This window comes from Wenzhouxiangella sp. XN79A, from assembly GCF_012272825.1.
Taxonomy (GTDB): Bacteria; Pseudomonadota; Gammaproteobacteria; order Xanthomonadales; family Wenzhouxiangellaceae.
This window is the reverse complement of record NZ_JAAWWS010000121.1, coordinates 1-57135: the sequence shown is the minus strand read 5'-3', so window position 1 is coordinate 57135 and position 57135 is coordinate 1. Positions and strand designations below refer to the sequence as shown.

General features: G+C 68.3%; 49 protein-coding genes and 1 pseudogene (1 of these 50 only partly in view). 35 read left to right on the top strand and 15 right to left on the bottom strand.

The window, feature by feature from the left end; translation table 11 throughout:
- On the top strand, positions 1–1023 hold the 3' portion of the coding sequence (locus HFP89_RS00590; RefSeq protein ID WP_168715697.1) for a M48 family metallopeptidase. It extends 906 nt beyond the left edge of the window; only the last 1023 of its 1929 coding nucleotides appear in the window; its start codon lies beyond the left edge, outside the window; its stop codon occupies positions 1021–1023.
- Positions 1024–1119: 96 nt separating this feature from the next.
- Here the strand turns inward: HFP89_RS00590 and HFP89_RS00585 are convergent, their stop codons facing one another.
- Entirely contained in the window at positions 1120–1629 is a 510-nt protein-coding gene (locus tag HFP89_RS00585) for a hypothetical protein (protein ID WP_168715696.1), read from the bottom strand.
- 88 nt (positions 1630–1717) lie between these two features.
- A complete protein-coding gene (locus HFP89_RS00580) occupies positions 1718–2620 on the bottom strand; it encodes a DMT family transporter (RefSeq protein WP_168715695.1) in 903 nt (300 codons plus the stop codon).
- Between the two features lie 231 nt (positions 2621–2851).
- Between HFP89_RS00580 and HFP89_RS00575 the strand changes: the two genes are divergently transcribed.
- Positions 2852–3031 (top strand): hypothetical protein, encoded by a 180-nt coding sequence (locus HFP89_RS00575; RefSeq protein WP_168715694.1) that lies wholly within the window; start codon positions 2852–2854, stop codon positions 3029–3031.
- A 260-nt stretch (positions 3032–3291) separates the two neighbouring features.
- On the opposite strand, the gene glmS is transcribed toward HFP89_RS00575, so the two are convergent.
- Positions 3292–5109, bottom strand: a complete 1818-nt coding sequence (gene glmS, locus HFP89_RS00570) for a glutamine--fructose-6-phosphate transaminase (isomerizing) (protein WP_168715693.1) — start codon at positions 5107–5109, stop codon at positions 3292–3294.
- 150 nt (positions 5110–5259) lie between these two features.
- Here glmS and HFP89_RS00565 point away from each other — a divergent pair, with 150 nt between their 5' ends.
- Positions 5260–6138 (top strand): hypothetical protein, encoded by an 879-nt coding sequence (locus HFP89_RS00565; protein ID WP_168715692.1) that lies wholly within the window; start codon positions 5260–5262, stop codon positions 6136–6138.
- 39 nt (positions 6139–6177) lie between these two features.
- On the opposite strand, the gene HFP89_RS00560 is transcribed toward HFP89_RS00565, so the two are convergent.
- On the bottom strand, positions 6178–6723 hold the full coding sequence (locus HFP89_RS00560; RefSeq protein ID WP_168715691.1) for a peroxiredoxin: 546 nt from the start codon (positions 6721–6723) through the stop codon (positions 6178–6180).
- Between the two features lie 165 nt (positions 6724–6888).
- Between HFP89_RS00560 and HFP89_RS00555 the strand changes: the two genes are divergently transcribed.
- From HFP89_RS00555 to HFP89_RS00515, 9 genes are all read left to right on the top strand, one after another.
- A complete protein-coding gene (locus tag HFP89_RS00555; protein ID WP_168715690.1) occupies positions 6889–9102 on the top strand; it encodes a prolyl oligopeptidase family serine peptidase in 2214 nt (737 codons plus the stop codon).
- 742 nt (positions 9103–9844) lie between these two features.
- Positions 9845–10657 carry a DUF3450 family protein gene (locus tag HFP89_RS00550; RefSeq protein WP_168715689.1) on the top strand — a complete coding sequence of 271 codons (813 nt, stop codon included), beginning with the start codon at positions 9845–9847 and terminating at the stop codon, positions 10655–10657.
- Entirely contained in the window at positions 10654–12093 is a 1440-nt protein-coding gene (locus tag HFP89_RS00545) for a MotA/TolQ/ExbB proton channel family protein (protein ID WP_168715688.1), read from the top strand. Before HFP89_RS00550 ends, HFP89_RS00545 begins: the two co-directional genes overlap by 4 nt.
- A 1-nt stretch (position 12094) precedes the next feature.
- Positions 12095–12703 carry a MotA/TolQ/ExbB proton channel family protein gene (locus HFP89_RS00540; RefSeq protein WP_168715687.1) on the top strand — a complete coding sequence of 203 codons (609 nt, stop codon included), beginning with the start codon at positions 12095–12097 and terminating at the stop codon, positions 12701–12703.
- Positions 12700–13110: a biopolymer transporter ExbD gene (locus HFP89_RS00535; RefSeq protein ID WP_168715686.1), complete on the top strand. Its 411-nt coding sequence runs from the start codon at positions 12700–12702 to the stop codon at positions 13108–13110. The genes HFP89_RS00540 and HFP89_RS00535 overlap by 4 nt, the downstream gene beginning before the upstream one ends.
- Before the next feature lie 18 nt (positions 13111–13128).
- Complete coding sequence (locus tag HFP89_RS00530; RefSeq protein ID WP_168715685.1) at positions 13129–13788, top strand: energy transducer TonB; 660 nt, start codon at positions 13129–13131, stop codon at positions 13786–13788.
- Between the two features lie 5 nt (positions 13789–13793).
- Positions 13794–14981 (top strand): tetratricopeptide repeat protein, encoded by a 1188-nt coding sequence (locus HFP89_RS16260; RefSeq protein ID WP_168715684.1) that lies wholly within the window; start codon positions 13794–13796, stop codon positions 14979–14981.
- Positions 14951–18184, top strand: a complete 3234-nt coding sequence (locus HFP89_RS00520) for a TonB-dependent receptor (protein WP_168715683.1) — start codon at positions 14951–14953, stop codon at positions 18182–18184. The genes HFP89_RS16260 and HFP89_RS00520 overlap by 31 nt, the downstream gene beginning before the upstream one ends.
- Before the next feature lie 134 nt (positions 18185–18318).
- Positions 18319–20010, top strand: coding sequence for a hypothetical protein (locus HFP89_RS00515; RefSeq protein WP_168715682.1), 1692 nt, complete (start codon positions 18319–18321; stop codon positions 20008–20010).
- An 81-nt stretch (positions 20011–20091) separates the two neighbouring features.
- Here the strand turns inward: HFP89_RS00515 and HFP89_RS00510 are convergent, their stop codons facing one another.
- Positions 20092–20601, bottom strand: coding sequence for a hypothetical protein (locus tag HFP89_RS00510; RefSeq protein ID WP_168715681.1), 510 nt, complete (start codon positions 20599–20601; stop codon positions 20092–20094).
- Here HFP89_RS00510 and HFP89_RS00505 point away from each other — a divergent pair.
- From HFP89_RS00505 to HFP89_RS00495, 3 genes are all read left to right on the top strand, one after another.
- Positions 20600–20755 carry a DUF2256 domain-containing protein gene (locus HFP89_RS00505; RefSeq protein WP_168715680.1) on the top strand — a complete coding sequence of 52 codons (156 nt, stop codon included), beginning with the start codon at positions 20600–20602 and terminating at the stop codon, positions 20753–20755. The two genes, HFP89_RS00510 and HFP89_RS00505, sit on opposite strands and share 2 nt — an antisense overlap.
- A complete protein-coding gene (locus HFP89_RS00500) occupies positions 20752–22296 on the top strand; it encodes a deoxyribodipyrimidine photo-lyase (protein WP_168715679.1) in 1545 nt (514 codons plus the stop codon). The genes HFP89_RS00505 and HFP89_RS00500 overlap by 4 nt, the downstream gene beginning before the upstream one ends.
- A gap of 72 nt (positions 22297–22368) precedes the next feature.
- Complete coding sequence (locus tag HFP89_RS00495; RefSeq protein ID WP_168715678.1) at positions 22369–24459, top strand: diguanylate cyclase; 2091 nt, start codon at positions 22369–22371, stop codon at positions 24457–24459.
- Positions 24460–24463: 4 nt separating this feature from the next.
- On the opposite strand, the gene HFP89_RS00490 is transcribed toward HFP89_RS00495, so the two are convergent.
- Positions 24464–25246 (bottom strand): ABC transporter ATP-binding protein, encoded by a 783-nt coding sequence (locus tag HFP89_RS00490; RefSeq protein ID WP_168715677.1) that lies wholly within the window; start codon positions 25244–25246, stop codon positions 24464–24466.
- Complete coding sequence (locus HFP89_RS00485; RefSeq protein WP_168715676.1) at positions 25243–26193, bottom strand: iron ABC transporter permease; 951 nt, start codon at positions 26191–26193, stop codon at positions 25243–25245. The genes HFP89_RS00490 and HFP89_RS00485 overlap by 4 nt, the downstream gene beginning before the upstream one ends.
- A gap of 169 nt (positions 26194–26362) precedes the next feature.
- On the opposite strand from HFP89_RS00485, the gene HFP89_RS00480 reads away from it, so the two are divergent.
- The 3 genes from HFP89_RS00480 (at position 26363) to HFP89_RS00470 (ending at position 28957) form a co-directional block, all read left to right on the top strand.
- Complete coding sequence (locus HFP89_RS00480) at positions 26363–26899, top strand: RNA pyrophosphohydrolase (protein WP_168715675.1); 537 nt, start codon at positions 26363–26365, stop codon at positions 26897–26899.
- A gap of 64 nt (positions 26900–26963) precedes the next feature.
- Positions 26964–27563, top strand: a complete 600-nt coding sequence (locus HFP89_RS00475) for a MarC family protein (protein WP_168715674.1) — start codon at positions 26964–26966, stop codon at positions 27561–27563.
- Positions 27560–28957 (top strand): M28 family peptidase, encoded by a 1398-nt coding sequence (locus HFP89_RS00470; RefSeq protein ID WP_168715673.1) that lies wholly within the window; start codon positions 27560–27562, stop codon positions 28955–28957. The genes HFP89_RS00475 and HFP89_RS00470 overlap by 4 nt, the downstream gene beginning before the upstream one ends.
- A gap of 702 nt (positions 28958–29659) precedes the next feature.
- Here the strand turns inward: HFP89_RS00470 and HFP89_RS00465 are convergent.
- Entirely contained in the window at positions 29660–30202 is a 543-nt protein-coding gene (locus HFP89_RS00465; protein ID WP_168715672.1) for a hypothetical protein, read from the bottom strand.
- A 24-nt stretch (positions 30203–30226) separates the two neighbouring features.
- Here HFP89_RS00465 and HFP89_RS00460 point away from each other — a divergent pair, with 24 nt between their 5' ends.
- The 3 genes from HFP89_RS00460 to HFP89_RS00450 all read left to right on the top strand — a co-directional run bounded on the left by HFP89_RS00460 (position 30227) and on the right by HFP89_RS00450 (position 33338).
- On the top strand, positions 30227–30451 hold the full coding sequence (locus HFP89_RS00460; protein WP_168715671.1) for a (2Fe-2S)-binding protein: 225 nt from the start codon (positions 30227–30229) through the stop codon (positions 30449–30451).
- Between the two features lie 133 nt (positions 30452–30584).
- Positions 30585–32738 (top strand): FG-GAP-like repeat-containing protein, encoded by a 2154-nt coding sequence (locus tag HFP89_RS00455; RefSeq protein WP_168715670.1) that lies wholly within the window; start codon positions 30585–30587, stop codon positions 32736–32738.
- Between the two features lie 78 nt (positions 32739–32816).
- Entirely contained in the window at positions 32817–33338 is a 522-nt protein-coding gene (locus tag HFP89_RS00450) for a hypothetical protein (RefSeq protein WP_168715669.1), read from the top strand.
- Positions 33339–33950: 612 nt separating this feature from the next.
- Here HFP89_RS00450 and HFP89_RS00445 read toward each other — a convergent pair.
- Complete coding sequence (locus HFP89_RS00445; protein ID WP_168715668.1) at positions 33951–36800, bottom strand: hypothetical protein; 2850 nt, start codon at positions 36798–36800, stop codon at positions 33951–33953.
- A gap of 137 nt (positions 36801–36937) precedes the next feature.
- On the opposite strand from HFP89_RS00445, the gene HFP89_RS00440 reads away from it, so the two are divergent.
- Genes HFP89_RS00440 through HFP89_RS00430 form a run of 3 tightly spaced genes read left to right on the top strand, consistent with a single transcriptional unit; the run spans position 36938 to position 41219 of the window.
- Positions 36938–37471: an RNA polymerase sigma factor gene (locus HFP89_RS00440; RefSeq protein WP_168715667.1), complete on the top strand. Its 534-nt coding sequence runs from the start codon at positions 36938–36940 to the stop codon at positions 37469–37471.
- On the top strand, positions 37468–38130 hold the full coding sequence (locus HFP89_RS00435; protein WP_168715666.1) for a hypothetical protein: 663 nt from the start codon (positions 37468–37470) through the stop codon (positions 38128–38130). Before HFP89_RS00440 ends, HFP89_RS00435 begins: the two co-directional genes overlap by 4 nt.
- The gene (locus HFP89_RS00430) at positions 38127–41219 is read left to right on the top strand and encodes a CHAT domain-containing tetratricopeptide repeat protein (protein ID WP_168715665.1); all 3093 of its coding nucleotides are present in this window, start codon (positions 38127–38129) and stop codon (positions 41217–41219) included. The genes HFP89_RS00435 and HFP89_RS00430 overlap by 4 nt, the downstream gene beginning before the upstream one ends.
- A 9-nt stretch (positions 41220–41228) precedes the next feature.
- Here the strand turns inward: HFP89_RS00430 and speE are convergent, their stop codons facing one another.
- Entirely contained in the window at positions 41229–42089 is an 861-nt protein-coding gene (gene speE, locus HFP89_RS00425) for a polyamine aminopropyltransferase (protein WP_168715664.1), read from the bottom strand.
- An 88-nt stretch (positions 42090–42177) separates the two neighbouring features.
- On the opposite strand from speE, the gene speA reads away from it, so the two are divergent.
- The 5 genes from speA to HFP89_RS00400 all read left to right on the top strand — a co-directional run bounded on the left by speA (position 42178) and on the right by HFP89_RS00400 (position 47198).
- Entirely contained in the window at positions 42178–44052 is a 1875-nt protein-coding gene (gene speA / locus HFP89_RS00420; protein WP_168715663.1) for a biosynthetic arginine decarboxylase, read from the top strand.
- Between the two features lie 10 nt (positions 44053–44062).
- Positions 44063–44917: an NAD(P)-dependent oxidoreductase gene (locus tag HFP89_RS16255; protein WP_168715662.1), complete on the top strand. Its 855-nt coding sequence runs from the start codon at positions 44063–44065 to the stop codon at positions 44915–44917.
- Positions 44918–44969: 52 nt separating this feature from the next.
- Complete coding sequence (locus HFP89_RS00410; RefSeq protein ID WP_168715661.1) at positions 44970–45887, top strand: haloalkane dehalogenase; 918 nt, start codon at positions 44970–44972, stop codon at positions 45885–45887.
- A 14-nt stretch (positions 45888–45901) separates the two neighbouring features.
- Positions 45902–46660 (top strand): 2OG-Fe(II) oxygenase, encoded by a 759-nt coding sequence (locus tag HFP89_RS00405; protein WP_168715703.1) that lies wholly within the window; start codon positions 45902–45904, stop codon positions 46658–46660.
- 76 nt (positions 46661–46736) lie between these two features.
- Entirely contained in the window at positions 46737–47198 is a 462-nt protein-coding gene (locus tag HFP89_RS00400; protein ID WP_168715660.1) for a 2OG-Fe(II) oxygenase, read from the top strand.
- A gap of 151 nt (positions 47199–47349) precedes the next feature.
- On the opposite strand, the gene HFP89_RS00395 is transcribed toward HFP89_RS00400, so the two are convergent.
- Positions 47350–47811, bottom strand: coding sequence for a phosphate-starvation-inducible PsiE family protein (locus tag HFP89_RS00395; protein WP_168715659.1), 462 nt, complete (start codon positions 47809–47811; stop codon positions 47350–47352).
- Between the two features lie 136 nt (positions 47812–47947).
- Here HFP89_RS00395 and HFP89_RS00390 point away from each other — a divergent pair, with 136 nt between their 5' ends.
- Both HFP89_RS00390 and HFP89_RS00385 read left to right on the top strand, forming a co-directional pair.
- Complete coding sequence (locus HFP89_RS00390; RefSeq protein WP_168715658.1) at positions 47948–48826, top strand: alpha/beta fold hydrolase; 879 nt, start codon at positions 47948–47950, stop codon at positions 48824–48826.
- Positions 48819–49952, top strand: a complete 1134-nt coding sequence (locus tag HFP89_RS00385) for a sigma-70 family RNA polymerase sigma factor (protein ID WP_168715657.1) — start codon at positions 48819–48821, stop codon at positions 49950–49952. Before HFP89_RS00390 ends, HFP89_RS00385 begins: the two co-directional genes overlap by 8 nt.
- A gap of 49 nt (positions 49953–50001) precedes the next feature.
- Here HFP89_RS00385 and HFP89_RS00380 read toward each other — a convergent pair whose 3' ends face one another.
- From HFP89_RS00380 to HFP89_RS00365, 4 genes are all read right to left on the bottom strand, one after another.
- A complete protein-coding gene (locus HFP89_RS00380; protein ID WP_206212161.1) occupies positions 50002–50385 on the bottom strand; it encodes a PIN domain-containing protein in 384 nt (127 codons plus the stop codon).
- Entirely contained in the window at positions 50367–50612 is a 246-nt protein-coding gene (locus HFP89_RS00375) for a CopG family transcriptional regulator (RefSeq protein ID WP_168715656.1), read from the bottom strand. Before HFP89_RS00375 ends, HFP89_RS00380 begins: the two co-directional genes overlap by 19 nt.
- A gap of 153 nt (positions 50613–50765) precedes the next feature.
- Positions 50766–52913: an ATP-dependent DNA helicase RecG gene (recG, locus tag HFP89_RS00370; protein ID WP_168715655.1), complete on the bottom strand. Its 2148-nt coding sequence runs from the start codon at positions 52911–52913 to the stop codon at positions 50766–50768.
- Positions 52873–53259: a RidA family protein gene (locus HFP89_RS00365; RefSeq protein WP_168715654.1), complete on the bottom strand. Its 387-nt coding sequence runs from the start codon at positions 53257–53259 to the stop codon at positions 52873–52875. Before HFP89_RS00365 ends, recG begins: the two co-directional genes overlap by 41 nt.
- A gap of 363 nt (positions 53260–53622) precedes the next feature.
- Between HFP89_RS00365 and HFP89_RS00360 the strand changes: the two genes are divergently transcribed.
- From HFP89_RS00360 to HFP89_RS00345, 4 genes and pseudogenes are all read left to right on the top strand, one after another.
- Positions 53623–54543: a DUF5677 domain-containing protein gene (locus HFP89_RS00360; protein ID WP_168715653.1), complete on the top strand. Its 921-nt coding sequence runs from the start codon at positions 53623–53625 to the stop codon at positions 54541–54543.
- A 106-nt stretch (positions 54544–54649) separates the two neighbouring features.
- Positions 54650–55531, top strand: coding sequence for a nucleotidyltransferase (locus HFP89_RS15760; RefSeq protein WP_206212160.1), 882 nt, complete (start codon positions 54650–54652; stop codon positions 55529–55531).
- Positions 55509–56129: an SLATT domain-containing protein gene (locus HFP89_RS00355; RefSeq protein ID WP_206212159.1), complete on the top strand. Its 621-nt coding sequence runs from the start codon at positions 55509–55511 to the stop codon at positions 56127–56129. Before HFP89_RS15760 ends, HFP89_RS00355 begins: the two co-directional genes overlap by 23 nt.
- A 181-nt stretch (positions 56130–56310) precedes the next feature.
- Positions 56311–57135, top strand: a pseudogene (locus tag HFP89_RS00345) (IS3 family transposase); the annotation flags it as partial.

The following is a 57135-nucleotide window of genomic DNA, read 5'->3' as shown; positions in this document are numbered from 1 at the left end:
AGTCTGTCGAGCCGGCTGATGGCCACGCACCCGCCGCTGGTCGACCGGATCACCCGGGTCCAGCCGTCGTTCGATCCGTCGGAGTTCGCCGAGATCGCGGCCAGCATGGCGCGTCATCGCGAAGCCCGTGCGGCGCGCGCGGAACAGGAAGCGGTCGAGGCCGCGCGGCCGGCCCATGCGCTGCCCGGTGGGATCTCGCTCGAGGCCGACCGGCTCGCCGAGCAGGTCGGCCAGCCCGGCCTGGCCCAGATGCTGACGGTCGCGGCGCTATTGGCCGAGATTCCGGCGCCGCTGGAGCGGGCCGCGCATTCCGATGAATGGGCCCCGGAGTTGCTGCTGTTCCTGTTGATCGCGGCCGACCGCGAGTTGCGCGAACGCCAGCTGCTGATGGTCGCCGAGACCCTGGGCAGCGACAGCGAGGCCCAGGTCAGCAAGCTGCTGACGATCGAACCCGACCTGCCGGTTCGACTCCGCCTGCCGCTGCTGGAGATGGCCTTCCCCGCGCTGCGCCGGCGACCGCACGCGCAGTTGCTCGATTTCATGCGCCTGGTCGACCGGCTGATCGAGGCCGACGGCAGGACCACCGTGTTCGAATATGTGATGGCGCGGCTGCTGAACCGCGAGATCGAGGACGTGCTGCGCCCGCCGCGCCGGATGGTCGGCGGCAGGGCGCGTCTTCAGGACCACGCCGCTGCGGTGGCCGACCTGATCGCGATCTTCGCCCACCACGGCCAGCCGGACGACGCGCTGGCCGCTGGCGACGCGCGGGCCGCGGCGGTCGAGCGCATCGATGGCATCGAGACCGTGGACAGTGACGCCGGTCGCGACTGGCAGGGCCGGCTCGACGCAATCTTCCGCGAGCTCGACGACCTTTCGCTTGACGCACGTCGTGAACTGATCGAGGCGCTGGTCCGCAGCGCGCGCACCGACGGACGGATCGTGGCCGCCGAGTACGAGTTGCTGCGGCTGGTTGCCGGCCTGCTGCGGGTCCCCCTGCCGGTCCCGGCAGCGCCCGGCGCCTGAGGCCCGGCGCCGGCGAGCCGGTCACCGCGGTGCTCGCGGCAGATCGCCCCGGCGGCCGGGGCGAGTTCGGAATCCGGTACCGGCGTGTCTGCCCCGTCAGTGGCGGCAGTGCGGGCCGTGCCGATGGTCGGCCCAGGCCGGCCCGTCGTAGCCCCAGCTCCGCAGTTCACGCAGCTTGCGGGCGCGGCGCCGTGTTTCCTCGTCGATCCGGTCCGGTCGGGCCTGCAGCGCCCAGCGGTAGTGGCTGTGGTACCCGGTGCCCCAGCGCGGGTGATCGGAGTAGTAGCCCAGCGCGCGGGCCTCGCGAGCCTGGTGGACGGCGGTCGTTGCGTAGCGGTGGGCCTGCTCGCGGAGGTAGTGGCCGTGATCGTATCCGTAGCCATCGTGTCGGCGCCCGGAGCGGTGGTCGCGATGATGGCGCGGGCCCCGGTGGCCGTGGCGATAGCCGACCTTTACGGCCTGCGACGAGCCGGCGGCTTCGAGCAGCTCCAGCCGGACCGAAGTGCCGGCGTGGGCGGAGGCTGCGCCGGCGAGCAGGCCGGCGGCGAGCAGCGGAAGCGCCCAGTGGCGGACCGTGCGACGATGCAGTGACGTTCGATGGTTCATGAGCAGGGACCTCGCTTGGGGTGACAGTGCGAGGCCAGTCTGCGCGAGCGGCCTTGAACCGGCTCTGAACTCCTGATTCAAGCGCGGTTCAGGTGGCTCGATCGCCGGCCGGTGCAGGACCGTCGAGACGTTGCCGCGCCCGGCTGCGCAGGGTCACCCACAGCACGCCGAGAATCACCAGCGCGCCGCCGATCAGCAGTCGCGGCCCCGGCCGGTCGCCCCAGGCCAGCATGCCGAGCAGCACCGCCAGCACAGGGACCAGCAGCAGAAACGGCGTGACCTTCTGGATCTCGTGGCGCTGGACCAGCCAGTAGAACGTGCCGTGGCCGATGATCGAGGCCCCGATCGCCGAATAGCCCAGCGCCAGCCAGACCGGATCGCTGATCGGAATCCGAGCAATCGTCGTCAGCGGCGACTCCGTGGCCAGCGCCAGCAGCGCCAGCGGAACGAATGAGAGCAGCGCGTTCCAGGCCTGGAAGCCGAACACGTTCACCCCGCTGAGCCGACGCATGAAGATCGTGCCCAGCGCCAGGAAGAAGGCCGAGGCCAGGACCAGCCCGAGCACGTCGAGCTGGGCCAGCACCAGCGGATCCAGTCCGACCACCAGCACACCGCCGAAGGCCAGCGCGATCGCGCTGGTCGAGCGCCAGCCGATCCGCTCGCCGAGCAGCAGCACGGCCAGCAGCGTCGACATCGGCACGTAGACCTGCATCAGGATCGCGATCGACGAAATATCGGCCGAGCGCTCCAGCGCGATGAAGACCAGCCCGAAGTGCAGCGCACCCATGCACCAGCAGGCAGTCAGCAGGTTCAGCCACTGGCCGCGTGCCGGAGGCTTCAGGAACGGCAGCAGCAGCACCAGGACCACCGCCGCGCGCAGCGCGGTGAAGGTCATCGCCTCCAGCGCCTGGACGGCGACGGCGGCGGCGAGGAAGTTGCCGGCCCAGATCAGGCAGATCGCGAGCAGGGCGGCGCGATGGCTCAGCGGCATCGGGGAATCCAGGCGAAGCGGGGGGCGATTCTGACATCCCGGGCCCGGTCTGCGAACGAAAAGTGACGCAATCGGGGCTCCGACTGACGCGCAGCGTCACTTCGATCGGCCACGTTTCCGGGCCGGATCGCCTGAACCGCCCGTTTCACCGGGTCTTGTGGCCGTTGCCCGGAGTTTTGGCACGTTGTTTGCATTACACAGGGCAAGACCGCGAACCGTCAGGAACGCCAAATGTTCGACGACACCACGAATCACGAGGACCTGGACATGGACCTGAACAGCATCGATGCAGCAAACCTCGACGCCCTGATGGCTGAAGAAGCCATTCTCGACTGGCTGGTCGACCTCGAAGCCGAGGACGCCGACCTGGAAGCCAGCGCCAGCGACGAGTCCTCCGCGCTGTACAACTGATTCCCGGGGAAGGGGAACCTGAAGTAGCGAACCGGAAAAGGGGTTTTACCGGAACGCTCGCCTGCTCCTCCCATGGCAGGCTTGGGAAACCGACGCGCCCGCTCCAGAACCGGGCGCGTTTTTATTCGAAGGGCCGCGACGTGCAGCGTCGCGGCCCTTTCTTTTGCGTCCCATCGTGGTTCGGGACCGTGGGTGATGGCAACCGAATCGCGGGCGAGGCCCGCTCGCACGGAACCCGGCCGGCGCCGCGCCCGCGGCCGCTACTCCACCGTGACCGATTTGGCGAGGTTTCTCGGCTGGTCGACGTCGGTGCCGCGCAGCACGCCGACGTGGTAGGCCAGCAGCTGCAGCGGCAGCACCTGCAGGATCGGTGAGGCAGGACTGTGCTCGATCGGCAGGTGGACCACTTCGATGCCGTCGCCGCTGGCCAGGGTCACGTTGCGGTCGGCGAACACGATCATCTGGCCGCCGCGCGCCCGCACTTCGTGCAGATTGCCCTTGAGCTTCTCCAGCAGCCGGTTGCTCGACGCCGAGACGATCACCGGCAGATCGTCATCGACCAGCGCCAGCGGCCCGTGCTTCAGTTCGCCGGCCGCGTAGCCCTCGGCGTGGATGTAGGACACTTCCTTCAGTTTCAGCGCGCCTTCCAGCGCGATCGGAAACTCCGGTCCGCGACCGAGAAACAGCGCGTGGTGCTTGTCGGCGATGCCGGCCGCCAGTTCCTCGATCCGGTCCTCCAGCGTCAGCACTTCGCGGGCCTGCTGCACGACCTGGCCCAGCGACTCGGTGACTTCCCGCAGCGCCCGCTCGCCGAGCCCGTGCTCGCGGCCGAGCGCGGCGGCCAGCAGCAGCAGCAGGCTGAGCTGGGTGGTGAAGGCCTTGGTCGAGGCCACGCCGATCTCCAGCCCGGCGCGGGTCATCAGGACGTGGTCGCAGGCCCGGGTCAGCGCGCTTTCCGGCACGTTGCAGATGCCCAGCCGGGCCAGGTAGCGGCGCTCGCCGCTGCGCTCGAGCGCAGCCAGCGTGTCGGCGGTCTCGCCGGATTGCGAGATCGCCAGCATCAGGGTGTCGTTCGGCACTGCCGGTTGGCGGTAGCGGTACTCGCTGGCGATCTCCACGGTCACCGGCAGCCCGGCCAGCTGCTCGATCCAGTAGCGGGCGACCATGCCGGCGTGGTAGCTGGTGCCGCAGGCCAGGATGTGGATCGCGCGGACCCGCTTGAGCAGGTCCGGATCCAGCGACGGCAGCACCCGCGCGCCGTCCAGCGCGCCGTCCAGGGTCTCGGCGATCGCGCCGGGCTGCTCGTGGATCTCCTTGAGCATGAAGTGCCGGTAGTGGCCGCGATCGGCGCTGTCGGCCGGCAGCGAGGAAATCCGCACGTCGCGCGTGGCCGGTTCGCCGTCGAGGTCGAAGACCTCCACCTGCTCGAGCCTCAGGCAGGCGATATCGCCGTCGTCGAGGAACATCATCTGCTGGGTCAGCGGCACCAGCGCGGCGGCGTCGGAGGCGAGGAAATGCTCCCCGACCCCGACCCCGATGACCAGCGGGCTGCCGTGACGGACGCCCCACAGTCGGTCGGGGTGATCGCGGTCGAGCACACCGAGCGCGAAGCTGCCGGCCAGCCGATCGACCGCTGCGCGGATCGCCTTGTCCGGGGCCGCACCGCGGTCGAGTTCGCGGTGGATCAGGTGGGCGATGACTTCGGAGTCGGTTTCCGAGGCGAAGCGGTAGCCGGCGTCTTCGAGCTCCTTCTTCAGCGCTTCGTGGTTCTCGATGATGCCGTTGTGGACCACCGCGATGCGTTCGTCGGACAGGTGCGGATGCGCGTTGGCCTCGCTCGGTCGGCCGTGGGTGGCCCAGCGGGTGTGGGCCAGGCCGACATGGCCGGCGTGCCCGTCGCCGAGCAGGCCGGCCAGCGCGGCCACCTTGCCGACCGAGCGTTCGCGGATCAGCGCGTCGGCATGGTCGACGAAGGCCAGCCCGGCCGAGTCGTAGCCCCGGTATTCCAGGCGCTTCAGGCCGTCGATCAGCAGCGGGACGACATTGCGTTCGGCGATGGCCGCGACGATTCCGCACATGGTTGAACGGTCCCCGAGGGTGGTGGTCGAAACAGGCTGGCATCATAGCAGCGCAGCTCGTTTTCACGCGCGCGTGCGAAAACCGGCGTGCCGGCCCGAAGCCGGGCCGACGCACCGACGGTTCCAATGACGGCAAGGGAGTTCGACACCATGAACGGCAACCGACTGATCGACGCGCTTCTCGGCCTGGGGCTGCTCGTGCTGGCCCTGCCAGCGGCCGCCGAGACCCCGGAGTTCCTGCGCATCGACGTCACGCCCGACGGCCAGCCGCGCGCGCTGCAGGTCGCGGTGGCCGGCTACCGCGCCCCGGACGGCGCCGAGCTGGACCTGGTCGGTGCGGTGCACGTGGCCGACGCGGCCTACTTCCACGCGCTGAACCGGGTCTTCGACGACTACGACGTGGTGCTCTATGAACTGGTCGGCGATCCGGACGCGGCGCGCAGCGCGCCCGAGGCACGCGGCAGCTCGGCGATCGGCTGGCTGCAGGGCGGCATGAAAGACGTGCTCGGTCTGGCCTTCCAGCTCGACGAGATCGACTACCGGCGCGATCACTTCGTCCATGCCGACATGACCGCCGAGGAGTTCAGCGCCTCGATGCGCGAGCGCAACGAGTCGGTGCTGCAGCTGCTGTTCCGGGCCTGGATCGCCGGCCTGGCCCAGCAGACCCCGGAGCAGGCCGCCTCGGCCCAGGCGGACCTGCTGAAGGTGCTGTTCGCCGACGATCGCCAGCATGCCCTCAAGACGATGTTCGCCGAGCAACTGGCCGGCCAGAAGGACCTGCTCGACGCAATGGCCGGTCCGGATTCGACGCTGATCGTCCAGCGCAACCTCAAGGCGCTCGACGTGCTCGAGCAGGTCGGCCGGGAAGGCCACGAGCGGATCGCCTTGTTCTACGGGGCCGGCCACTTCCCCGATTTCCACCAGCGCCTGGTCGGTGAACTCGGCTACGAGCCCACCGGCATCACCTGGCTCGACGCCTGGCGGCTCGACCGCCCGGCCTCTCCGCGCGGGCCCATCGACGAGGGTTGAGCCCGGCAACGCCGCGCGGCGTTGCCGGATCCGGCACAGTCAGCCGGCCGGCGAATACTCCTCGCGCAGCGCTTCGAGGTCGGCCACCACGTCCTGGGTGTGGGTCTCCGGGTCGACCTGTTCGTAGTGCTTGACGATCACGCCGTTCGGGTCGACCAGGAAGGTCTCGCGCGCGGCGAAGTCCATCGAGCCCATCTCGCGCAGCACCCCGTAGGCCTCGCTGGCCCGGCCGCCGACGTCGGACAGGACGGGAAACGGCAGCTTGTACTTGTCCGAGAACGCACGCTGGTCCTCGACGGAATCGACGCTGATGCCGACCACGTCGGCGCCGGCGCCGCGGATCGCGTAGATGTTGTCGCGGAAGTTGCAGGCCTCGGTCGTACAGCCCGGCGTGTCGGCCTTGGGATAGAAGTAGACGACCAGCCAGCGGCCGCTGAAATCGTCGAGGGCGTGGCGGTCGCCGTACTGGTCGGGCAGGTCGAAGGCCGGCGCCGGCTCGCCGACGGTCTGGGCGCCGGCCACGCCGAACGCGGCGGCCAGCACCAGGGCGGACAATCCGGCGCTGAGGCGGCTGAGTCTGGACATTCGAAAACTCCTTGGCAGATGGTTCGCAGGCCCTGAAGTGTACGCCTGCCCCGTGAGCCGGAAGGCAGGCTTGAGCGCCCTGCGGACCGCCGCTATAGTCGTCGGCTTCGATCGATGCGGTGGGCCCGCTGCCGCGTCCTTGCCCCACGTTCCAGGAGAACTTCGATGTCGACCCCGTTCCGCTGCCTGCTCCTCGCCCTGACCGTGCCGGTCCTTGCTGCATGCCAGCCGGCCGATCCGCCGGACGACGCATCGCCCGCGGCGCCGCCGCAGGCCGGTCCGGTCGAGGCCGCGTCCTCCGACGCCGCCGAGTCGATCGCATATCCGGCCACCGGGACGGTCGCTGTGGTCGATACCTATCACGGGGTCGAAGTGGCCGACCCGTATCGCTGGCTCGAGCAGGACGTGCGCGAGTCCGACGACGTGGCGGCCTGGGTCGCCGCCCAGAACGAGGTCACCGATGCCTACCTCGACACGCTGGCGGCGCGCGAGTACTTCACCGATCGGCTGCAGGCGCTGTGGGACTACGAGCGCTTCGGCAGCCCGGTCGAGCGCGGCGGCACCTATTTCTTCACCCGCAACGACGGCCTGCAGGACCAGTCGGTGCTCTACGCCGCCGATGGCCTCGACGCCGAGCCACGGGTGCTGATCGACCCGAACCGCTGGTCCGACGACGGCACCGTCAGCCTGGCCCATTGGGTCCCCAGCCCGGACGGCCGCTTCGTCGCCTACGGCATCCAGGACGGCGGCTCGGACTGGCGGACCTGGCGGGTGCTCGACGTGGCCTCCGGCGAGGTGCTGGACGACGAACTGAACTGGCTGAAGTTCACCTCGGTGGCCTGGCGGCCCGACGGCTCGGGCTTCTACTACAGCCGCTACCCGGCCCCCGAGTCGGGGGCGGAGTTCCAGTCGCTGAACCTCGACCAGAAGGTGTACTTCCACGCCCTCGGCGACGTCCAGGCCGACGATGCGCTGATCCACGAGCGCCCCGACCAGCCCGAGTGGGGCTTCCAGACCGCGGTCAGCCACGACGGTCGGTATCTGGTCATCACGGTATTCCACGGCACCGACAACCGCTACCGGGTGGCCTACAAGGACCTCGAGGATCCCGCCGCGGAGGTCGTCACGCTGATCGACGAATTCGCCCACGACTACAGTTTCATCAGTCACCGCGACGGTGAGTTCCTGTTCTTCACCAACGACGATGCGCCGCGCTACCGCGTGGTCGCGATTGCGCTGAACGAGCCGGCCACCCGCCGCGAGATCATTCCCGAGAGCGAGCACGTGATGCAGGGCGCGGCCGACGTCGGCGGCCGGCTGGCCGCCTCGTACCTGGTCGACGCGAAGAGCGCGCTCCGGGTGTTCGAGCTCGACGGCACGCCGGTCGGCGAGGTCGAGCTGCCGGGCATCGGCTCGCTGGGCGGCTTCAGCGGCAAGCCGACCTCGAACGAGGCCTTCTTCAGTTTCTCCAGCTTCAACCGCCCGCCGACCCTGTATCGCTATGACGTGGCCACCGGCGAGCGCTCGGCCTGGCGCTCGGCCGAAGTCGACTTCGACCCCGAGGCCTACACGGTTCGGCAGGTGTTCTACCGCTCCGCCGACGGCACCCGGGTGCCGATGTTCATCGCCCATCGCAGGGACGTGACGCCGGACGGCACCACGCCGACGCTGCTGTACGGGTACGGCGGATTCAACATTTCGCTGACCCCGTCCTTCGCGGTCCAGAACCTGGCCTGGATGGAGGCCGGCGGTGTCTACGCCATGGCCAACCTCCGCGGTGGCGGCGAATACGGCCGCGAGTGGCACCAGGCCGGCACCAGGACGACCAAGCAGAACGTGTTCGACGACTTCATCGCCGCGGCCGAATACCTGGTCGACGAGGGCATCACCTCGCCCGAGCATCTCGGCATCTACGGTCGCTCCAACGGTGGACTGCTGGTCGGAGCGACGATCAACCAGCGCCCCGAGCTGTTCGCCGCCGCGCTGCCGGCGGTGGGCGTGCTGGACATGCTGCGCTTCAACCAGTTCACCGCCGGCCGGTTCTGGGTCGACGACTACGGCACCCCGGACAACGCCGAGGAGTTCCGCGCGCTCCATGCCTACTCACCGGTCCACAACGTCGCCGCCGGCCGGGACTACCCGGCGGTGCTGATCACCACGGCCGACACCGACGACCGCGTCGTGCCGAGCCACTCGTTCAAATATGCCGCCGCACTGCAGGCGGTCGACACCGGTACCGCGCCGACGCTGATCCGGATCGAGACCCGGGCCGGTCACGGCGCCGGCACGCCGGTCTCGATGCTGGTCGACCTCTACGCCGACCAGTGGGCGTTCCTGGCCGAGCACACCGGGCTGACGCCGCGGCGCGCGATGCGGTGATTGATGAACCACTCGATGCACCACTCGGTGCGCCCATCGACGCACGGACCGCTGTACTGATCGGCCCGGCCTGAACCACCGGGGCCCGGCCGCAGGGCCGGGCCAGGGCGTCGCGGACGGCACGGCAGGCGGCCAGCAGGTCGGCCACTCGATCGGCCGCCGCCCCGGCCTCGAGCCGGGCGGCCAGCGCGGATTCGGCGGCCAGCGGGTCGTCGCGGACACCGGCGTCGAGGGCTGCCATCAGCCAGCGTTCGTCGGCGGTGACCGGTCGCGGCGAGGTTTCGGCCCGGGCCAGGTCGAGTCGATCGTCCAGGGCGTCGGCAACGGCGTCGCGGAATCGGGCGACCGGGCCGTCGACCGCGCGCCGGAGCGCGATCAGCCAGGCCATTCGGGGAAGCGTCGGGGCGTGCATGCGTGCGCTCGAGGGTTCGTGGGGGAGAGCCTGCAAGTTATCGCAAACGATTCGCATTTGCAACAGTGGTCGCCATCGGCCCCGGCATCGGCCCCGGCATCGGCCCCGGCATCGGTCCTGTCGAGCGGTCGAGCACGGCCGATCAGCGCCCATCGACAGCCGTGATCGGCGGCCGGCGTCCGCCCCGCTTCGGCCACCGTTTCCGGCTCGGGTCGGGCCCGGAACCGCCCTGCAACATTTCTGCAACGTTCGCGTCACCGACGTGACATTTTGCGTGCCTAGTGTGCGAGTTCTTGTCGAAGCCGCTGTCGTGCGGATCGTGGAGGACCCATGCTGGATACATTCTGCCGGGCCGGCGGTATCGCCCGGATCGCGGCGCTGGCGCTGCTTGCATCGCTGCTGGTCGCCGCCGAGGTTCGCGCGCAGGACGACCTGGACGCGCTGGCCGAGGAGCTGGTGCGTCTTCGCGGCGACGTGGAGTCGCTCAACACCGAGCTCAACAGCGCCCAGGAGCAGCATCGCGCGCGGATGAATTCGCTGGCGGCCCAGAAGGGCGACCTCGAGGCCACCCGCCGCCGCGAGGACCTGCGCATCCGGCAGCTCGAAGAAGACCTGGCCGACAACCGGGCCCGCGCCGAACAGGCCGGCATCGCCGGTGAGGCGCTGGTGCCGGTCGCCGAGCGCGCGATCGCCGACCTGCGCCGGCATATCGAGGGCGGCTTCCCGTTCAAGGTCGACGACCGGCTGGCCGCGCTCGACGAGATCGCCAACCAGCTCGCGTCCGGTGCGCTGGCCCCGCCGCGGGTCATCAACCGGCTGTGGTCGTTCTACGAAGACGAGCTCCGGCTGACCCGTGAGAACGCGCTGTACGCCCAGATCATTCCGCTCGACGGTGACCGGGTGCTGGCCGACGTGGCCAAGATCGGCACCGTGGCGATGTACTTCGAGACCCGCGACGGCCGCTTCGGCCAGGCGGTGCGCAGCGGCGAGGCCTGGCGCTTCGTCGAGCTCGAGAACCGCAGCGATGTGCAGCAGGTCCAGGCCCTGTTCGATTCGCTGAACAAGCAGATCCGGGCCGGATATTTCGTACTGCCGAACGGATCGATCCGTCCGGCGGCCAACCGGGGGGAGCGCGCGGAATGAACACGTCGAACATGGATCGGTGCCTGCGTGCAGCGCTGCTCGGCATCGGGCTGGCATTGATCGGCGCGCCGGCGATCGCTCAGGACGCACCGGTCGAAGACGCCGCCGCGCCGGTCACCGAGTCCGCAGCGGCCGTCGAGCCGCCGCCGCCGGAGGTCCAGGCGCCGTCGCTGGAGCAGGCCTACCAGCGCGAATTCGCGTTCCTGCAGGGACAGAAGGCCGACCTCGAGCGGCGCCTGGCCGAACTGCAGGACCGGATGGGGGCCGAGCAGTCAGAGCTCGAGGCCGAGATCCGGGCGCTGGAAGCCGAAGTCGTCGAGATGGGCGGCGAGGCCGATCGGCTCGAGGACCGGGTCTTCGAATCCGAGCTGGCCGTCGATACCGCGCGCGAGAACACCGACGTGCTGGCCTCGACCTTCCTGCAGGCCGATTTCAGCCTTGCCGAGGCCTATTCGCCGGACCTGGGCGACCGTGCGCCGGCCGCCGAGGACGTGTCGGGCCTGTTCGATGCCGCGCTCGGCGTGCTGCGCGATGCCGGTTCGATCCGCGTCGAGGACGGTGAGTTCTTCCTGATCGACGGTGCCCGCGTCGACGGTCGCATCGTCGAGATCGGCGGCATCGCGGCCTACGGCGTCAGCCCGCGCGGCAGCGGCGTGCTGGCCCCGGCCGGCGACGGCGGGCTGAAGCTCTGGAACGAAGACACCGCCGAGGTCGCCGAAGCGCTGGCGGCCGGTCGCGCCCCGGACAGCCTGCCGATCTTCATCTTCGAGTCGACCGCGACCGAAGTCGAGAAGAAGGGCACCAAGGGCCTGTTCGACGTGATCCGATCCGGCGGCGTGATCGGCTGGATCATCTTCTACCTCGGCCTGCTCGGCCTGGCGCTGGTGGTGCTGCGCGTCGTGTTCCTGCAGCGCGCCAGCGCCTCGACGTCGAAGATCCTCGACGCGGTCAGCGGCCATGTTCGCCGCGGCGACGCTTCGGCGGCGCTGGACGTGCTGAAGCGCAAGAAGGGCTCGACCTCGCGCGTGGTCAGCGCGGCCATCCGCAACCTCGATCGCGACCGTGAACACCTCGAGGACATCGTGTCGGAGGCCATCCTGCACGAGTCCTCGCACCTGAACCGCTTCGGCGCGTTCATCATGGTCATCGCCGCGGTTTCGCCGCTGCTGGGCCTGCTCGGCACGGTCACCGGCATGATCTCGACCTTCGATGTGATCACCGAGTTCGGCACCGGCGATCCGAAGCTGCTGTCGGGCGGCATCTCGATCGCGCTGGTCACCACCGAACTGGGCCTGATCGTGGCCATCCCGATGCTGGTGTTCGGCAACCTGCTGTCGGGTTGGGCCGAAGGCATCAAGGACGACATGGAAAAGGCCGCCCTGCGGGTGATCAACCAGTACTACGAAGGTCGCGCACGCGGAGTGGAGTCGGCCTGAGATGTTCGCGCTGCTGTCCGATGACCTGCGGTTCTACTTCGAAATCGGCGGTTACGTCATGCCGCCGCTGGTCGTCGCGACGTTCATCCTGTGGTTCGCCATCGGGTATCGCTTCGCTGCGCTGCGCCGAGGCTCGGCGCGTTCGGCCCGCGTGCTGCTGCAGCGCAACGCCAAGCGCGTTCGCCATGCGCCCCGCGGCCTGATCGAACGCGCCGTACTGCGCGGCCTGGAGATCGCCGAGCAGAACCCGCCGAACCTGCGTCGCTGGCTCGACGACGCCTTCGCCGAGTACGAGACCACGACCAAGCGCTTCCACAAGCTGATCCTGACCATCGTGACCGTCGCCCCGCTGCTCGGGTTGCTCGGCACCGTGTCGGGAATGATCGAGACCTTCGATTCGCTGGCCGACATGTCGCTGTTCTCCCAGTCCGGCGGCATCGCCGGCGGGATTTCCCAGGCGCTGTTCACCACCCAGATGGGCCTGGCCGTGGCCATCCCCGGGCTGGTCGTCGGCGGTCTGCTCGACCGCAAGGCGCTGCACCTGCGCACCGAACTGGCCCAGGTCAAGGACCTGATCTGCGCCGAACACGAAGAGGCGAAGACCGCATGAGATTCCGTGAACGCACCGACACCGAACAGCGCGTGGACATCTCGCCGCTGATCGACATGGTCTTCATCCTGCTGATCTTCTTCATGGTCTCGACGACCTTCGTCAAGGACATGAAGCTGGACCTGAACCGCCCCAGCGCGTCGAGTGCGACCACCGCCTCGACCAAGGCGATTCGCCTGTACATCGACAACAGCGGCGACACCTACCTGGACGGCCAGCCGATCCGGGTCTGGGTCATCCAGAGCCGCCTGCGCGACCTGCTGGCCTCGTCCGGTGAGTCGTCGGTGCTGGTCGTGACCGACGACCAGGTGCCGGCCGGACGGCTGGTCGAGGTCGTCGACCAGGCCCGTCGGGCCGGTGCGCAGGACGTCGGTGTGGCCACCGTGGACGAAGCCGGCGCGGGCTGACCGCGCAAGGAGACCCCCATGAACACCACCGTCACCCAACTCACACAGCGCAGCCGGTTCACTCCGATGCTGTCCGGGCTCGTCTTCATGCTGCTCGGCTCGGCCCTGGTCATCGGCACGCTGCTGATGATCAACCGCCTGGCCGAAGGCCCGGAATCGCCTGATGTCGTCCAGACCTCGGAATTTTCCGTCGAGCGCAAGCCGGAACCGCCGCCGCCGCGCGTCGAGCGGCGCGAGCCGCCGAAGCCGCAGCGGCGCAGCCAGCAGGCCCCGCCGATGGTCAGCCTGGACTCGTCGCTGTCGGGCATCGACTTCGGCATTCCCGGCTTCGAGGCCGGCAACCTGAACGACCTGCAGGACCAGCTGCTCGGCGACACCAACGATGTGGTCATGACCGACGATTCGGTCGATGCACCGCCGCGCCCGACCTACCAGGCGCCGGTCGAATACCCGCGCGGCGCGCGCTCGCAGGGTGTCCAGGGCTACGTGGTGCTGTCGCTGCTGATCTCGGCCGCCGGCGAGATCGAGAAGGTCCAGGTGCTCGAAGCCCAGCCGGCCGGGGTGTTCGACCAGGCCGCCATCGAAGGCGTGCGCAACTGGCGCTTCGAGCCGGCCCAGTACCAGGGCCGCAACGTCAAGGTCTGGGCGCGGCAGCGCGTCCGCTTCGACCTGAGTTGATCGCCGTGTCGCCCGCGTTCCGGCTGTTGATCCCCGTTGCCCTGGCCGGCCTGCTGCTGGCCGGGACCGCCGGCGCGCAGGATCCGGCCGCGGAGGCCATGGGCGAGGACGTCGAGCGGCTGCCGCTGGCCGCGCTGCTGATCGGCGACGGCAATTACCAGCGCGCCCGCAGCGTGCTGGCCGGCGTGGACCTGGACGACGAAGAACTCGATCGGGTCCGGTACCACACGCTGGCCGGGCTGGTCGCGCTGAACCTGAACGAGCATTCGCTGGCCGTGCGCGAATTCGGCGACGCGATCGCCGCCGGCCAGACCGAGCCGGTGGTCTGGCTGTACCTGGCCCAGGCGCATTTTTCGCAGGACCAATTCGTCGAAGCACTCGATGCGCTGGACCGGGCCGGGCCCGAGACCACGCGCATTCCTTCGGTCTACCTGATGCGCGCCCAGGCCTACTGGCAGCTGGAGCGGTACGAGGCGGCCTGGGCGGTGCTGTCCGAAGGCCGGGCGATCTTTCCCGACCGGGCCAGCGAGTTCGCCCGCCGCCAGGTGTTCCTGCTGGTCGACCAGGGGCTGTACCAGGAAGCCGCCGAACAGGGCCGGGCGTTCCTCGACACCGAGCGCGCCGGCATCGACGACGCGATCGCGATCGGCAACGCACTGCGCCAGAGCGGGCAGTACGGCGAGGCCGCACGCATCCTCGAAACCGCCCGGGTCCAGGCGCCCGACAACGCGACCGTGGCCAAGGTCCTGGCCCATACCTATCTCGACCAGGACATGACCCTGGCCGCCGCCGAAGTGATGCGCCAGGCCGCCGCGTTCGACCCGACGCTGGTCTCGGAAGCCGCCGAGCTGTACCGCCGGGCCGGCTGGCTGATGGAGGCGCTGACCCTCAACGCCCAGGTCATCGACCAGGCGAAGAAGTTCAAGCAGCGGCTGGCCATCTTCATCGAGCTGGGCCGCTTCGACCAGGCTGCCGGCATGCGCGACGACCTGGTCCGCACCGGCCTGCTCGACGATCCCCGCGAAGGCGAGGACATCCGCTACGCCCTGGCCTACGCCAACTTCAAGGTCGGCGACTTCGCGGCCGCCGAAGACCAGCTGGTCACGCTCGAGCGCGCCGACCTGTTCCGCAAGGCCACCGAGCTGCGCCGCGTGATGGCCCAGTGTGCCGACGAACCCTGGCTCTGCCGCTGACCGACATGACCTCGACACCTTGCTTCCGTTCGCCGTCGCTGTTGCGATGGGCTGCTGTCCTGCTGCTGGCGATGGCTGCATCCATGGTCTCGGCACAGGACGATGCGACATCGGCCATCGCCGAATCGGCCGGGCCGCCGGCCCGGGTCTCGGTGCTGGTGTTCGAAAACGGCCGGCCGGTGCCGGACCTGAACCTCAGGATCGGTGAGACCGCCGGTCGCAGCGACGAGAACGGCAGCTGGTCCGTATCGGTTTCCGCCGGCCAGACACGCCTGACCGTGTTCGACAACGCGCTGGCGCTGACCGCCCTGCCGCTGACCCTCCGGGCCGGTGAACTGCTACAGGTCATCGTCACGCTCCGAGGCGAATCGCGCCGGGCCTTCGTCAGCCTCGAGTCGTCGATGCCACTCGACGAGAGCGCGCTGCCGCAGCCGGCCGCGACGATCGAGGTCGAAGGCGAGGGCGTGCTGGTCGGCCAGGTCCGCTCGTCGGAAGACGGCAGCCCGGTCGTCGACGCCCGCCTGTTCGTCTCCGGCACGCCGGTCGAGGCGCGCACGGACGACGAGGGTCGATTCCGCATCGACCTGCCCGTCGGCACCTACTCCGTGTCCGTGCTGCACAGCGAGTTCGCCACCCGCACGATCGAGGGTGTGGAGATCGCCGCCGATGCGCAGACCGAACGCAACTTCGAGCTGCCACCGGCCGGCCTGGAGCTGGCCGAGTTCGTGGTCGTCGAGCCGTTCATCGAAGGCTCGCTGAGCTCGGTCATCGAAGAGCAGCGCCAGACCGCCAGCGTCGCCAACGTCCTCGGCGCCGAGCAGATCTCCCGGTCCGGTGACTCGAGCGTCGGCAGCGCCCTGTCTCGCGTCACCGGCCTGACCCTGGTCGACGGCCAGTTCATCTACATCCGGGGCCTGGGCGAGCGCTATTCGTCGACCCTGGTCAACGGCGCCAACGTCCCCAGCCCGGACCCGACCCGCAAGGTCGTCCCGCTGGACCTGTTCCCGACCGGCGTCATCCGCTCGATCCTGGTCCAGAAGGGCTACTCGCCGGACATGCCCGGCGACTTCGGCGGTGGGGTGGTCGAAATCCGCACGCGCGGCATTCCGGAAGAGGATTTCTTCTCCATCGAGCTGTCGGGCGGCTACCGCGAGGGCACGACCTTCAAGGACGGTCTGACCTACGCCGGCGGCGGGCGCGACTGGACCGGGTTCGACGACGGCACGCGTGACATCCCCGCGGCGATCGCCGAGATCATTGCCGACGGCACCAAGCTGCCGCCGCTTCGATCCACGTTCACTCCTGACGGTCTGACCGCCGAAGAGCTCGAAGCGCTCGGGGAGTCGTTGCCCAACGTCTATGACGTCGATCGAGAGGAAATCGGGCCCGATGTCGGCGTATCGATCGAGGGAGGAAAACGGTTCGAGATCGGCAGCGACTGGGAGCTGGGCGCGAACGGCTCGATTCTCTGGGACGACTCGTGGCGAACGCGCAATGAGCTTCGCCAGACCTTCATTCCACTCGGTGACGGCTCGCTGCGTTCCAATGACAGCTTCGACCTGATCCGCACCACGCGGACGATCGGCCTCAGCGGCTTCCTTACCGCCGGGGTCAACTACCGCGACCTTCACGAGATCGACGTGACGTCCATGCTGCTGCGCCAGACCGAGGACGAGACCGTCGAGCAGACCGGGTTCAACCTCGACGAGGATGGCATCATTCGCTTCCGCGAGCTGGAGTGGGAAGAGCGCGAGCTGTTCACGATGCAGATCGAGGGCGCGCACGTGCTCCCGTTCCTGAACAGCGCTCGCCTGGAGTGGGATTACTCCGACTCTGCCGCGTCGCTGAGCACGCCGGACAGTCGCCGGTATCGCTATGACCCGGATGACGAGGCGGGCTTCATCTTCTCCCGCCGCGCCGACTCGAACATTCGTCGTTATACCGAGTTGGACGATGAAGCGATCGATTACGGCGCCGACTTCGAGCTACCGTTCGAAGCGGGAGGGTGGCTGAATGCCAAGCTGAAGTTCGGCTACCGCAACGTCGACAAGCAACGCCAGTCCACCATTCGGCGATTCACGTTCGATGACATCTTCAACATCAGCGAGGAGGACCGGCGTTCGCAGTCCCTGGAAGATATCCTGGCGCCCGAGAACATCGGTCCGGACGGTGCCCGGTTGCTCGAGATTACACGAAACAGCGACAACTACGCGGCCTCGCTGGACATCGAGGCCTACTATGCGAACCTCGATTTCACCCTCTGGGAGCGATTGCGCATCGCCGGCGGGCTGCGCGTCGAGGACTGGGCGCAGAACGTCCGGACCTTCAGCCTGTTCGAACAGGATGCGGTGGAATCGGAGTCGAACCTCGGTGAGCAGGACCTGTTCCCGGCCGCATCGCTGACCTGGTTCATCACCGAGAACCAGCAGCTTCGGGTCAGTTATGCCGAAACGATCATCCGGCCGGACTTCAAGGAGCTCTCGGACTCGCCATTCACCGACCCGATCCTCGAGCGGGAGGTGGTCGGCAACCCGAACCTCGTTCCCTCCAGCGTCCAGCACCTCGACGCGCGCTGGGAATGGTATCCGGCACAGGACGAGCTGGTTTCGTTCGGGGTGTTCTACAAGCTCATCGATCAGCCGATCGAGCTGACCGTCCAGCCGGGCGTCGAGCAGCGTCTGAGCTTCACGAATAACGATGAAGCGGAAAACTTCGGTATCGAACTCGAGGCTCGAAAGACGCTGGGTTTCGTCGGCGACTGGTTCGGCGGGCGTTCCTGGCTCCAGCGCTTCTACGTCGCCGGAAACCTGTCGGTGATCGAGTCGGAAATTTCGATCCTGCCCGAGAACCAGGGCATCCTGACCGAGATCTCGCGGCCGCTGCAGGGCCAGTCACCGATCATCGCGAACCTGCAACTCGGCTACGACGATGAGGATGTCGGCATCGAAGCTACCCTGCTGTTCAACTACGTCGGCGAGCGGATCACCGAGGTAGGCGTGCTGGGTGCGCCGGACAAGAAGGAGCAGCCGACCGGCACGATGGATTTCGTGTTCCGTTGGCAATGGAGTGATCATTGGTCGTTCAAGACCAAGCTCGGCAACCTGCTCGACGCGGAGTTCGAGATCAAGCAGGGACCTGAAACCACCCAACGCTATCGCAACGGCCGTACCGCGAGCATCGGGATCACCTACGATTTCCTTTGAGCGCGGCGCCTGTCATGTTTCTGCAATGGCAGGGTCATTTGGTTGAAATCGGCCGCCCCTACTCTCTGCAGTCCTAGCATGACCGGGTACGCCCGCTGTTTCGAGTCACACTCACCACTGCAGAGGAAGACATCATGTTCAACAATTTCAAGCGCAACGCACTTGTGCTGGCCGCCGGCGCCGCGATCTGCGCCCCGTCCGCGCACGCGTTCGTCGTCAACGATACGTTTGCCGGCAACTGGGGCGATGTCGATGGCGGTAGCCGCGGTCTGATCATCGACATTCTCGAGAACCGCGCGCCGGCTGGCGATTTTGCTCCGGCGGTTCTGGTCGAATGGTTCACCTACGACGAGGATGGGAACCCGTTGTGGTTGATCTCCAACACCGCCCAGATCGACCGCGACACCAACACGGCTTCGCTGCAGTTCCTGGAATTCGCCGGCGGAGCTTTCGCAACACCGGATCTCGGCTCGCCGAGCAGCAGCGCCTGGGGTTCGGGGACCTTGACGTTCAATAGCTGTAACGAAGCCGTGCTCGAATTCGACGGTGCCAATGGCACCGGCACCACGACCTTCACCAGCCTGACCGAAAGCACCCAATGCGTGGTCGACGAAGTGTTCTCCGGCTGCCCGGACTTCGCCAGCGCAGGCCCGGTTGAAGGTTCGTGCATCATCGGTGGCGGCGATCCGATCACCGACGACATCACCCTGACCAACGAGACCACCTGGCTGATCCAGGGTCAGTTCGTCATCGGCAACGGTGGTTCCGTGACGATCGAGCCCAACACCGAGCTGGTCGGCGGTACGCTGGGTGATCTCGACACCTTCATCGTCGCCCAGGGCGGCAAGGTCTTCGCCGAAGGCACCCAGGAAAACCCGATCGTGATGCGCGGTTTCCTGGCCCAGGGCCGTGGTGAGTGGGGCGGCGTCGTGGTCAACGGTTTCGCGCCGATCAACGGCTGCGCCGAGGGTGTCGAGGTCTGCACCGCACAGGGCGAAGGCAACTCCGGCACCTACGGCGGCAACGATCCGGACGATAGCAGCGGCGTGTTCCGCTACCTGATCGTTTCCAACGCCGGCATCCTGTTCAACGAAGAGAACGAGCTGAACGGCATCGCCTTCCAGGGCGTCGGTCGTGGCACGACCATCGAGTACGTTCAGGTTCACCTGAACACGGATGACGGCATCGAATTCTTCGGCGGCACGGCCAACGCCAAGCGCTTGGTCCTGACCGGCATCGGTGACGACAGCCTCGACTGGACCCAGGGCTGGCAGGGCAAAGTCCAGTACCTGGTAGCCAAGCAGTACACCGACGACGGCGACCAGGGCATCGAAGCCGACAACAACGGCGACGCCAACGACTCGCTGCCGCGCGCCCTGCCGTTCATTGCCAACGCGACGTTCATCGGCGCGCAGGACACCGGCTGGCTGATCCGCGAAGGCACCGGCGTGGCCATTGCCAACTCGATCGTGACCGGCTTCGGCGATGCCTGTGTCGACATCGATCAGGAGTCGACCTTCAACAACTCCGAAAACCTGACCTTCAACAACAACATCATCGGCAACTGCGGCGGCGGTGCCTTCGACGATGAAGCCGGCGACCCGTTCCTGGTTTCCGACTTCGTTCTGGGCCAGCTGGGCAACGTCCAGGCCGACCCGATGCTGAACAACTACATCCCGATGCCGGGCTCGCCGGCGCTGAACGTCGCTCCGGTGCCGTTCACGGACTCGTTCTTCGACAACGTCAACTACGCCGGTGCCGTTCCGAGCCAGGGCGACGACTGGACCAAGGGCTGGACGGTCGGCCTGGATCGCGACGCCCCGTAACACAGTACGACCGACGAATTCCCGCACGCCGGGATGGAGTCAAGGGCGCGGCCTTCGGGTCGCGCCCTTTTTTGTTCCTGCTTACGCATGAATCTCAGCCACGGTTGTGTAGCGTCCTGGCATCGGAGCATCGCGGCAGGCGATGGAGGTGATACAGGCGAGCCGTTGGATCATCCGATCGGATTCGAAGGACGGGTTTCCATCCCAAGCGAGATTCCAGCCCGACGCCGGACCGGCAGAAAGACCGCCTGTTGGGCGCTTGCGCGCGAAGGGCTTCAGAGGCGTCCACCCTTCGCGCGCAAGCGCCCTCCAATAGGTGCTGGTGGCTTTGATGAGCACCCGGAACAACGCCCCGACTGTTGGAGGCCGCTTGCGGGCGAAGGCCTGAGCCGCCCATTCCGTCGATCCGGCCTTGCTCTTTGCGCGCAAGCGCCCAACAGTCGAATCGGGGCGAAAAAGCGCTTTCGAAGGGGCCTTGCTTTCTGTTCTCCAGTTTCCTGCAAGCGCCGGCGGAGAAACGTGCGTAATCAGGTTTTGTTTGCCGCACGGCTTCATCCTCGTTTCAGGGTCGCGTGGTGTACTTCGCGCCATGAAGAAGTCCGATCTGCCGACCAAGATCTGCCCGGTCTGCCAGCGCCCGTTCGCGTGGCGGAAGAAGTGGCGCGACTGCTGGGACGAGGTGCGCTACTGCTCCGAGCGGTGTCGGCGGAACCGCAACAAGACCGCCGACGAGGTGCTGCGGTGAGCGGGCGCGTCCGGCTGGTCTGGTTCAAGCGCGACCTGCGCGTCGAGGACCACCGACCGCTGGCCGAGGCGGCGGCGCGCGGGCCGGTGCTGCCGGTCTATATCGTCGAGCCGGCGCTGTGGCGCCAGCCCGACGCGGCCGGTCGCCACCAGCAGTTCATCGCCGACTCCCTGGTCGACCTCGACGCCGCGCTGCGCGCGCGCGGACAGGGCCTGTTGCTCCGCGTCGGCGAGGCGCTGGAGGTGTTCCGTTCGCTGGCCGAGCGCTTCGACGTGGCCGCCATCCACGCCCACGAGGAAACCGGCAACGGCTGGACCTTCGCCCGCGACCGGGCCGTGCGGGCCTGGGCGCGCGAACAGGGCATCGAGGTCTGCGAGGTACCGCAGTTCGGCGTAACCAGGGGCCTGCGCGACCGCAGCGGCTGGGCTCGCCGCTGGGAAACGTTCATGGCCGAATCGCCGCCGGTGGTACCCGGGCGACTCGAACGGTTGCTCGAAACGCCGGTGGTCACTGCCGAGAGCGTTCGAGCGGCCTTCCACGCGGCGCCGCCCTTCGACGTGACCCCGTGCCCCGGCCGCCAGCCCGGCGGCCTCGCGGAAGGACGGGCCGTGCTGGACGACTTTCTTCATCGTCGCGCCGTTGCCTACCGCGGCGGCATCTCCAGCCCGAACAGCGCCGAGACCGCCTGCTCGCGGCTCAGCCCGCACATCGCCTACGGCACGCTGTCGCTGCGTTCGATCGTCCGGGCCGCCCGCGCTCGGCGCGCCGAGGCCCGGGAGGCGGGCGAAAAGCGCTGGGCGGCGTCGCTGAACCCGTTCGACCAGCGCCTGCACTGGCACTGCCACTTCATCCAGAAGCTCGAGCAGCGCCCGGCGATCGAGTTCGAGAACGTGCACCGCGGCTTCGACGGCATGCGCGAAAGGGACTTCGACGAAGCCCGCTTCGAGGCCTGGAAAGCCGGCTGCACCGGCTATCCGCTGATCGACGCGTGCATGCGCTGGGTCACCGCCACCGGCTGGTTGAACTTCCGCATGCGCGCGCTGCTGATGAGCTTCGCCGGCTATCACCTGTGGCTGCACTGGCGCGAGCCGGCGCTGCACCTGGCCCGCATGTTCACCGACTACGAGCCCGGCATCCACTTCAACCAGTGCCAGATGCAGAACGGCACCACCGGCATCAACACGCTGCGCATCTACAACCCGGTCAAGCAGGCGCAGGACCAGGACCCGGACGGTACATTCGTGCGCCGCTGGGTCCCGGAGCTGGCGCGGCTGCCGGTGCCGGCGATCTTCGAGCCGTGGCGGCTTTCCGATCACGAACGGCAAGCGCTGGGCGCCGGCGACTATCCTGCGCCGATCGTCGCCCACGAGACCGCCGCCCGCGAGGCGCGGGCCCGGATCGGTGCGTTTCGCAAGCGCGCCGGCTTCCGGCAGGAGGCCGACCGCGTGCAGCATGAACTCGGCAGCCGCCGCGCCGGCCTGCGCCCGCAGCAGCGGCCGAAGAGGAAGTCGGTGGATCGGCGCCAGCCGTCCTTGTTCTGATCGACGCGCCGAACTGGTCGAATCGTTCGCGCCCGGCTAGACTGCCTGCCTTGCCGTCGACAGGAACGCTCGATGATCGGAGATCGCATCCTGGCCGCTGCGCTGGCCTCGTTGCTGCTCGCCTGCGCCGTGACCGCGGCCCGAGCGCAGCAAGCGCCGGTCGACGATTCGCAACCGCCGAGCCAGCCGGCCATCAGCGCGCAGTCGACGCAGGCCCAGCGGGACACGTTCCTGGAGGCCCTGGCCGAACGCATCGAGCGCGACGGTTTCGCGGCCACGCGTGGCGAGGTCGAGGCGCTGATCGATCGACCCGACCTGCCGGCAGCGTTCCGCTCCCGCGTACTGCGTGCGGCCGTCGAGGTCACCCGTCGCGCGCGCAATCCCGATTTCCAGGAGACCGCCGAACGGGCCTATGCCGCCCTGGTCGACCAGGTGGCGGATCTGAATGAACGTTCGGTCCTGATCCAGACCATGGGCAACATCGAGGTCGATCGCGGTCGTTTTGCCGAAGCCGAAGCGCTGTACCTGGCGTCCGATGACCTGGCCTCCGGCCGGGCGCTCGACGAGCGCGCCAACCTGATGACCGCACTCGGCGTTGCCCGGGCGCAGCAGGGCAAGCTCGACGTGGCGCTGGAGGCCATGCTCGAAGCCTATGCCCGCTACCAGCAGACCGAGGACGGGCCGTCGCCGAACCTGCTGCGCAACATTGGCGCGCTGTCGATCTATCTCGAAGACTACGAGCAGGCCGTCGATTTTTCCCGGCAGGCGATCGACGCGTTCGGCCCGGAGCACCGGGACACGCCGGGCGCCTACTCCAACCTGGCCGCCGCGCTGGTCGAGCTGGATCGGCCGGGCGAAGCGATGACCGCGCTGGAGACCGGGATCGCGATTGCCGAGCAGCAGGGGCGGCCGAGTGCGTCCTTGACCAACAACCTGGGCTACATGCAGCACGAGCAGGGCGAGCTCGACGCCGCCCTGGCGACCTTCGAGAAGACCGCCGAACTCAACCGCGCCAACGGCGACACCGCCTCGCTGGCGATCGCCCGGAAGAACGTCGGCGACGTGCTGGTGGACCTCGAGCGTCGGGCCGAGGCGGCCGAGGCCTTCGAGCGCTCACTGGCGCTGTTCCGCGAGGCCGACATCAAGCCGAAGCGACTGGAGCTGTACCGGTCGCTGGTCGACAACCTCGAAGCGCTGGGCCGGTATCCGGACGCGCTGGCCCGGATGCGCGAGTGGCGCGAACTGGCCGAGGAGCTGGCCTCGGCCGATGCCCAGGCCCGGGTCGCCGAGCTGCAGACGGCCTTCGACCTGGAGCGGCGGGAGCGCGAGTTGGCCGAGTCGGAACGGGTGCGGCTGGAAGGCGAAGCCGCACTGGCCGCGCTGCAGGCCGAGACGGCGCGCGAAGGCCTGATCCGCTGGGGCCTGATCGTGGGCGTGGCGTTGCTGGTGCTGTTCCTGGTGCTGATGGCGCGTACGCTGCGGCTGCGGACCCGGGCCAACCGGATGCTGGCCGAAAAGAATGCCGAGATCGACGTCCAGCGCAAGGCCCTGGCCGAGGCCAATACGCTGCTGCACCGTCACAGCAGCGAAGACGAACTGACCGGGCTCGCCAACCGCCGCTTCGTGCGCGGCCTGCTCGGCGCCGGCCTGCCGGAAGTGTTCCGGGCATCACCGGCGCTGCTGGTGCTGGTCGACCTGGACGACTTCAAGGGCATCAACGACCGCTTCGGCCACCCGGTCGGCGATCGCGTGCTGGCCCGCTTCGCCGACGTGCTGCGCGACGCCGCCGGACCCGACGACGTGCTGGCCCGCTGGGGCGGCGAAGAGTTCCTGTGGCTGGCCGCCGGGCAGGCCATGGCCGATGCCGATCGCGTCTGCCGTGCGCTGGGCGAGGCGGTGCGCGCCACCGCCTTCGACGTCGATGGCGAGACGATCCGGCTGACCGTGTCGATGGGCGTGGCGCCGCTGGCCTTCGGCGAGGACCCGGCCACCGACTTCGCTGTCGCGATCAAGATCGCCGACGCCGCGCTCTACGAGGCCAAGCAGGCCGGCCGCGATGCCTGGGTCGGGTACGACCGGCAGGCGCGCGACGCCGAGCTCTTTTCCGGCAGCCTGGACATCGATGCGCTGATCGAGCGCGGCGCGCTGGTCCGCGTTCGCTGAGCGCTCAGCCGGTCGCTCCGGCCACCGCGAACACGGTCTGGCGACCGTCCGACACGGCCCGGATCGGGCAGCCGAACAGCTCGCTCAGGTGGGCCTCGGTCAGCAGCTCGGCGGTCGGCCCGGCCCGCCAGCGGCCGTCGCCGAACACCAGCAGTACGTGGTTGCAGTAGCAGGTTGCCAGGTTGACGTCGTGCAGCGCCATGACCTGCACCCGGCCGGGGCCGTGCACGCGCCGCCACAGCCGATCCAGGACCGCGACCTGCACGGCCGGGTCGAGGTGGTTGGTCGGCTCGTCGAGCAGCAGCACGTCCGGGTCCTGGGCCAGCACCACGGCCAGCGCCAGCCGGCGCTGTTCGCCGCCCGACAGCTGCATGCAGGACCGGTCGGCCATGTCGGACAGGCCTACCGCATCCAGCGCGGCGCGGGCGCGCTCGACGTCGTCGCGGCGTTCGCGGCCCCAGGCCGGACGGTGCGGATGGCGACCGATCAAGGCGATTTCCAGGCCGGTCGCGTCGAACGCGAACTGGGTGTTCTGGGTCAGCATGCCCAGGGTGCGGGCCACGCTCCGCCGGCTCAGGGTCTCGAGCGCGCGACCGTCGAGTTCGACCGAGCCCGCGGCCGGCGGGTGCAGGCCGGCCAGCGTGCGGAGCAGGGTGGTCTTGCCGGCGCCGTTGGGGCCGAGCACGCCCCAGGACTGGCCGGCCTCGATCGTCAGCGTCAGCCCCTCGATCCTGCGCACGCCGCCGATCGTGACGTCCAGGCCGGCGACCGCCAACCGGGCCGTCATCGCACGCCCCCGGCGCGGCGCAGCAGCAGCAGGAACAGCGGCACGCCGAGCAAGGCGGTCAGCACGCCGACCGGCAGCTGCCGCGGTGCGATCACGGTCCGGGCCAGGGTGTCGGCCAGCAGCAGGAACACACCCCCGGCCAGCGCGCTGATCGGCAGCAGGCGGCGGTGGTCGGCGCCGACGGTGAGGCGGACGAGATGCGGCACGATCAGGCCGACGAAGCCGACCGTGCCGGCGATCGCCACGGCCAGCGCGGTCAACAGCGAGGCGGCAACGTAGATCTCGGCGTGGCGGCGTTTCGGCGATTCGCCGAGCAGCGCGGCCTGGGTCTCGCCGGCGGCCAGCACGTTCAGGCTGCGCGCGCGCAGCATCAGCGCAGCGGTCAGGCCGGCCAGCACCAGCAGCCACCATGGCGACAGCGTGCTGTAGCCGAGGTCGCCCATCAGCCAGTACAGCATGCCCTTCAGGCTGGCGTCGTCGCCCAGCGCCAGCAGCAGCGAGATCACCGCGCCCCAGCCGGCCGCCACGACCACGCCGGTCAGCAGCAGCCGGGTGGTCGACCACGGGCCTTCGCCGCGGCCGAGCACGAACACGATCAGCATCGAGAACAGCGCCCCGGCGAAGGCCAGCAGTTCGGTCGGCAGCAGGACCAGCCCCAGGCTCATGCCGCCGAGCACGAAGGCCGCGGCGCCGCCGGACAGGCCGAGGATGTACGGATCGGCCAGCGGATTGCGCAGCAGCACCTGCATCAGCACCCCGGCCAGCGCCAGCAGGCCGCCGGTGACCAGCGCGGCGATCGCGCGCGGCAACCGCAACTCCAGCGCGATTCGCCAGGCGGTGTCGGTCTCGGGCCAGCCGATGCCGCTCGAGCCGGTCAGCACCGCGACCAGCAGCGCGGCGGCTGCAAGCAGCATGCCGAGCGCGACCAGGATCGGGGTTCGGGTCATTCGATGCCGGACGCCGACTGGCGCGTTGATGGAGGATTGATTACCATGGCGGCAGTGCAGATTTTCGGGCGGACCGGGTCGAAGATCGCAAGGTAGCACAGCGGCTTGTTTCGACAGGGGCTGTGCCCGGCGTGGCGCCGATCCGGCAACCGGACCCGACCTGAAATCGATGATCGACGCCGATGGCTTCCGCCCCAACGTGGGCATCGTTCTGGCGCGTCATGACGGCAGGGTCTTCTGGGCCCGTCGCGCCGGTCAGGACGGCTGGCAGTTCCCGCAGGGCGGGATGAACTCCGATGAAACGCCCGAAGAGGCGATGTACCGTGAACTGGCCGAGGAAACCGGGCTGGCGCCTCATCACGTCGAGGTGCTGGGGGCCACGCCGGGCTGGCTGCGCTATCGCCTGCCGCGCAACATGCGCCGCCGTCATCAGCGGCCGGTCTGCATCGGCCAGAAGCAGGTCTGGTTCCTGCTGCAGTTCCTGGCCGACGATTCGGCCGTCCGGTTGGACGCCACCGGGCACCCCGAGTTCGACCACTACCGCTGGGTCGATTTCTGGTATCCGGCGTTCAACGTGATTTCGTTCAAGCGCGGTGTCTACAAGCGCGCGCTGGAACATCTCGAGCCGCTGGTGCCGGCCTTCCGCGCATCGGACGGCGCGGCGGGCGAGCCGGCTCATCCATCGCCGGCCCCGCGCCGCGACTGACCGGCCGCATCCCCGGCCCCGACCCGCGGATTCCTGATCCGCGACCCAGGAGAGGACCCCATCGATGGACCTGATCGGCGCTTTCGTCCTGCTGTTCGTGGTCATGGACCCGCTCGGCAACATTCCGATCTTTTTGTCCGTGCTCGAGCCGGTCGAGCAGAAGCGTCGGATGCGGGTGCTGCTGCGCGAACTGCTGATCGCCCTGGCGATCCTGTTCGCGTTCCTGCTCGGCGGCCAGTACCTGCTGGCCGCACTCCACCTGAGCCAGTACTCGATCAGCGTGGCCGGCGGCATCATCCTGTTCCTGATCGCGCTGAAGATGATCTTCCCCGTCCCGCGCCACCTGCGCGACGACCTCGAAGACGAGCACGAAGAGCCGTTCATCGTGCCGCTGGCCGTGCCGATGGTGGCCGGACCCAGCGCCATGGCCATCCTGCTGCTGCTGGCCACCCGGCATCCGGACCAGCTCGGCGTCTGGTCGCTGGCGCTGTTCCTGGCCTGGCTGGCGACCGCGATCATCCTGGCGGCCGCACCGCTGCTGAAGCATGTCCTGGGCCGGCGCGGCATCATCGCCATGGAGCGGCTGATGGGCATGCTGCTGGTGGCCATTTCCGTCCAGATGTTCCTCGAGGGCGTCACCGAATTTCTTGGAGAACACGTATGAACCGCATCCTTGCCCTGACCGGCGCGCTGCTGCTGACTGCCACGGCCACGGCCCAGGTGTTCGACGAAACCACGCTCGAGGTGGCCGGCGAGCTGCGCGAGCAGGCGCTGGGCAGTGAACTCGGCTACGAGATCACCGCCGACCTGACCACCCGCATCGGCAACCGGCTGGCCGGCAGCGAGAACGACGCGCGCGCCGTGGCCTGGGCGGTCGAGATGCTCGAAGGGCTCGGCTTCGACCGGGTCTGGACCGAGCCGGTCACGTTCCCGTACTGGGTGCGCGAGACCGAACGGGTGGCCATCGTCGCGCCGGTCGAGCAGGACCTGGTCGCCACCGCGCTGGGCTTCTCGCCGGCCACGCCGGCCGAGGGTCTCGAGGCCGAGGTCGTGATGTTCGACGACCTGGCTGCGCTGGACGCCGCGCCGGATGCTTCGGTTACCGGGAAGATCGTGTTCATCCGCAATCGGATGGAGCGCGCCCGCGACGGCTCGGGCTACGGCCCGGCGGTCCAGGCCCGGACCGGCGGTTCGCTGGTCGCTGCCCGCAAGGGTGCTGCGGCCATCGTCATCCGTTCCATCGGTACATCGACCAACCGCTTCGCCCACACCGGGGTCATGCGCTTCACCGCCGGCTCGCGCTACGTGCCGGCCGCGGCGATCTCGAACCCCGACGCCGACCAGCTCGAACGCCTGATCGCGCTCGGCGAGCCGGTCCGGATGCGGGTGACGATCGACGCCTCGATCAACCAGACCTACACCAGCCAGAACGTCATCGCCCAGCTCGATGGTGCGACCAACCCCGATTCGATCGTCGCGCTCGGCGCGCACCTGGATTCCTGGGACGTCGGCACCGGTGCGCTGGACGACGCCGCCGGCGTGGGCATCGTGACCGCGGCCGCGCAGCTGATCGCCGGGCGCGAGCAGCGGCCCGATCGCTCGATCCAGGTGATCCTGTTCGCCGCCGAGGAGATCGGCCTGTGGGGCGGCCGGGCCTGGGCCGAGGCGCACGGCGACGAAGTGGCGCGCTACCTCGTGGCCTCGGAATCCGATTTCGGCGCCGGCCCGATCTACGAGATGACCGCCAAGGTGGCCGACGACGCCATGCCGGTGATCGAAGCGATCCAGGCCGAGCTGGCCCCGCTGGGCATCGCGATGGGCGAGCGCGGCGGCGGCGCCGGACCCGACTTCAGCCCGATGATGGCGAAAGGCCTGGCCGCCGTCCGCCTGCGCCAGGACGGCACGAACTACTTCGACTACCACCACACCGAAAACGACACCCTCGACAAGGTCGACCCCGAGGCCATGAAGCAGAACATCGCCGCCTTCGCCGTGTTCGCCTGGCTGGCCGCGAACTCGCCGGTCGAATTCGGCTCGGGGCCGGGGTTGGTGGACTGACTCACGGGTTCCGGGCGCGTCTTTTTTTGCCGCAGATGGACGCGGATGAACGCAGATAAAGGCGTAACAGCGGAAAAGAAGGAAAAGCTGTAAACGCTGAATCTGCGGTTCGATGGCTTGGCGCTGTTTTCGATCAACCGACGGGGTTCGGAGGGTTGGTTTCAGTGACAAGCGAGATTCCAGCCCAATGCTGTAGTCGTTAAGAGATTGCCTGTTGGAGGGCGCTTGCGCGCGAAGTGTGGCCGAGTCCGAAGTCGTTCGCGCGCAAGCGCCCTCCAACAGACAAGCCGGGGAAAATCGCTTTCCATGGGCCTTGCTCTCTGTTTCCAAGTCTTCTGCAAGCTTGCGAAGAGCCTGGATTACTCGCTGAGAAACGTGCGTAATCAGCAACCGCTCTTATCTGCGTCCATCTGCGGTCAATTCGTTGTTACCGCAGATGGCCGCGGATGAACGCAGATGAAGGCAGATAAGGGCCAGAACATCTGAGACTGCGATTCGAAGGGTTCCAGGCACTGTCGGTGAAGCGATGCATGGGCAGGTATTCCCTGATCAAGCATTACCTGGAGTCGTTCCTGCGATCCGCGATCGCGGCCCAGGATTTCCACCGAATCCGCACTTGCCGTGCCTGTCTTCGAACCGCTCTTATCTGCGTCCATCCGCGTTCATCTGCGGTAAAAAAGCAGTTCCGCGGTCAATCCGGCTTCAGGGCTCGCCGACGCCGCCGATCGTCAGGTCGGCGAAGCGGTCGATCTGCTGGCCCAGGACGCTGTCGACCGGCGGGGCCCAGTTCTGCAGCGCGCTGCCCGGCGGGCCGGCGACGACGTAGCGCAGGGTCACGGTGGTGCTGCCGGATTCACCTGCGGCCAGTTCGAAACTCATCACGCCGGTCAGCGGCAACGGCTGCAGCGGGCCGAGTCGGCCGTCCAGACGCAGCAGGCGGCCGGGGGCGGCGTGGACCACGCGCAGGTGCTCGTTCGAACCGCCATCGGGCAGGGCTTCGCAGAAGCAGCCGCCGGCGCGCGGATCCAGGCTCAGGTTGGCCGCATCGGCCGACCAGGTGTGGTCCGGGTGCCACCAGGCGGCGGGCCGGACCAGCCGGGTCCATGCCGCTTCGGGTGTTGCGTCCAGCGTCCGGACGTGCTCGATCGCGAAGCCCGTGTCGTCGGCGCGGAGCACCTCGGCGCGGACCGGATGGACGACGGACAGGACCGCCGCCGCTGCGATCACGAATGGTTTGACAATCATTCGCATTTGCATTACGCTTTTTCCATGTTCGTGTGCATCTGCAATGCCATCACCGACCGCGCCATCCGCGAGCACGCGGAGCAGGGCGTCGCCACGCTCGACGAGCTGCGCCTGCGCACCGGCTGCAGCGACTGCTGCGGTCAGTGCGCCGACGAGGCCGAAGCCATTCTACGCGCGGCCCACGCCGGTAGCGCCGCTCCGACGCAGCCGGCCTCGACGATTCCCGTGCTGCGTCCCCAGCTGGCCTGAACCCTCGCTGGGCCCGGCGCTGAGCGCCTCCTTGCCAGTCCTCCCACCGTTCGAGCCCGGCCATTCGTGCAGCTGAGAGCGTGCCGGCCTTGCTTGCGTCCTACCCGTTGGAACTCCAACGAGGACGTAGGCCATGCACCGTTTCCGTGTTTTCCCGCCCACGGCGATCGTGATGATCTCGGCCCTTGCTGCGTGTGCGTTCTCGGCCGTGCCGCTGCATGTCCGCGCACAGCCGGCATCGGTCTCGTTCGTCGATTCCGGCCAGTTGCTGGGTGATCAGGTCTCGAACGACGTCGCACTCGGCGATATCGACGGCGACGGCGACCTCGATGCCGTGGTCGCCAACACCGGTTTTCCCACCGTCGGCGAGAGCCGGCTCTGGATCAATCAGGGCGGAAGCCAGGGCGGCACGGCCGGCCAGTTCGTCGAATCGGCCCAGGACTTCGGCGCCCGGAACGCCCGTGCCGTCGCGCTCGGTGACTTCGACGGCGACGGCGACCTCGACGTCTTCTTCGCCCACGAAAACGAAGGCGACCGGATCTGGTTCAACCAGAGCGGCGTGTTCACCGACAGCGGCCAGTTGCTCGGCAACGAGCTGAGCCAGGACGTGGCGCTGGGCGATCTCGACGGGGACGGTGACCTGGATGCCGTGGTCGGTACGAACAATTTCAACGAAGCCGATCGGACCTGGTTCAACCAGGGCGGTGCGCAGGGCGGCGCGGCCGGGACCTTTCTCGCCGGCCCGTTGCTGGCTTCCGACCGCACCAACGCCGTGGTGCTGCTCGATGCCGACGGCGACGGCGATCTCGACCTGATGACCGCTCCCGGCAACCCCGACAACCGGCTCTACATCAACCAGGGCGGTGCCCAGGCGGGCACCCAGGGCGTGCTGCTCGACAGCGGCCAGACCCTCGGCGACCGCGGCACGTTGTCACTGGCCGTCGGCGACCTCGATGGCGACGGCGATCTCGACGTGTTCGCCGGCAATGGCGTCCTCGGCGCGCCGAGCCGGCCCTGGATCAATCAGGGCGGAACGCAAGGCGGCATCGCGGGCATTTTCCTGGCCGGAGGCGACGTGTTCGGCGACGAGAACTTCGATGTCGAGCTGGGCGATGTCGACGGCGACAGCGATCTCGACCTCTTCCTGCCGAAGTGGCGGGACGCGGGCCTGAGCCGGGGCAACGAGGTCTGGCTCAACGACGGCAGCGGCGGCTTCACCGACACCGGGCTCCGTCTCGGCACGTCGCGTAGCTTTGCCGCCGCACTCGGCGATCTGGACGGCGACGGTGATCTGGACGCCTTCGTCGTCAACGGGGCAAGTTTCACGCCGCAGGCCAACCGGGTCTGGCTCAATCAGCAAGTTTCACCGCCCATGCCGGAAGCCGATCTCGTCCTCGTTGCCGACGCGCAGGGCGGAGCTGCGGCGCAGCTCGAGAATTCGTTCGACCCCTTGACCGTCAGCATGCAGCTCGACCTGACCAACCTCGGTCCGGACCCGGCGACCGGCATCCGAATGATCGTGAACGGTTCGGCAGCAGGGATGGGGGCCGGCAGCTTCTCCTGTTCGACCACCACCGGCGGCCTGGATTGCGATCACGCGCCGCTGCCGGTCGGCGTCACTGCGACTGCAAGCCTCTCCGCACAGGATTTCCGCCAGCATTTCGTCGGGATCTACGCGGGAAGCGTCGACATCGACGCCAGCATCACCTCCAACGAACCGGATCCGGATCCTTCTCCGCTGCGCGCCTCGCGCACCATCGATTACTACGACTGCGCAACCGGTTGCGTGATCGAACAGCTGTTCTGCCGGCACGATCTCAGCACTCGTTCCGACCCTGAAGGCAGCGCGAACGGGCGGGTCGACCTTGCCGTCTACCACCTGCTCCGCCGCATCATGAATTTCGGCGCCGAAGGCCAGCGCCTGGTCCAGCGATACAACGCCCACCAGACCGAACTCTGGGCCCTGCACGAGGCCGATCCGGTTCTGGCGGCCGATATGCTGAACGTGCTGGCCGCCTGGCAGCCCGGTCTCGGCGAGCTGGTGGCCGGCCGGGGCGCCTCGGCCTTCATCGACGTCGCGATGGTCAGCGCGCTCGACGCGCTGCTGGCCGACCTGTCGGCCGCCGGCAGCCCAGCGCTGGCCACCGCCATCGCCGAGGAGCGCGCGCTGATCGGACCACTGACGAACCTGGTCGGCCTGAGCTTCCGCGAGGCTGCCGACCGGGTCATCCCGTCCGAGCTGCTGCGCGTCGACGGGTTCGAGCGCCCCGAAACCCTGATTCCCTGATTTCCAGATCCTCGACCCCCGACCCTGCTCATGAGACGTGCCGTGTCTTCCCTTCACCGTCCCGGCCCGTGCCTGCTCGTGGTTCTTGTCCTTGCCCTCGGTCTGGTCCCTGGCTGGGCGCGGGCCGGGACCGGTGTGTTCGTCAACGGCTTCGAACTGGACGCCGTGACCGTCGAACGTCTGGAGACGGTGTATTCCAGCGAGGTGCTGCCGGCCCGCTACTGGTACGACCGGCGCTCCGGCCTGTGGGGCCTGGTCGGCGGGCCGGGCATCGGCCAGCTGGCTGCGGGGCTGGCGCTGGGCGGGCCGCTGGCCTACGACGCCTCCGGCGGGATGACCCGGGTCGTCGTCAACAACCGGGCCCTGCACCCGCGCGAGCTGGACTGGCTGCGCGGCCGGTATGGCGAAGTCCGGCCGGGCCGCTACTGGCTGGATGCCTCGGGTGTGGCCGGCTTCGAAGGCGGTCCGGCGCAGTTCGACCTTCGCGCCGGCGCCGGCGGCTATAACCGCAATACGCCGGGTGGCGCGCTGATGAACGACGGCCGCTGCGCCGGCTACCTGCATCCCGATGGCCCGAGCGTGATGGTCGGCGACTGCTGAGACAGGTCGTTCCTTCGCCTCGATATCCGGACACGAGCAAGATTTCGCGAAGATTCCCAAGATTCCGCATCAAGATTCCGGACACCCACATCGGATCCCACCCCGGATCCCCCATCATCGTCGTTCCGGGGCGCCGAGTAGGCGAACCCGGAACCTCATGAGGCAGCCCGCATGCTCGGATTCCGAGCACCCGCCCGTAGATTCCGCGTAGATTCCGGAGACGCAGACCGGATACATCGGGATTCCAGTTTCAGAACGAGATTCCGGGTTCCGGCTTCGCCGGCCCCGGAATGACGCGATGGGTAAGGGGCTGCTGACGGCTGGCCATGACCGAATACCGCGCCGCGAATACACCCGAATACCGGACACCCACCCCGGATTCCCATCCCCGGCGTTCCGGGGCGCCGAGCAGACGAACCCGGAACCTCATGAAGCCGCCTGCAGGCAAGATTCCGGGCACCCACCGCCTCACGGGCACCCACCGCTTCAGCCGATGAAGGCAGACAGAGATTCCGGGTTCCGGCTTGGCCGGCCCCGGAACGACGGGATGGGGAAGGCGGCCGCACGTCGCATCCTCCGACGATTCGTCGACCCTGGCATCGCCCGGCCGAATCAGCGGGTGGCGCAGCCCGCATAGGGCTCGATCGCGAAGACCAGCATCTGCGCGGCCTGGCTGGCCCCCTTCCACCAGCCGCCGGTGGCGTCGGCGAAATCGGCCAGCGGGCCGAACGGGTCGGTGATCGGGTCGAGGCCCGCGAACAGCTCGTCCAGCAGCCGGCGCGAGGTGTCGCACATGCCGGGCGTGGCCTGGATCGCATCGCCGATCAGGCCCAGCGCCACGGTGTGGGGCTTGGTCGGCCGGAACATCGCGAGGCCGTCGCCGGTGTCGAACCACTGGCAGGCGCCCACCGTGTCGCCGCCGGCGACCAGATCGCAGCCCAGCGCGTAGGCCCAGTCGCCGCTCGCGTCCGGCCCACCGCCCGGCTGCTGCGCCATGCCCTGTTCGTAGAACACCGGCATCAGCCCGGTGAGCGTGCGCGAAAGCGCCGGCTGGCCGTTACGGTCGACGAACTCGCCCCAGTTCAGCCAGGCGCGCAGCAGGAAGCCGTACATCATCGCGCTGGTCATGAAGCTCTGCGGCAGGTCGCAGACGTTGTCGACCGGCACGTCGTCCTGGCACAGCAGACCGGCGCGCAGGTTGTCGCCGGCCAGTTCGGTCAGGATCTCGATCAGCCGGGCGTTGCAGGCCTGGCCGTCGGGGCCGGGCACGAACTCGGCGCAGTTGGCCAGCAGTTCGAAGTGCTGGACGTTGCCGCGCAACGGGGCGACGGCATTGAAAAAGCGGTCGCGGTCGGTCTGGGTCGCGATCCGGTTCGGGTCGCTGGTGTTGCCCGGGTCGTTCGGGTTCCAGGGCACCGAGTAGCGAGTCGCGATCATCCGGCCGCCGTGGCGGAAGCGCTCGCGCATGGCCGGCGTCGGACGCAGCGCATAGTGCAGCTGCATGCCTGCGTTGTAGGTGTAGTCGTCGGAGCCGAAGCCCGCACGGTGCCACTGGCCTTCGCCCGTGCCGCCGGAGGTCACCGCGACACCGTTGCGGGCGCCGTGGTCGCGGGCGCCGATGTTCATCCGCGCAGTGAACAGCTGGAGCCAGGCCTGTGGCTGGGCGAAGCCCCACAGCCAGCGCGGCTCGCCGCTGCGCAGGAACTCCAGCGCCTCGGCGCCGGACGGGTTCCAGTAGTTCATCGCGCCGGAATTGGTGAACGGTGACGAGCTGGCCGGGTCGGGAAAGGCAAACAGGTCGTTGGCCTGGGTGTCGGGCCAGAGCTGCGCGCCGTAGGTGCGGAAGCGCCACCACTGGCCGCTCGGGTCGTCGCGCACGGTGTTCTCGTGCCGGCTGAGCACGTAGCGGCGGTAAGCTTCTTCGACTGCGCTGCCGGTGTCGATGGCCAGCGGCGGCAGTACGGCGGCAGCGTTCAGCCGGTCCAGCGTCCAGCGCGGCGTCAGCGGCCGCTCGAGCCGGGCCGTGCCGGTCTCGCGCAGCGCGGCCAGATCGGCCAGCGGATCGCCGCCGGCGGGCCGCAGCTGAAGCAGGGCGCGTGTCCACAGTCCCTTGCCCTCGCCGATCACGCGCGGTCGCGAGATCGACTGCGCCTCCAGCCCGCCGCCGGCGTCCAGGCGAAGCGCCTGTGGCTCGCGGAAGCGCATCCACGGCATCTGCAGCGCAGTCAGGAAGGCGGGGCTGGCCCGGGCAACCAGCGGCGCCTCGGCCGCAACCCCCGACTCGATCACGGCGCCGCCGTCGCGCAGTTCGAATCGCCGCAGCCAGTCGGTGACGGTGAATGCGCCGGTGCGCTGCTCGACTGTGACGTCGGCGCCGACCGTGCGCACGGCGCCGAGCCCGGCCGCGGCCGACAGTGTCGCGCCGGCCGGCGCCGGAAACCGCCAGCCGGCCTCGCGCCAGGTCCGAGTGTCGTCGGTCCACGGTGGAAAGAACGCGTCGGAACACTCGTTGCGGAGAATCCATTCCAGCGCTACGTCGCGCGAGGCGCGGGTCCAGGTCAGCGTGGCGGTGTAGCCGAACGGCGCATAAGGCGGCACGCCGGCGGTAGTGCACAGGCTGGTCCCCGACGGATCGCTGAAGCGCCCGGTCACCACGGCCCGAGCGCGGACCGGGCCGGCATCTTCGATGCTGAAGGACTCGACGGTCACAGTGCCGGGGCGGGCAGTCGACAGCGGTTCCATCCCGGCACTGTCGAGGCCCAGCCGCGGCCCGTCGCCGGGCCTGCCGGTCAGTACGCGCTGGCGGGGCGCACCGGCCGCATCGGCGATCGCGGTATCGACCGTTCGAAGCACGGCCGGATCGGACGGGCCGAGCACGAACGCGGCCACGCCGGTATCGACGACCGGATCGCTGCCGTCGTCGACGAGCTGCACTGCCCACGGGTCCAGCGCGGCAACCGGCGTCGGTGCTGTGGCGTAGCGGCGGAGTTCGTAGCGGACCGCGGAGTCGGCCGGCGGCGCAGCCGGGGTGATCACCTCCAACCAGCGGACCGGGCGCTGCGCGTCCGCCAACGGTCCGCCCCAGCGGCTCAACACCCGGAACTGGGCTGCGAGCCGCGCGCCGTCGGTGGCGACCACCACCAGTCGGTCCAGCGAATCGGAGGCCAGGTTCACCGCGCGCGGAATCGCCAGCCCGCCGCTGGCGATCTCGAACGGGCGGTCGAAGGCGCGGTCGTTGGCGATCTCGAAACAGCCCAGCGATTCGAACGGCCCGTCGGGCGCCGGGCCCAGCCGGCCGGCCCGCGCGTTGGCCGGTGCGGGACCCAGCGCACAGTCGACGGCGCGGGCTTCGAAGGAGTCCCGAAACAGCCGCTCCTGCTGGGCGAGGGCCGGAACGGCGGACGCAAGCAGCAGTGCCGCGCCGAACCGGAGCGTTACGGAACGGACGAACAATGCGTTCATGGCGGGACCGGGAGTCAACGTGTACGGAGCAGGACGCAGGCGGCACCGAAATCCTCTCAGGAGCAAGAGCCGTTGAGGCCGGCCGGAACCGGAAGTACCATGGCTTGCCCTTTCCGCCACCCGCGAGAACCGCTGCGTTGGACGCCCGAGCGCGTTTCGAAGCCCTGTTCGACCAGCACGACGCCCAGCTGCGGGCGTTTCTGCGCGCGCGCTTTCGGGGGGTGCCGGGCGTCGGCGTCGACGACCTGATGCAGGAGCTGCGGCTTCGCTTGTGGCAGGCGCTGGAGCGTGAGACGACGATCGACCAGCCTGCGTCCTACCTGATGCAGGCGGCCGTGCGGGTGATGATCGACGCCAAGCGGCGCGCCGCAGTTCGTCGGCCCGAGGGGGGCTTCGTCGAGCTGGTTCCCGACGATGCGCCGCCCCCGGAGACGACCGAGCCGCAGCCGGCCGCCCCCGAACACGACGTCGAGCGGCGCGAAGCGCTGGCCCGGTTGGGCGCGGCGCTTGACAGCCTGGCCCCCGACCGCGCCCGCATGGTCCGCCTGTACCTGCAGGGCTTTGGCGCGGCGGAGATCGCGCGGCTGATCGGCTGGACCGAGCCGCGCTGCCGTAACCTGCTGTACCGAGGCCTGGCCGACCTGAAAGCCGAACTGGGAATCGAGGAATGAGCGATCCGAAAATTCCGAAGGCGTGGACCGACGCCTACCGCGAGGCCACCCGGCCGGATCCGGACCGCCGCGCTTGTCCGGGCGCCGATGCACTGGCCGGTCTCGCCGTGGATCCCGGCGCGGCCGACCCGGCACTCCTCGACCACGTTGCAGACTGCCGCGCCTGCAGCGACGAACTCCAGCGGGTGACCGACGACGGCACCTTGGCGGCGTTGACCGAAGCGCTGGCCGACGACCCGCCGCCGAGCGCCGCGTCGCCGACGCGCGGCGGCCGCACTCGGACCCTGCTCGGCGGATGGGCCCTGGCGGCCAGCCTGGTCGTCGCGGTGGGCGTCACGCTGCTGGTACCGACCCGCGACGATGCGCCGACGCTGCGTAGCGGCCCGGCGGTCGAAGGGCTGGTGCCGCCGTCCGGTGCGCGCCTCGAGGCGGTGCCGGAACGCTTCGAGTGGCCGGCCGGCGGCCGCGATGAGCAGCTGGTCCTGATGACTCCGCGCGCCGACATCCTGTGGATCGCGCCGGTGGTCCGCGACGGCCGGGTGGCCGTGCCGGACGCAGTTCGTGACGAACTGGTCGATGGCCGCTACTACTGGCAGGTGCGCGACCTCGATCGGGACGCGCTGCTCGGACCGTTCGAGTTCCGGCTGGATCGCTCGTGAGATCTGCCCTGCTGACGCTCGCGCTGCTCGCCGCTGCTGCGCAGGCCGACGTGGTCGTCCTCGAAATCCACTCCGACCCCGGTGCCGGTTCCGCCGAGCTGGCCATCGGTGACCGCATTCTGGCCGCAGTGGCCGGCGGCCAGCCGTCCACGCCGGTCGAGCACCCGATGGATCTCGAAGCGCTGGCCTTCGGCGCCGGGCGCATCACCGCGGTCGATCTGACGCTGGCCGACGGCGACGCGACCCGCAGCGTCGTGCTGCCGGTCGGCGCCCCGATGCCGTGGACCAGCGCGCTCGATCCGTCGCTCGTCGCCGAGGCCGACGCGGCGTTGACCGACTCGCTCGAGGGGAATCCCGACGCGGCCGGACCGGCCTGGACGGCCGCGATCGGATCGACAACGCGGTCGAGGTGGTCCGGGCGCACGGCCTGCTGGGCCGGGCTGCACCGGGTCCGTCGACTGGTTGCAGCCGGCGCGGCCGACGTCGCGACCGTCGAGGCCGGGCGGCTGGAGTCCATCTGCGCCGTGGCGCCGGTCCGCGATTCGGTCGTTGCCCGCGCCGCCGCGGCCGAGGCCTTGCGCGATCGCGCCCGCGACACCGATGCCGTGGCCGGTCTGCTCGAGTCCGCACGTGCCGATGCCGAGACGCTGGATCCACTGCTGCGCGCGGCGCTGGATCACGAACTCGGCTCCTACCTCGGTCGACGCGGTCGGCTGGACGAGGCCGAGGCCGCGCTGGATCGCGCCGTTGCCGGCTTCGCGGCTGCCTCGCCCGAGGCCTGGGGCCATGCCGAGAGCCTGGCGAATCGGGCGATCGTCGATGTGATCCGGGGTCGCCTCGAGCCGGCGCGGGCCCGGCTCGAGGACGCGCTGGCCCGGATGGAGCGCGCCGCGCCGGACTCGCTGGCGCTGTCGGCCCAGCAGGTCAACCTCGCTATCGTGCTGCGCCGGATGGGCGAGCCGGACGTCGCCCGCACGCTGGCCGAGTCGGCGCTGGCGATCCGCACGCGACTGGCTCCGCAGTCCGAGCTGGTCGCCCAGACGCTGAACAACCTCGGCGTGCTGGCCAAGAACGGCGGCGACCTGGTCGCCGCCGAGGACCACTACCGGCGCGCTCTGGCGATTCGCGAGGCCCTCGATGCACCGCCGCTGGCCCGGGCCAGCGTGCTCGGCAACCTGGCCAACCTGGCGCTGGAGCGCCTGGATCCCGAGGCATCGCTGGCCCTGCATCGCGAGGTGCTGGCCCTGCTCGAACCGGTCGCGCCCGGGCATCGCTACGTGGTCACCACCCGGCTGTCGCTCGGCCAGGCCGAGCTGCTGCGCGGCCGGCTCGACGCGGCCGGGACGCATCTCGAGGCGGCGCGCACCCTGCAGGAAGCCATCGGCACCGAGGCGCCGATCTACGCGGGCATTCTCGAAGCGCTGGGTCGCCTGGCCCGCGAACGCGACCAGGCGAATCTTGCGCGAGAGCTGCTGGAGCGGGCCCTGGCGCTTCGCCTGCGGCTCGACGGCGGCGGTCTGGACGCAGCCTCGGTCCGGCTGGCGCTGGCCGAGCTGGACCTCGACCAAGGCAGGATCGACGCCGCCCGCGATCGGCTCCGAGCGGCGATCGAGACCGCCGCCGAGCGGGCGCCCGGCAGCCTGGTCGAAGCCCTCGCCCACCACCGGCTGGCAGGTCTGGCCTGGGCCGACGGGCAGCAGGCCGCTGGGCTGGCTGCGGATGCCGAGGCACTGGATGCCTTCGAGCGCCAGCGCGAGCGTCTGGGCGGCGACTGGCTGCAGCGGATGCGCTTCGGCGCCAGCCATCGCGCGCTGTACGTCGACGCGATCGAGCGGCGACTGGCGGCCGATCGCCCGGCCGAGGCGTTTGCCATCCAGGAGCGCTACCGCGCCTACGAACGTCGCCGGCTGCTGGCCGGCCGGGTGCCGCTGCCGCCGCTGGACGCTGCCGCGCCGCAGGTCGACGAGCTGGCCGCCGCGCTGGGCCCGGACGAGGCGGTGCTGTCGTGGGTGATCGGCGCCGATCGGACCCACGCCTTCCTGCTGACCGGCGACGGTCCGGCGGTCCGGACGCTGCCGCTCGGCGAGGCGGACCTGCAGCGCGAGGTCGACGCGCTGGCCGTGCTGCTCGGCGTGGCCCGTCCGGACCCGGAGCAGCGCGACGCCTTCGCCGAGCGCTCGCAGGACCTGCACCGCCTGCTGATCGCGCCGTGGGCCGATGGCTTGGCGGACATCAAGCGGCTGGTGCTGGTGCCCGATCAGGCCTTGCATCGGCTGCCGTTCGCGGCGCTGCAGGATGCGGCAGACGCGAGCTTTCTCGTCGAGCACCACGCGCTGGTCCATGCGGCTTCGGCCTCGGTCTACGTTGCCGAGGCGACGCAGCGGCCCCGGCCCGACGGTGTCGTCGCGGTCGGCGATCCGGCCGTGGACGTCACTGCAGCGGCGGCCGATGCGCGCGCCGGCGCGTTCGGCCCGCTGCCGTCGGCCCGGGTCGAAGTCGATGCGATCGCCGGTATGTTTCCCGATCGCACGCTGCGGCTGGTCGGCGCGGCGGCGACCGAGTCCCGGGTCCGGGCCGCGCTGCCCGAAGCCGGCCTGGTGCACTTCGCCGCACACGCGGTCGTCGACGGCGCCCGACCGCTCGATGCCTATGTGCAGTTGGCGCACGCCGACGGCGATCGAGACGACGGTCGGCTGGCGGCCTGGGAAGTGCTGTCGCAACTCGAGCTCGATGCCGAACTGGTCACGCTGTCGGCATGTCGCACGGCGCGCGGCCGCACGCTCGGCGGCGATGGTGTGCTGGGCCTGAGCCAGGCTTTCCAGCTGGCCGGCGCGAACGCGGTGCTGGCCACGCTGTGGGACGTGCCGGATGAACCGACCGCGGCGCTGATGGCGGCGTTCTACCGGGCGCTGGCCGGCGGCGCCGACGCCGCCGACGCGCTGCAGGCAGCCCAACGGGCGATGCTGACCCGCCAGCGGGCGCGCGAGCGCGGTTGGCGCCGGCTGCTTCGGGCGCTCGGCGGCGAGCGGGCCGACGGCGGCGGGCCGTTCGACTGGGCCGCGTTCAAGCTCGACGGGTGGCCCGGCTGATCGCCGATTTCAGGGCAGCTGCGTGGCCAGCGCGCCGCGGTGGACGTCGGGGTTGTAGTAGCGCGTCTTGATGCCGCTGTCGGTGAAGCGCGCGGCGCTCGGCGGGGCCAGCACGCCGCCCTTGCGCGCCTGGGTGGCCGACCACCAGCCCGACGGGTAGCACGGCTGCGGGAAGCCCAGCGTCCTGATCGTGTCGAAGCCGGCCCGCTCCATGTTCTGACGGATGCCGGCGATCAGGTGCTGGTGGATCAGCGGCGATTCGCTCTGCTGGACCAGGATGCCGCCGTCGGCCAGGGCCCGGTGGCAGTCGGCGACGAAGTCGGGGCCGAACAGCCCTTCGGCCGGGCCGATCGGGTCGGTGGAGTCGACGATGATCACGTCCAGCGAGCCGGTCCCGGCGTTGCGGATCCAGGCCAGGCCGTCGTCGAAGACCAGCTCGGCGCGCGGGTCGTCGTTGCGTTCGCACAGTTCGGGGAAGTGCTTCTCGCTCAAACGGGTGACCTGCTCGTCGATCTCGCACTGCACGGCCGATTCCACCGAGGCGTGGCCCAGCACTTCGCGCAGCGTGCCGCAGTCGCCGCCGCCGATGATCGCGACCCGCTTCGGCGCCGGGTGACCGAACAGCGCCGGATGGACCAGCATCTCGTGGTACAGGAAGTTGTCCCGCGTGGTCAGCATCACGAAGCCGTCGATGACCATCAGGTTGCCCCAGTGCCGCGTCCGGTAGACGTCGATGGTCTGGAACTCGGTCTCGACGTGCTCGAGGTGGGCGTCGATCTGCCAGCCGACCACGCTGCCGGCATCCGCGCAGACTTCGGTGAACCAGGTCTTCGGGTCGAAGGGGGTGTCGTCGTTTGCGGCGGTGGACATGGCGTTCCGGGTGGCGAGGGGCGCAGACCCGTATTCTAGCGGCGCCGCCGCACGTACAATGCGGGGTCCTTCGAAGCGGAAGTTCAGCATGGCCCAGGATTCCATCGACGCGGCGCGCCGACGCTATTCGATCCCGCAGTGGTCCGAAGGCTTCTTCGACGTCGATGCCGAGGGCCACCTGGTCGCGCGTCCGGACGGCGGCGACGACACCATCGCGTTGACCGGGATCGCCTCGCAGGCGCGCGCCCAGGGCCTGCGGCTGCCGCTGCTGGTGCGCTTTCCCGATATTCTCCGGCGCCGAGCGCACGACCTTCGCGATGCGTTCCGCGGCGCGATCGAGGCGACCGGCTATTCGGGCCGGTACACCTCGGTCTACCCGGTCAAGGTCAACCAGCAGGCCTCGGTGGTCGGCACGCTGGCCTCGGTCGACGGCATGGGCCTGGAGGCCGGCAGCAAGCCCGAGCTGATCACCGCGCTGGCCGTCGCCGCGCCCGGCCGGACCATCATCTGCAACGGCTACAAGGACGCACCGTACATCCGCCTGGCGCTCAGCGGCCGCAAGCTGGGCCTGAACGTGATCATCGTCATCGAAAAGCCCGGCGAGTGGCCGCTGATCCGTCGCGAGGCCCGCGCCCTGGGCATCGATCCGGTGGTCGGCGTGCGGCTGCGGCTGTCGGCGCTGGGCACCGGCAACTGGCAGAACACCGGCGGCGAGCGGGCCAAGTTCGGTCTCAACGCCATGCAGCTGGTCGAGCTGGTCGAGACGCTCAGAGAGGACGAGGCGCTGGATGCGCTGGAGCTGCTGCACTTCCACATGGGCTCGCAGATCTCGAACCTGCGCGATATCCAGCACGGCGTGCGCGAGGCCGCGCGCTACTACGCCGAACTGCACGCCGCCGGCGTGCCGATCCGCTGTGTCGATATCGGCGGCGGGCTCGGCGTCGACTACGAGGGCGGGCGCTCGCGCACCTTCTGCTCGATGAACTATTCGGTCGAGCAGTACGCCCAGGCCATCGTCGGCGGCCTCGGCGACCTGTGCCGCGAGCGCGAACTTCCGATGCCCGACCTGGTTTCGGAGTCCGGCCGCGCGCTGACCGCCCACCACGCGGTGCTGATCACGAACGTCACGGCCACCGAGCGGTTCCCGCGCGGGCTGGAGTTCGCGCTGGAGTCCGACACCCACCCGGTCGTCGTCCACCTGGCCACGCTGCTGGCCGAGGTCGACCGCCGCGAGGCCGAGGAGTGCTTCCTCGAGGCCGAGCACTGGCTGGAGGAGGGGCGCAACCTGTTCCTGTACGGCGACCTGGCGCTGAGCGACCGGGCCCGGCTCGAGCCGCTGTACTTCGCGGTCCTCGAGCGCGTCGCCGAGCGGCTCGATCCCGATCACCGCCGCCACCGCGAGCTGCGCGAGCGGATCCGCTTCCTGCTGTCGGACAAGTACTTCATCAACCTGTCGATCTTCCAGTCGCTGCCCGACGTCTGGGCGATCGACCAGGTGTTCCCGATCGTGCCGCTGCAGCGGCTCGACGAGAGCCCGACCCGGCGCGCGGTGCTCGAGGACCTGACCTGCGACTCCGACGGGCGGATCGACCAGTACGTCGAGCGCGGCCTGCTCGAACCGACCCTGCCGGTCCACGAGATCCGGCCCGGCGAGAACTACCTGCTCGGCGTGTTCATGGCCGGCGCCTACCAGGAAACCCTGGGCGACATCCACAACCTGTTCGGCGACACCGACAGCGTCGACGTGGTGCGGCACGAGGACGGCTTCGTGCTGCGCAACGCGCGCCCCGGCGACACCGCCGACAGCCTGCTGGAACTGGTCGGCTACCAGCCGCGCCAGCTGCTGGCCGCCTGCCGGGCCAAGGTCGCCTCGGCCGGGCTGGAGCGGGCCGAGGCCGACGCGATCGAGCGCCTGCTGACCGAGGGGCTTTCGGCCTACACCTACCTGGAAACCAGCGGATGAGGCGCCGGGCGTGAAGACCGGCTGGATCGGGCTGGGCGCGATGGGCGCGCCGATGGCCGGCCACCTCCAGGCCGCCGGCTTGCTGGTCGGGGCCTGGAACCGGGGCGAGGCGCGCCGCGCGGCGTTCGCCGAGCAGCAGCCCGCCGCCCGGCTCGCGGAGTCTCCCGAGGCGCTGGCCGGTGACGTCGAGGTGCTGGCGCTGTGCGTGTCGGCCGATCCCGACCTGGCCGCCGTGCTCGACCGGGTCGAAGCCCGGCTCCGGCCGGGTACGATCGTCGTCGATCATTCCACCGTCTCGCCGGCCGCGGCCCGGGCGGCGGCCGAGCGGCTGGCCGCGCGCGACGTGGCCTTCGTCGACGCGCCGGTGACCGGCGGCGTCGAGGGCGCCAGGAACGGCCAGCTGGCGATCATGGCCGGCGGCGACGAGCTCGCGTTCGAACGGCTGGCGCCGGTGTTCGCCGCCTACGGCAAGGTCTGGCGTCACCTCGGCCCAGCCGGCAGCGGCCAGTCGGCCAAGGCGGTCAACCAGCTGATCGTCGCCGGCATCGCCGAGGCGGTCTGCGAGGCGCTGGCGCTGGTCGAGAAGCTGGACCTGCCACGCGAGGCCATGCTGGAGCTGCTCGGCGGCGGCGCGGCCGGCAACTGGTTCCTCGACAAGCGCGGCCGGAGCATGCTCGACGATTCGTTCGACGTCGGCTTCGAACCGGCCCTGCTGTTGAAGGACCTGAAGATCTGCAAAGCGCTGGCCGACGAGGCCGGTTTCGGGTCCACGGTGCTGCCGGGCGCGCTGGCCGACTACCAGCGGCTGGTCGACGGCGGCGAAACCGGCAAGGACATCTCGGCCTTGATCCGCATCAAGCGCTGACCGCCCGATCCGCGCGAGGATCGGACTCCGACCTTTCGAGCTGGAGCCTGCCATGGAATACCTGCGCACCCCCGACGACCGTTTTGCCTCGCTGCCCGACTGGCCGTTCGCGCCGCACTACCTGTTCGTCGATGACACCGAGGGCGGCCAGCTGCGCATGCACTATGTCGATGAAGGCCCGCACGACGCCCCGCCGGTGCTGCTGCTGCACGGCGAGCCGAGCTGGAGCTACCTGTACCGCCATATGATCCCGCCGCTGGTCGCGGCCGGCCACCGGGTGATCGCACCCGACCTGATCGGCTTCGGCCGCTCCGACAAGCCGGTCCGCCAGGCCGACTACAGCTACGCCCGCCACGCCCAGTGGCTGGCCTCGGCCATCGCCCAGCTCGAACTGACCGACATCACCCTGTTCTGCCAGGACTGGGGCGGCCTGCTGGGGCTGCGCCTGGTCGGCGAGCGTCCCGACGGCCGCTTCGCCCGCGTGATCGCGGCCAACACCTTCCTGCCGACCGGCGAGGCACCGATCGGCGAGGCCTTCGAGCAATGGCGCACCTTCTCGCAGACGGTGTCGGACTTTTCCGCCGGCAGCATCGTCGACCAGGGCAGCGTGCGCGGGCTGGACCCGGCCGTGCGGGCCGCCTACGACGCGCCGTTTCCGCGCGAATCGTTCAAGGCCGGCGCGCGATCCTTCCCGCTGCTGGTGCCGACCGAACGCGACGACCCGCAAGCCGTCGCCAACCGCGATGCGTGGAAAGGCCTGGCGATGTTCGAACGCCCGTTCCTGACCGCCTTCGGCGACAGCGACCCGATCATGCAGGGCGCCGACCGGGTCCTGCAGCAGCGCATTCCCGGCGCGGCCGGTCAGCCGCACGTGACGCTCGAGCGGGCCGGGCACTTCCTGCAGGAAGACCAGGGCCCGCGGCTGGCTGAAATCGTCCACGAATTCATCGAGAATACGCGCGAGCCCTGATCGCGCCCGATCGAATGTCGACGACCACCCGAACCGTACTCCGTGACCCGTTTCCGCCGGGCCGCACCGAGCCGTGCTTCTGCGGCAGCGGCCGCCGCTTCAAGCACTGCTGCGGCAATACCGCACCCGATCGCGACCTGCCGGCCGGCATCGGCATCGTGCCGGATTTCCTCGACGCCGAGGCCTGCCGCTCGATGGTCGAGTACGCGCAGCGGTGCGACACCCGGCGGCTGAAGGTCGTCGACCTCGAGCGCTCGACGCCCGACAGGATCATCGAGATCGACGACGATCGCCGCGTCACCGAGTGGGTCGACCTGGGCGACGCGCGCGCGACGCTGGACGGCTGGGTCGAACGCGCGCTCAACGACATCATCGCGCCCGAAGTCGGTCGCAGCTTCGCCTGGTACGAACGATCGCAGCTGCTGAAATACACCCCCGGCGGGTTCTACGACGGCCACGCCGACAGCGACCACATCCACACGCCCACCGGGCGCTGGCAGAAGGTGCTGGACCGCGACATCAGCCTGCTGATCTACCTCAACGACGAGTACGAGGGCGGCACGCTGCACTTCGAGCATTTCGACTACACGCTGCGGCCGAAGTCCGGAATGCTGGTCTATTTCCCGTCCGACGTGCGCTACATGCACACCGCGCAGTCGGTGACCGCCGGCCTGCGCTACGCCGTGGTCAGCTGGGCGGCCTTCGACGAGGAGCCGCGGGTCAAGCAGCAGCCGCCGGACAACGCGATCGGAATCGACCGCCCGGACCGGTGAACCCGCAGGGCTTCGACACCATCGATCCGCCGGTCCGGGCGCCGTTTCCGCCCGGCCGCCGCACGGCATCTTCGTGGTGCCCGATTTCCTTTCCGCCGAGGCCTGCGCCGCGCTGCGCGAGCGCATCGACGCGCTGCCGTCGGAGCGGCTGAAGGTGGTCGATCTCGAACGGTCCACGGCCGAGGAGGTGGTCCGGACCTACGACGACCGGCGGGTCACCGAACGCGTGGCCGTCGGTGGCCTGCAGGACGAGCTCGACAAGATGGTCCGGCGTGCGCTGACCGAGACCATCGCGCCGGCCGTCGATCGCGGCGTTTCGTGGTTCGAAGCGCCGCAGCTGCTGCGCTATCGGCCCGGCGGCTTCTACCGGGGCCACGCCGACAGCGACAACTTCTTTTCTGACGAAGGCGTCTGGAAGAAGACCCTGGATCGCGACATCAGTCTGCTGCTCTACCTCAACGACGACGACCAGGGCGGCCGACTCGATTTCCAACACTTCGAGTACTCGCTGCGGCCGCGCGCCGGCATGCTGGTGTAGTTCCCCTCCGACGTCCGTTACCTGCATGCAGCGCGGCCGGTGACCGACGGGCTGCGCTACGCGATCGTCCGCTGGGCGGCGTTTCGCGACGAACCCCGGGTGATGACCCGGCCGCCGGACGCGGCGCGCCTGCTCTGAGTGCTGGGGTCGATCAGCGAGGGTCGCGGTCGTCGTCCGAAGCGGGCTCGCCGTTGCGCTTGAACCGGACCTTCAGCATGATCGCCGCGGCGACCGCCAGCAGCAGGATCGCGGCGGCCTCGTACAACACCGCCTGCGGCTCCATGTCCTTGCCCTGCAGCACGATCAGCCGCGACAGCGCGGTGATCGCGATGAAGATCGGGTAGAGGAACGGCGACCCCTTGCCGGAATAGAACACCGCGATCATCGCGATGACCTCGGTATAGAGGAACATCAACAGGATGTCGGCCAGCGTGACGGCGCGCAGGTCGATGACCCGGAAGACCTCCAGGCCGGCGGCGGCCAGCACCATCATCGCGGTCAGGATCAGCAGGCCCTTTTCGATGTTCTGGAAGGCCGCCAGCGCAACGCGGTCGGTCCGGTCGGTGCGCGTCACGTCGTCTTCGGCGATCGGGTCGTCGTCGCTGCCGGGCATGGCTCGGCCTCCGAACGGTAGGTCCTGTCAGCGTAGCACCCATGAAGGGTCGATGACCGATCCGGTCCGTTGTCCGTCACATTTCCGGTGCGTCTGCGTCCCTTGTGTTCGAACCCATGAACACGAGGACCCGATCATGCGCACCTTCCTTCGAACCACTCTGGCCCCCTTGCTTCTGCTTCTGACCGCGACCGCCAGCGCCGACCCCTACCGCGTCGAGTCGTCCGGCGAGGGCCGGGCCGTCTATCTGGTGCCGGGCCTGGCCAGCCCCGGCTGGGTCTGGGACGACCTGGCCGCGCGGCTGCGCGCGGCCGGCTACCGCACCCACGTGCTGATCCTGGCCGGGTTTGCCGGCGAGCCGCCGCTGGACGGCGACGGGCCGTTCCTGCCGAGGGTCCGCGACGCGCTGGCCGCCGAGCTCGAAGCCGGTCCCGGCGGCCGGCCGGTGGTGATCGGACATTCGCTCGGCGGCTTCCTGGCGTTCTGGCTGGCGGCGACCGAACCCGACCGGCTGGCCGGTGCGATCGCGGTCGACGGCGTGCCGTTCTACAGCGGCCTGGCCGGAGAAGACGTGACCGCCGAATCGCAGCGCCCGGCCGCGGCGCAGATGGCGTCCTTCATGGCCAGCCTGACCGACGAACAGTTCGCGCAGCAGAACCGGATGAGCCTGCAGGTGATGGTCGCCGATCCCGGTCAGCGAGCGCGGGTGGCCGAGGACAGCGCCCGCTCCGATCCGGCCACCGTCGGACGCGCGGTGGCCGAAATCATGACCACCGATCTGCGGCCGCTGATGAGCGGGGTGGATGTGCCGGTGCTGCTGGTGCAGGCCGCCGACAGCGGCGGCAACGAGGCGATGCGCCGCGCCTACGCCCGCCAGGTCGAAGCGATCCCGGATCACCGTCACGTGGTCGCCGAACGGGGGCGTCACTTCGTCCAGCTCGACGATCCGGACTTCCTGGCCGCGCAGGTGCTGGACTTCCTCGCGCGAATCGAAGAGGCTGACGGTCATGAGTGAAGTCGCGACGCTGGTTCAGCGCCACCTGCCTGCCGCGCGGGCCGGCGACCGCCGCGCGTTCAGCGCCCTGGTCGCCGCGACCCAGGGCACCGTGGCCAGCATCGCGCTGGCCATCGTCCGCGACGTCCAGTACAGCGAGGACGTCGCCCAGGAGGTCTACCTGACGGTCTGGTCGAAGCTCGACGAGCTGCGCAACGACGACAGCTTCCTGCCGTGGCTGCGGGAAATGACCCGCAACCGGGCGCGTGATTTCCTGCGCTGTCGCCGGGCCCGTCCCGGGGACGAGCCGAACGCCGATCCCGACGCCGCGCTGGCGCAGCTGGCGGCGGCCGACCGGACCGCCGATTCCGTCGAGGTCGATGAACGGCGGCGGGCGCTCGACGAAGCCTTCGAAGAGCTTCCGCCCGACGCTCGCGAGGTGCTGACCCTCTACTACCGCGAGGGCGAATCGACGGCGCAGGTCGCCGCGCTGCTCGGCCTGCGGCCTGCGACGGTCCGCCAGCGGCTGTCGCGCGCTCGAAAGGCGCTGACCGCCGGCGTCGAACGTGCGCTGGCCAACGACCTGGTCCGGACCGCGCCGGGCGCGGCGTTCACCGCCGCCTTCGCGGGCCTGCTGACCACCGCATCGCCGCCGGCCGCGGCCGCGGCGGTCGCAATGGGGCTGGGCAGCAAATCGATCCTGAAACTGGCCGCCACCGCCGGGCTCGGCCTGGCGTTCGCGCTGCTCGGTGGAATCGCCGGCGTGGTCTTCGGCATCCGACCGCACCTGAAGACCGCCTTCGACGAACGCGAGCGCCTCGAACTCCTGGCACATCGGCGGAAGGGGATCATTGCCGTGGTCGCGGCCGTCCTGGGTTTTGCGGTATCGCCGTTCGTGCCGGGCCCGTGGTGGCCGATCGCGGTGTTCGTGCTGTTCTTCAGCGCGATCGCCTGGCAGACGATGGTCGCCATCCCGAAGACACTGGCCCGGCGGCTGGCCCACGAGCGCGCCGTCGATCCGGCCGCCGAAGCGCGACACCGCCGCCAGCGGATCTGGTGCTGGGTCGGTCTGGTCGGTGGTGGACTGTCGGGCTTCGGCGGGCTGATCGTCGGGCTGGTGTCGTCCGGTCGGCTACCGCTGGGCTGAGCGCGGGGCGCTGCGCCCACTTTTCCCGAACGAGAGTGACGACCAGTGACTACAGGCGATAGGGCACCAGGACCGCCACTTCGTCGCCGTCCTGGAAATCGCGCGTGTTGCGGGTGACCAGCGTCAGGTCATGATGCTTCGCGAACGCGGCCTGGATCGCATCGGGCAGTTTCCAGCGCTGGATTCGCCGCAGACGCGCGGCAGAGTCGGCGATCTCCGTGGTCAGCGGCAGGGTCGGGAACGCGTTCAGCACCGCCAGGGCCAGCGGCTCCGACTCCTTGGAAAACCCGGTGAGCACTTCGGCACGGGTGATGACCGAGAGCGCGCAGGCCGCCGCGTGGTCCGAAACGAACGTCGTTGCCGATGCGATGCCGTTGAAGTGGTCGATGAGAATGACCGAGTCGAGCAGGTACTTCAATCGCCCGTGCCCCATTCGTCACGGATCCGGTCCTGAACGACCAGGCCGTCCTCCTGGCGCCAGATGCCGGCCGTCCGAGCCAGCAGGTCCTGAAGGTCCTCGCGGCCGTGACTTTCCTCGCGAAGCCGGTAGGCCTTCACCGCGCGCCGCACCACTTCCGTCATCGCAACTTGCTCGCTCCGGGCCCGGCGATCGAGCCAGTCCTTGTCCTCGGGGTCCAGGTTGATGATGGTGCGTGTCATGGGCAGAGTGATATCGGAAGAACATTCCAACGATATCACTTAGCGGTCAGCGCGGCAAGGCCGCGTCGTCCGAAGCCCCACGCGCGATTGGCGAGGGCGATTGGCGAGGGCGATTGGGCCGGACGGGGGCCTGCGGATTGGCCCGCGCGGGCGTCAGACGTCGGCGAACTGTTCCGAATCGCCGATCCAGCGCTGGATCAGGACGTCGACATCGGCGCGCTTCAGGGACCTGGCCAGCTCGGGCACCTGCTCGACGCGGTCGGCGTCGCGGGCCAGGTCGGCGATGCGGAAGCGCAGCATGCCGGTCTGGCGCGTTCCGAGCACCTCACCCGGCCCGCGCAGTTCCAGGTCGCGCTCGGCAATGCGGAAGCCGTCCGTCGTCTCGCGCATCACCTCCAGCCGCGCCTTGGCCAGCTCGCCCAGCGGCGGCTTGAACATCAGCACGCAGGCCGCCTGCTCGCTGCCGCGGCCGACCCGGCCCCGGAGCTGGTGCAGCTGCGACAGGCCGAGCCGCTCGGCGTTCTCGATGATCATCAGCCCGGCGTTGGGCACGTCGACGCCCACTTCGATCACCGTGGTCGCGACCAGCAGGTGAATCTCGCCGGCCTTGAAGCGCGCCATTACCGCCTGCTTGTCGCGCGCCTTCATCCGGCCGTGGACCAGGCCGACGTCGAAGTCCGGGAGCTGCGCCTTCAATGCCTCCCACGTGGTCTCGGCCGCCTCGGCCTCGAGCAGGTCGGACTCCTCGATCAGCGGGCAGACCCAGTAGGCCTGGTGCCCGGCCGCGAGCTGGGCGCGAATGCGCTCGACCAGCTCGCCTCGACGGTCGTCACGGATCAGCGCCGTCGTCACAGGCTTGCGGCCCGGAGGCAGTTCGTCGATCACCGAGACTTCGAGGCCTGCATAGGCCGTCATGGCCAGCGTGCGCGGGATCGGAGTCGCAGTCATCACCAGCTGATGGGGGATGCGTGATTGTCCACGACCCGTATCTTCTGCACCCTTGGCCGCCAATGCCAGCCGTTGACCGACGCCGAAGCGGTGCTGTTCATCGACCACGACCAGCCGCAGCCGATCGAACTCGACGCCTTCCTGGAACAGCGCGTGGGTGCCGATCGCCAGCGGCGCGCCGGCGGCGAGCTTCTCCAGCGCTTCCTGGCGCGCCTTGCCCTTGACCTTGCCGGCCAGCCAGACGGCTTCGATGCCCAGCGGATCGAACCATCGGCTGAAGTTCTCCCGGTGCTGCTCGGCCAGGATCTCCGTCGGCGCGATGATCGCCGCCTGCGCGCCGGCGCCGATCGCCTGGGCCACGGCGGCCGCGGCGACGAGCGTCTTGCCCGACCCGACGTCGCCCTGCAGCAGTCGCCGCATCGGGCGCGTACCGGAAAGGTCGGCGGCAATCTCGCCGATCACCCGGGTCTGCGCCCCGGTCGGCGTGAACGGGAACTCCGCCAGCAGCCGGTCGACCAGCCCGGTGTTGTCGATCAAGGAGTCCGCGTGCTGCTTCGCCCGCGCCCGGTTCAGCCGGGCCAGCGCCAGGTGATGAGCCAGCAGCTCCTCCAGCGCCAGCCGCTGCACGGCCGGGTCGTAGCCGTCGATCAGTGCGTCGAGGTTGGCGGTGGCGGCCGGGCGGTGGATGGCGGCCAGCGCGTCGGCCAGCGTGCCCAGCCCCTGGACGTTACCCAACGGGTCGGGCAGGGCCAGCGATCCGTTCAGTGCACGATCCACCGTCTCCAGGATCCGCTCGGCCAGCTTCGCCTGGCCCAGCCCGGCGGTGGTCGGGTAGACCGGCGTCAGGTGATCGGGCAACGGCGGATCAAAGCCTTCCCGGATCACCTGGCACTGCGGGTGGGCCATCTCGTAGCCCTCGGGCCCGAAGCGGACCTCACCGAAGCAGCGCATCGCGTTGCCGACGGCGAACTGCCGCTGCTGGCTGGGGTAGAAGTTGAAGAAGCGCAGCACCACCTGGCCGCTGTCGTCGGCGAGCACGACCAGCAGGCTCTTGCGCCGCCCGAAGCGGACCTCCTGGTGGGTGACCCGGCCCTGGACCAGGGTCGTGGTCGACGGCCGCAGCCGGCCGATCGGCGTGATCCGCGTCCGGTCCTCGTAGCGCAGCGGCCGATGGAACAGCAGGTCGATCTCGTCGACCAGGCCCAGTGCCTTGAACTTCGCCGCAATCGCTGGCCCCACGCCGTGCAGCTCGGCGATGGGGCGCGGCGCTTCGTTCGACGGCTTCGAAGCCACGTTCCGGCCAGCGGCTCGTTCAGCCCGGGATGTGCGCGATCGCGTCCATCTCCACGTCAACGCCCTTCGGCAGCGCCGCGACCTGCACCGCGGCGCGGGCCGGGTAGGGCTCGACGAAGTACTCGGCCATGATCGCGTTGACCTCGGCGAAGCGTCCCAGGTCGGTCAGGAACACGTTCAGCTTGCAGATGTCGTCGAGCCCGCCGCCGGCTCCGCGGCAGACCGCGGCCAGGTTGTCGAAGACGCGCCGCACGCGGGACTCGAAGTCACCGTCGATGACCTCGCCGCTGGCCGGGTCGAGCGGAATCTGGCCGGACAGGTAGACCGTGTCGCCGGCGCGCGTGGCCTGGGAGTAGGGGCCGATGGCGGCCGGGGCGGAATCGGTGTGGATGGGCTGCTTGGGCATGGCGTCGGGTCCCGGAATCGGAAAGGGTTGAGGATATACCGAGCGGCGTCGGCGGGCCGGGTTGGAATCGGCGGGTGGAGGCTCGGATCGTTCGGAATCTAGAGGCTTTGGCCGACCGCGGCGATAGGAAATCCGCCCGAGGTTGTAAAGGGAACTTGCGTGATAGCCGGCGATTGTGCAGGATAGCTACAGACGAGCTGTGGGGCAGGGCGTTGAAAATCAGAGGCTTGGTAAATCCAACCCGCGAAAACACGCGTGCTAACGCGCATTTTTGCGCGCCTACTCGCTACACAGCACTTTCGCCACATATTTCATAGTTATACGCCACTCAACTTTCGTGCTACGCAATAGGTTTCAGTACAAATGAGAACAGAGGAAGCAGCCAAACCGGGAGAGCAAGAGCCCGATCTATGTTCCCATCTTAATCAGCTCCAGGATTTGGTTGATCAATTAGGCACTGCTTCGATCGACGATGTCGGAATGTATGGATGCATGCTCCGAGCGGCATTGGTCAAAAGCTTTGAGTTTGCGTTGGTTGCCAGTGCTGAAGAACCGTTGCCACACACGTTTTTCTTGACCTCAACGCTGCGAGGAATTTGTGAAGATCTGATCGCACTTACATTTATATCGCGACTTGAGCCGGACGATCGAGACGAAGCACTAGCCCACCTGATGGCCGCCAATATACGTGAAGGCATAGAGTCTCAGAGCGAATTTTTTGAAGAAGTTAGGCCGTGGCAGCCTGTCCTGAAACCAAATGATAAACCGAACGTATCAACGGACAAGGAACTGCGAGCTTTAGCCAAGAAACTAGGTTGGAGTGGTCGAAAACCTTGGCCTAGTGTTTGGTACATGGCTAAATCTGAGGGTTTAGAAACTTTGTATCGCTATCTCTATTCAGCAACCTCAAAGTGGGTGCACTTTAGCCCTCAAGTTCTCTTGCGTATGGGATGGGGCGGAAGCAAAGATGATATTGGAAACCATACAAAGTGGAAGTTCACAACTTCACACTTCGTCAAGTATTACGCTGAATTTAACCGGGTTTACTCGACGATGCTGCTTGCCAAATTGTTCAAGGGGCCGGCGGATGAAATTATTCCAAAAGAAGCTGTGGCAAATGTCGACGGGATAGAGCATTGTATCGATCAGATACTTCGATGGCCGGAGGCAGTCACTTTTGAAGAGCTGAATGTATCGGGGCCAAACCCCTTTGTTCGAATTGCTCTCAAGGTAGCTCACGAAAGTAAAGAAAAAGACGATGAGGTCAGTGAGGGTGGCGTATAACAATTCGTTGCACCGGACATTTGACCCGCTGCCCATTTTTGCTTTCGCAAAAACAGGCATCGCCTCAAATGCCGGTGAACTCAGGTGTTAGCCTTGGGAAGATGACATGGGACTAGGAGAATGGTTCAGCGTGTTCTGCACGAATATCCAAGTGCAGGATGGCGGGACGATCTCGTCGCGCTACAAGGCGATGACGCGTCGCCTTAACACGGACTTCTGGGGAACGTCTTCGGACACGTCGCAGAGTCTCTATGTCGGCTCATATGGACGTAATACGGCAATTCGTGGTTTCAGTGATCTGGACATGATTATGCAGTTGCCCTATTCGGTTTACGAGAAGTACAACAATTACTCAGGCAACGGCCAATCGGCGCTCCTTCAGGCTGTTAAGACATCGATCGAGAGAACTTACTCCACGACAAGCATCCGTGGAGACGGACAGGTCATCTTGGTGCCGTTCACGGATGGAATTACCTTCGAGGTCGTTCCCGCCTTTATCAACAAGGACGACAGCTACACTTATCCCGACGCGAACAACGGCGGCCGTTGGCGAACAACAAACCCAAAGCCCGAGATATCCGCCATCAGAACGAGAAATACCAACTGCAACGGCAACCTTGTGCCGCTGTGCCGAATGATGCGCGCATGGAAGAGAAAGTGGGATGTGCCGATTGGCGGCCTCCTTGTTGATACGCTGGCCTACCAGTTCATAGATGGTTGGCCATACAAGGACAAGTCCTACCTTTACTACGACTACATGTGCCGAGACTTCTTCCGGTTCATGGCTGACCAAGACAAGGAGAAGGAGTACTGGAAAGCCCCTGGTAGCGGGCAGTATGTCTATGGAAAAGGTCTTTTTCAGTGGAAAGCGACACGATGTTACAACATTGCACTTGAGGCAATTAGCCACGAAACCGCTACTCCAAAGCGAGAATGGTCAGCTAAGCAAAAATGGAGAGAGATTTTTGGAAACTCATTCCCAGACTGAAGATACGCCTGACTCACGTGCTATCCTTGAAGGCCAGTTACGCGAGTGTTTCGGTCGCGTTGTGTATACACACAAGACGCATGAGAAATGCGCCGATATTCTACTCCTGCGATTATCAAGGATAAAACTATGGCAAATCATTCTGTCTGCCATAACAACAGCAGGATTCATTGGTGCCGTCTTCGGCGCAGGGCAGATTGGTGCCTTGATCGGCGTGCTGGTGTCAACCGCTCTATTGGCATTCAACGCCTATACCAAGAATTACGACCTGGGTGAACTTGCGCAAAAGCACAGACAAGCCGGTGCCGACTTATGGATTATCAGGGAAAAGTACCTTTCCCTGATCACAGACCTGAAGATGAGAGAGAAGCCGATTGAATCTCTTCAAGGAGAGCGAGATTCGCTCCTTAATGAACTGCACGCAGTATATGCGGGTGCGCCAAGCACCAAGTATGAGGCTTACCGGAAAGCGCAAGAGGCGCTTCAGAGGCTGGAAGACATGACTTTCTCGGATGAAGAGATTGACGCCTTTTTGCCAAAAGAACTAAAAAAGGCTAACAAGGCCAATGCAGTCGACGCTCGTACCTCGCGCGGCTGATTGGCGACGTTATATGTCTCACATGACTAACGAGGTGATAGCTGCATACGCAGTTTCAATTTTGATCGCTTTTATTGCCACCTATCTGGCGAACAGGAAGCTTAATGAGTTGAGATTGAATCGCCCCGGATTTCCTGGACACCTCTGAGCCATCTTATGATGGCCGAAATGGAGGTGCCAGATGAGCAGAAAGCGGTACACGGAAGAGTTCAAGATCGAAGCGGTTCGGCAGGTCACGGACCGGGGTCATTCGGTCGGCGAGGTTGCGGGACGACTGGGGATCACCACGCACAGTCTCTACGCCTGGATCAAGAAGTTCGGATCGAAGGACCGGGCCAGCCTGGAGCACGATGAGGCGCAGCGCGAGCTGCAGCGTCTCAAGGCCGAGTTGAAGCGCGTCGAGGAGGAGCGCGACATTCTAAAAAAGGCCGCAACGTACTTCGCCAAGGAGTCCGGGTGAAGTACGGGTTCATTCAGGCCCACCGCAAGGAGTTCCGGGTGCGCACGATGTGCCGGGTGCTCGAGGTGCATCCCAGCGGCTTCTACGCCTGGCTGAAGGCGCCGTGCTCGCAGCGTTTTAAGGAAGATCAGCGCCAGACCGGCCTGATCAAGCAGTCCTGGCTGGAGAGTGGCGCGGTGTACGGGTATCGAAAGATCCATGACGACCTGAGGGACCTGGGTGAAGAGATCGGCAAGCATCGGGTCTACCGGCTGATGCGCGCGGCAGGCCTCCGGGCCGAAGTGGGCTACCGGAAGCGTCGCAGCTACAACGGCGGAAAGCCGGCGGTGGTAGCGGAGAACCTGCTTGACCGTCAGTTCGATCCAGACCAACCCAATCGCGCCTGGGTCACGGACATCACGATGATCCGGACCTACGAGGGCTGGCTGTACCTGGCCGTGGTGCTCGATCTGTTCTCCCGCCAGGTCGTCGGCTGGTCGATGCAGTCGAGGATGCAGGCGGACCTGGTGCTCAAGGCGCTGGTCATGGCGGTCTGGAAGCGCAAGC

Bases quoted from the DNA above. Each gene is read 5' to 3' on its own strand.
- HFP89_RS00585 (WP_168715696.1), bottom strand. From the start codon at position 1,629: ATGAACCATCGAACGTCACTGCATCGTCGCACGGTCCGCCACTGGGCG.
- HFP89_RS00580 (WP_168715695.1), bottom strand. From the start codon at position 2,620: ATGCCGCTGAGCCATCGCGCCGCCCTGCTCGCGATCTGCCTGATCTGG.
- HFP89_RS00575 (WP_168715694.1), top strand. From the start codon at position 2,852: ATGTTCGACGACACCACGAATCACGAGGACCTGGACATGGACCTGAAC.
- glmS (WP_168715693.1), bottom strand. From the start codon at position 5,109: ATGTGCGGAATCGTCGCGGCCATCGCCGAACGCAATGTCGTCCCGCTG.
- HFP89_RS00565 (WP_168715692.1), top strand. From the start codon at position 5,260: ATGAACGGCAACCGACTGATCGACGCGCTTCTCGGCCTGGGGCTGCTC.
- HFP89_RS00560 (WP_168715691.1), bottom strand. From the start codon at position 6,723: ATGTCCAGACTCAGCCGCCTCAGCGCCGGATTGTCCGCCCTGGTGCTG.
- HFP89_RS00555 (WP_168715690.1), top strand. From the start codon at position 6,889: ATGTCGACCCCGTTCCGCTGCCTGCTCCTCGCCCTGACCGTGCCGGTC.
- HFP89_RS00550 (WP_168715689.1), top strand. From the start codon at position 9,845: ATGCTGGATACATTCTGCCGGGCCGGCGGTATCGCCCGGATCGCGGCG.
- HFP89_RS00545 (WP_168715688.1), top strand. From the start codon at position 10,654: ATGAACACGTCGAACATGGATCGGTGCCTGCGTGCAGCGCTGCTCGGC.
- HFP89_RS00540 (WP_168715687.1), top strand. From the start codon at position 12,095: ATGTTCGCGCTGCTGTCCGATGACCTGCGGTTCTACTTCGAAATCGGC.
- HFP89_RS00535 (WP_168715686.1), top strand. From the start codon at position 12,700: ATGAGATTCCGTGAACGCACCGACACCGAACAGCGCGTGGACATCTCG.
- HFP89_RS00530 (WP_168715685.1), top strand. From the start codon at position 13,129: ATGAACACCACCGTCACCCAACTCACACAGCGCAGCCGGTTCACTCCG.
- HFP89_RS00515 (WP_168715682.1), top strand. From the start codon at position 18,319: ATGTTCAACAATTTCAAGCGCAACGCACTTGTGCTGGCCGCCGGCGCC.
- HFP89_RS00505 (WP_168715680.1), top strand. From the start codon at position 20,600: ATGAAGAAGTCCGATCTGCCGACCAAGATCTGCCCGGTCTGCCAGCGC.
- HFP89_RS00510 (WP_168715681.1), bottom strand. From the start codon at position 20,601: ATGGCGCGAAGTACACCACGCGACCCTGAAACGAGGATGAAGCCGTGC.
- HFP89_RS00495 (WP_168715678.1), top strand. From the start codon at position 22,369: ATGATCGGAGATCGCATCCTGGCCGCTGCGCTGGCCTCGTTGCTGCTC.
- HFP89_RS00490 (WP_168715677.1), bottom strand. From the start codon at position 25,246: ATGACGGCCCGGTTGGCGGTCGCCGGCCTGGACGTCACGATCGGCGGC.
- HFP89_RS00485 (WP_168715676.1), bottom strand. From the start codon at position 26,193: ATGACCCGAACCCCGATCCTGGTCGCGCTCGGCATGCTGCTTGCAGCC.
- HFP89_RS00480 (WP_168715675.1), top strand. From the start codon at position 26,363: ATGATCGACGCCGATGGCTTCCGCCCCAACGTGGGCATCGTTCTGGCG.
- HFP89_RS00475 (WP_168715674.1), top strand. From the start codon at position 26,964: ATGGACCTGATCGGCGCTTTCGTCCTGCTGTTCGTGGTCATGGACCCG.
- HFP89_RS00470 (WP_168715673.1), top strand. From the start codon at position 27,560: ATGAACCGCATCCTTGCCCTGACCGGCGCGCTGCTGCTGACTGCCACG.
- HFP89_RS00465 (WP_168715672.1), bottom strand. From the start codon at position 30,202: ATGATTGTCAAACCATTCGTGATCGCAGCGGCGGCGGTCCTGTCCGTC.
- HFP89_RS00460 (WP_168715671.1), top strand. From the start codon at position 30,227: ATGTTCGTGTGCATCTGCAATGCCATCACCGACCGCGCCATCCGCGAG.
- HFP89_RS00455 (WP_168715670.1), top strand. From the start codon at position 30,585: ATGCACCGTTTCCGTGTTTTCCCGCCCACGGCGATCGTGATGATCTCG.
- HFP89_RS00445 (WP_168715668.1), bottom strand. From the start codon at position 36,800: ATGAACGCATTGTTCGTCCGTTCCGTAACGCTCCGGTTCGGCGCGGCA.
- HFP89_RS00435 (WP_168715666.1), top strand. From the start codon at position 37,468: ATGAGCGATCCGAAAATTCCGAAGGCGTGGACCGACGCCTACCGCGAG.
- speE (WP_168715664.1), bottom strand. From the start codon at position 42,089: ATGTCCACCGCCGCAAACGACGACACCCCCTTCGACCCGAAGACCTGG.
- speA (WP_168715663.1), top strand. From the start codon at position 42,178: ATGGCCCAGGATTCCATCGACGCGGCGCGCCGACGCTATTCGATCCCG.
- HFP89_RS00410 (WP_168715661.1), top strand. From the start codon at position 44,970: ATGGAATACCTGCGCACCCCCGACGACCGTTTTGCCTCGCTGCCCGAC.
- HFP89_RS00405 (WP_168715703.1), top strand. From the start codon at position 45,902: ATGTCGACGACCACCCGAACCGTACTCCGTGACCCGTTTCCGCCGGGC.
- HFP89_RS00395 (WP_168715659.1), bottom strand. From the start codon at position 47,811: ATGCCCGGCAGCGACGACGACCCGATCGCCGAAGACGACGTGACGCGC.
- HFP89_RS00390 (WP_168715658.1), top strand. From the start codon at position 47,948: ATGCGCACCTTCCTTCGAACCACTCTGGCCCCCTTGCTTCTGCTTCTG.
- HFP89_RS00385 (WP_168715657.1), top strand. From the start codon at position 48,819: ATGAGTGAAGTCGCGACGCTGGTTCAGCGCCACCTGCCTGCCGCGCGG.
- HFP89_RS00380 (WP_206212161.1), bottom strand. From the start codon at position 50,385: ATGGGGCACGGGCGATTGAAGTACCTGCTCGACTCGGTCATTCTCATC.
- HFP89_RS00375 (WP_168715656.1), bottom strand. From the start codon at position 50,612: ATGACACGCACCATCATCAACCTGGACCCCGAGGACAAGGACTGGCTC.
- HFP89_RS00365 (WP_168715654.1), bottom strand. From the start codon at position 53,259: ATGCCCAAGCAGCCCATCCACACCGATTCCGCCCCGGCCGCCATCGGC.
- HFP89_RS00360 (WP_168715653.1), top strand. From the start codon at position 53,623: ATGAGAACAGAGGAAGCAGCCAAACCGGGAGAGCAAGAGCCCGATCTA.
- HFP89_RS15760 (WP_206212160.1), top strand. From the start codon at position 54,650: ATGGGACTAGGAGAATGGTTCAGCGTGTTCTGCACGAATATCCAAGTG.